Origin of the sequence: Planococcus dechangensis (assembly GCF_042654465.1) — a bacterium.
In the GTDB taxonomy this organism is placed as follows: Bacteria; Bacillota; Bacilli; order Bacillales_A; family Planococcaceae; genus Planococcus; species Planococcus dechangensis.
The window spans coordinates 1-57,671 of record NZ_JBHSGL010000004.1 but is presented as its reverse complement, the minus strand read 5'-3'; the positions used below and the strand labels follow the sequence as shown (position 1 = coordinate 57,671).

Sequence of the window (57,671 nt, the reverse complement as noted above, 5' to 3'; positions counted from 1 at the left end):
TGTTTTTTGATGAAGTGTTTTCCATATCGTATTCTTCGTCGAAACTCATAACCGTTTCAGCTTCTCCTGCAACAAGGTCTTTTAGATCACTAACGGGTGATAGTGCAATTTGTTCTTCAGTAAATCCTAATTCATTATAAAGATAATTTAGTTCTTCTGGTGTTAACTCATGAGGTTCTGCAGCACTTACAATGGAACTAAAAAAGAAAAAAGATAAACATAACAAAACTAAAAAACCAATATTTCTAAACATGGAAAAACCCCCTTTTTTTTCCATGATAGCATATATTTTAAAATTACAAGATGTTTTTTTTGATTTTTCCATTTATTTTTATTAGTAAACCAATAATAACAGATAGTAAAATAGTAATAATTAACCCAATCGACATTACTAAACCATCGATATAATCTGTAAAGCCAAGTGCTCCTAAGATAAAAAAGGCAACGACACTCAATATTAAAGTGGCTAATGATATAGCAAAATAGTTCATAAATTCCTCTCCCTCCTAAATTATCCAGTTATTCTAACTGGATGAATCGATTATATATCAAAGATTATATTATGTATAACTTAATTAAGAGGGCAACTAATGTAGAATAAGTGTTTTTTTGAAAGTATAAACCAGATAAATCAATAAGTAGATTCATTCTATTAGAAAAAGAGAGAGTAGATTTGTTCCGTGAACTGAGCCCCAAGTGGTAGACACTCTAAAAAAGCCCCTAAAAGGATTGCTTTCCTTTTAGGGGCTTTAAGGTTATTTCTCCAATTCCATTTCTTGATCTTTCGTTTTACCGTTTTTGCTCAGTTGAACAAAGGCTTCTTTTAACTCTGTTGTTTTCCCATGATTCGGATTTAGTTCATTCAAGTGTTGTTGTAAGTCACCCTTGGACTGGATCTGTGGATTTTTCACCAATTGCCATCCGATGGTGATGCCGTGTTTGGTTTCTGCCTGTAAGTTCGGTTGCTTCAGCACGCGGCTCAATCGTTCGTTTAGATGCTTTTCGTTAAGTTGCTGAAGGCGTGGGGCTTCTTTATGTTGTGAACGGCTTAAGTATCGGTCAGTATTCAACGATTGGGCAAGTGCAGCTTTTCCAATGAAGCGCTCCCCTTCAGCTTTTTTATGGAAAGTGCGCTGTGAACTTTCTCCGCCTTCTACGGTCACGGCGTATTTCCCCTCATCCAGTTTCGTCACTTCCAGTACATCTTCGACTTTCTGATACTCCTGGACCAACTGCCCTTTGTTCTCCAATACATTTAACACGGCATAGTGATCGTCCAATTCACTTAGCGGCAGGATCCGATTCGTGTTGGTACGAAGGGTAAAGTGCTGGTCCCGTTCGCTCTGTTCAACGGTCGCGAACACGACCAATCCATTTTTTGCATCCAACAGCTGCAAGGTCGGTTTGTCAGTGAGTGACAAATTCAACTTGGTTTCGACGGAATCCTTCACCTGTTCAGGATGGATGGATTGATAAAAGTCTTGAATCTTTTCATTCTGTAGCGAATTCACGTGTTCAATCGTCGCACGGGATACGTCCTGGACTTCTTTGATGGCTTGTTTGGCCAAGTTCAAATCTTGCGCCCATGTGGCGATATAGCCAGTTGAAGAAAGATCGGTATCGAAGCCATAGTATTGCGAAACGATGTACGCTGCGCATTCGGCCTGAGCTTCTTTATGTCCTCTCGGGAGGTCTTTGATGTCGCTTTCCTTGTGATGGAGCTGACTGTGCGCATATTCGTGGATCAAGACACGGAATTTCTGCTCAGTGCTCTTGGACACAGCTGTGTTGATCACAATTTCCTCTTTTTGAGGACTGAAATAGCCACCGTACGTCTGGCCCTCATGCGCTTCCTCTCGAATCCTGAGGGGCTGTGAGCTTTCATTTGTTTGATGGATGAACCGGTCATACAGTTCGTTCAAGGATTCGGGTGAGGTTAAGTCTTTTTGGATAAAGTCCCGGACATTCGGAATCTCTTTTCCATCGGTTTGAGAGACATCGAAGACTTTGCCGATCCGAAAGCCAGTAATGCTTTGGCGAACTTCGGATTGAGGATCCCCGTTTTTGTCGCGCAACACTTCGCCCGTCTGTTCATTCACTTTCTGCACTTCGACTTTCTTGAACGAAGGAACCAAAATATCAAGGCTCTTTTCTCCCTTATTGACGTGACGCCCTAAGGCTTGCCATTGTCTAAACCCACGAACCATTGTCGCTTCAGGGTTTTGCCCGGCAATCATCAGCACGTTGTTGAACGAGTATTGGTGGCCGCTGGCCATGACATTGAGCATGTCTTGGAATCGGTTGTTTTGAAACATTTCTTCGAGGTTTCGTTCTAGCCGGTCATTAATTTCGGTCAAATCCACCTTAGTCGACATCGTTCATCACGTCCTTTCTGACATACCAAGCTTCATAGAGAGGTTCGGCTCGTCCTGGAATCCGAACCGGACTGTAACAGGTAATTGCGTACTCTTGCACGTTTTCTTCAAGGTCAATGAGACCTTCATATGTAAGTGCTTCAAACGGCACGGGATCGTAAAAGCTCAAGATCCGTTTATCACTCGCGAGAATCTCGCTGATGGTGACAAGCATAGACGTTCCTCCTTTGGTTACTCAAATAATGATTGTACTCAGTTGGAAAGATGAATAAAGAAAGCGATGAACAAAAGAATGAAACAAATGCCGATAAACCCCAAAATAAAGATCCCCATGATCTTCAAGGCTAGAGGCATCTCAGTATCCTGATTGTCTGTAGGAGAACCAGAAGGAATTCCTAAGTGCTTCTGTACAAATTCGTTCCCATCATCAAATGGTTTTTTCTCGTCCATTTCATCCCACCTTTAGTTGAGGCCTTGTATGTTTTATAGGAGGTCTCGGATATTCGTCGTTTCTTTTTCTCTCAATCGTTCTTCAATAGAAGGTTCTTCGTTCGACTCTTCCTGATGGGCTGCCCATTCTTCTTCAAGTCCTTCATCGGTCAAATCAAATAAAGCCGATTGATCAATCTCTTCTTCAATCACATGCGTGGCGGTTCCACCTGTAGCGAAGCTAGGTTCTTCCTTCGATTGCATAGGCTTCGTGAATGCTGATTCTCGTGTCACAGGCTGTTCGGAAGCGACGGCAGTGTGTTGCTGAACATAAGAGCCGAACACTTCCGATTGCCAGGCTTTCTGCAGCTTCATCGGATGCAGGCCACTGACAAACAAATAGCAATCGTTCTTCGCAATGCTCGCTAAGTCCCCTTCCGGGATCAGGGAACGCTTCACGTACTGTTCGGACTGGCTTTGGCTAGCGTTTGATTTGCCACTCATGAATCCTCCACTTTGACTGGAAGAGCCTGTCTGGATCTTCGCAGTTGTTTCCCCGGCAAGTTGGGAGAAGTACTTAATCGTCTCCATGTCCTTGCTTCGGAGAAACAGTAGCGTGTCGTGGTTGGACAAGATGGACCGAGCCATTTCTTTGCCGTACAAGGATTCAATCTGGCCGTTGTCCTGGACGATGGTGTTCATCGATAAGCCCAATCCCCGGCAGGTGGCCAAGACCCGTGCGTATTTCTCGATTTTCCCGATGTTCGCAAATTCATCCAATAAGAAGATGGTCGGGATTTTTAATTGTCCTCGGTTTTCATCGGCCAGTTTATAAAACTGCGAAATCAATTGATCGAAGAAAACGGATGTTAATGCGGTGAACGGATTTTCGTCCATGGGCAGCTTCACATAGAGAATACTCTTGTGTTCCTGAAACTCACGGAAGTTAAAATCACTCGTGCGTGTCATTTCACTGATTTTCTTGAGCGTGAAAATACTGACTTGCGAAGCAAAGGACGATGTGACACTGGTTCGCGTGTTTCCGCCTAGTGTCGTTAAGCCTTTCAACAGCTGATAGGCCGGATGGTGAGGACCTAATTCTTCATCCACCCACTGACGGAATAATTGCTCGTCGGGAGCGACCCGTTCATTAAAGACATTCAGCACGTCTTGCATACTGGCGTTTGGAATCTCTGTCTTGCAATAGACAATCAACCCAGCCAGCATTTTCTGTGCACGTTCCAAAAAGAAATCTTCTTTGCCGTCCTTCGTCGAGTTCTTCGCGATCGTGACGGAAACGCTTTGCGCGTCCTGGTCATCAAAGACGTAATCGAGCAAGTTGTAGTTGTCTTGATTGAAGTTGATGAAATCGATTTGATACACGCTGTAGCCCTGTTTTCGCTTGATTTCAGCCGTTTGTTCAAAGAGCTCGCCCTTTGGATCCGTGACAATCAAGGTTTCTTCATGGTTATTCACGAGGTTTGGAATGACGTAGGACTGCCCCTTCCCACTCCCGCTGGACCCGACAATGTAGACGTTCCGGTTATCAATCTCCGTTGACCGGGGAATGATGAGCACTTGTTTCTTATTCGGCACTCGGCCGATAATCAATCCGTTCTCCAATCGTTCTACGGTCTTTTCAGGCTGTTTCGAGTTGTAGGTATTGTGCTTAGAGAAATACTTTCCGTTCAGGACTTCCGATGGCTTCGTGAATCGAGCCGATCCGTGGACCCCGAAATCATGGGCATCTTCATACGTATGTTCCACCAAGCGCATTTTGGAGAGGAACCAGCCGAAGAACACGACCGTGAGGATGGCCACCAACAGTTGGGATTGCTGATCCGTTTCCGTGAGGAAAGCTAGTGTCCCCTGCACATCCAAGAGAAGCGCATTGAGCCCTCCTCCCTCTTTCAGGAAGCGCAACAGTCCTGTCAGGGCGTATCCAATCAATAAGGATAGAAGAAACGTAACGGCGATTTTCTTGCCGGCGCCTTTTTGTAAAATTTTTTTCATCATGAAGTTCACGCCTTTCAACATTTCGCTTTTACAGTTCAAACTCCAAGCCGAGTTCACGGCGAAGTTGTTTATCTTTGCTCTTTCGACGGAGCTTCGTCGGGGCAGGCGTCTTGTGTTGTGCCTGGTGCTGGTCCCGTTCGGCTTGGTCAATCAATTGTTCAATCAGTTCGGTACTGGCTCGACCCGTCGGGAAGTGAGAAAGGGATTTCTGTTGGCTGCCTAAACGTTCAGCGAACCGAGCATCGGGTTTGGTTTGGTAAGCGTGATACGCCATTGTCTGTTTGCTTTGTTCCTTCTTCGCTACTTGTAGGCACGCTTTCAAGGTCGGCGCTTTCGTGAGCTTGTTCTGTTGCGTGAAATGCTTCATAAGATCCGTTTTCATCTCTAACGGCAGTTGCTCGACGTCTTTTAGTAGCTTCTCTTTTGCTTGTGGGAATGTCTCCCAAATCAAGGTATTGAGTTCCTGTTCCATCTGCTTCGCTTTCGCCTCGTAGCGTTCAATCAATTGCTGGGCTGTGTTGAGCTTGATCGACGTTTGGTAGATGGCGTTCAGGTTGCTGCCATCTCTAATGAGCTGTTCTTTTTCAGTCCCGAGTTTGTTGCGAATCAACGCTTGAATGCGGATTTGTTCACTCACTTTTTCAGCCTTCTCGCATGCGTTGATTAGTTCCTGCAGCTGCAAGTGATGATTCACCTCACGTGCTACTGGAATGGCTTTCAGGTCGTTCGTCTGAAGCGCCGTCAGGACCTTCGATTTGTACGCCACGGTCCGATCGTTGTGTTCGTATCGTTCCTCGATGTCCGGGAACAAGTCATTAAAGGTCTTGTGGACGATTAAGCTTTGCGCCCGGTACGTGCGCTCGGCATGTGACACGACTTGATCGACCGTTTGTTGATTTTTTTTCACGGAGTCCGTCAACGTTTCAAATGCATCCAAACGCTCAGTAAAGAGCGAACGGAAGTTTGAAGGATCAAACCCTTGTTGCTTCACGAAAGAAGTCTTGTGCTCTTGATACGCCTTGTGGGAAGCATTCAAAATGGCGTGCGTGACTTGTGCTTCGACTTGTTTTGGTTCCACTTTACGCTCTTCCCAGCGATACAATCCTTGTAGCTGATCGTGAACCGCATCGAACGAGAAGTTCTCTTTCAAACGCCCTTTCATGAAATGCCAGCTTTTTTCGTAGTCGGCATTCAATTGCGAAGTCACATCGCTTGTGTGACGGTGCAAAACGGTCTGAACATCTGCCTGTTTCTGCTTGGCAGACAGAAAGACAATTTTATCATTTAGCTGGGCAATTTCAGCATTCTTTTTGCGGATTTCTTGATTCAATTGATGATAAAACGTTTGGGCTTCGATGCCTTTTTCTTCTAAACGCTTCACATATTGGTATTCATTTCGTTCCAAGCGAACCTCAGCAATTTGGTCGAGCCCTTGTGCTTCAAACGAAAGCGCCGAAACGGTTTGATCGATGCCGTGTTCTTTAAAGGATTCATTGATGGCATCGGCGTAATGGGTACGCCATTTCACCAAGGTTTCACGCTCGTTCCAATCCGTAGACGGAACGGTTTGAAAGACTTTCTCACCCTTGTTATTTCGAAGGATGTCGCCGTTTTGATCGAATTCATATTGGCGCATTTTCTTTTGTCCCCATGTGCCGTCTTCATTGAATGGACGAATCGTCAGCATGATGTGCGCATGGGGGTTGTGTTCTTTGTCTCGGTGAATGGCCACATCTGCGACCATCCCCTCTTCCACAAATTCTTCTTGAACGAACGATTGCACGAGTTCTTGTTGAACGTCTTCCGGCAACTCGACCGGCAACGCAATCAGGACTTCACGCGCGAGTTGTGCGTTCCAGGCTTTCTCAACCTTCTCCACTTCGTTCCACAATTTTTCACGGTCCAACGTCCACTCAGGCGCATGATCCGGTTTGAGGATGAACGAGACCGGAGCTACTTCACGTTGCTTGTAGCTTTTCATTTCTTCATCACGTTCGGAATACAACTCTTCCCCACTTCGGTAACTGGCACTGGCCACGGCGGATTGGGTTTTCTTGCTGATGATTTTAGCTTGCAGACGGAAATAGCTCACGTTCTCTCACCTCTTTTTCTTTTTTAAATATCCGAAGGCGACAACCCAAACCCGGAAGGGCTTTGGACCAGGTCACCACCCCGAATTTCGGGTGGTGTATAACTGGGCACTCGCTTGGAAGCTCGGATTTATTATATCATAATTTTTCCTTTTTTCGTGAATTTAATTTATTTATATGTTAAATTATTTATATATAAATAAATAAGGAGTGAAGAAAAATGGCGAACAACATTGAAAAGATCATCAGTATCGAAGAACAAATCGAGAAATTAAAGGAAAAGCGAAAGAATTTGGAGAAGCAGATGCAGCAAAACATCGGGGCTGAAGTCCTGAAGATGTGGAACGTGGAATCAGAACAGGAAGCCATAGAGTGGATTCAAAAGATGGCTGTTCAAGTAAACAGCAGCGAAGAGCAACCTGAAGCGTGGGCTATCCATGAATCCGAAAACAGATAACCTGGCCCAGTCTCAAGAGCTAAAGAAACAAATCACCGATCTCCAAAAGAAAAAACAGCAGCTGCAAAACGAAACGCAGCGAAGAGCCAGCTGGGAACACCGAAAAGCGAGAACGAAACGGTTAATTGAAACAGGAGCGTTGGTTGAAAAGTATTTTGGATTGGAAGACCTCACAATCGAACAACGAGAAAAGATCTTCCAAACGTTTTCTGAGTTTGTTAAAAGTAAAATCCACAAACGATGAGCATGTAGTACCTGACGTTCGATTCGAATTCCATAGTATTCGTCAAAAAAAAGACACCGGAACTAGGAAGCTCTATGCAAGAGAGACTTCTACAAGTTTCGGTGTTTTTTGGTCACATGATTTTCGCTTTTCGACTCGTTCAGCCGTTAAGAAAAAGACAGGAATCTAGAGGCTGTTTCCGTAGGATTACAGCCTCTGATTATCGGCTTTTTTAGGGTGAAGCGACACGTAGAGCGCTTTTTAACGTCAGTTACTAGACGATCTAGTGCAAGTCGCGCAGTATCGTATTTCGCTTTTTATCTCAATTTATCTTTCTCAAAGGTTAAAAAAATTATAAAGTGACTTAATAAATGAAATCGCACTTCTAACAAAAGTAGATATATCTACTTTTGTTAGAGGCTTTGCAAAAATAGTTAAATTTAGAGTAGCTTAAAATTCTTCGTCCTTTAAATGAAGGATAGTCCATTGTTCATTCGTAGAAGAACTTAACATCAATAAGAAAGTAAGTGCTTCTTTTTTAGAAGAAAAGACACGCTCTTTATTTTTATCCATCACAACATTGCCACTCTCGGATCTCAGTATGTATTTCAATATAGAACCCCCTTTTTAAGTTTTTAGTATTGAAATTACTTAAGAAAAATAAAAACAATTATATCAAATTAATTAAAGAAAATATTATTTCCATTCATATACACATATATTCGTATACTTGTATATGTGTATACGAATATATACGTATATTTGAATAGATTGTTTAGAATTTACAATAAAATAAAAAAATATTTGTGACTAGTTTTCCGCAATGATATACTTGTATACATAAGTAGAAAACATTGAAAATTAACTGTTCAGAGACGAGGAGGAAGAAAAGTTGAAAAATGATAACAAAGCAACTGTAGTCACTTTTGGTAATTTCAAAGGTGGGACAGGAAAAACTACCAATAGTACGATGATTGCTTACGCACTAGCTGATTTAGGATATAAAGTTCTTTTAAGTGATCAAGATCCACAAGCGAATGCTACAAGTCTTTATTTAAAAACTAAATCTGAAATTTCAGGTGAGATAGTTAGTTTTAAAAAGACATTAATGTCAGCAATCCAAGAAGAGAATCTAGAAGAAATTATCACTGAAGTTAAAGAAAATCTTTATTTACTGCCAAGCTTTAGCGACTTTGCATTATATCCTAGATTTCTTGAAAAGAAGTTCCCGAATGAAGTAGATCGTGTTCAGTACTTTTCAAAGTTACTTGGTTCAGTAAAAAATGACTTTGATTTTATCTTTATCGACGTTCCTCCTACTAGCTCAATCATTACTGATTCTGCACTATATGCTTCTGACTTTGTTGTAGTAGTGTTACAAACTCAAGAGCGAAGCCTCCAAGGTGCCGAAGTATTTACACAATATCTCCAAGGACTTATTGATGATTACGGTGCAAATTTGGATATCATAGGAATTTTACCTGTTCTACTTAAAAATGGTGCAGCTGTAGATTTAGCTACTTTGGAAAATGCTAAAGAAATATTTGGAGAAGAAAATCTGTTTGATATTGTAGTTAAGAATATGGAACGTTTAAAACGATTTGATATTACAGGAATTACAGATAACGATATGCATGATCGCCGAGTCCATAATAGCTACAAAGCGATTGCTGAAGAATTTATAGAGCGTTTGAATGCTGAATTAGAAGGAGTGAAACGTTAAATGAGTAACCTTTTAAATAAGAATTCGAAGAAAAAGTTGTTAGATAGAGGGCCTCAAATCTCCCCTGCTACTCAGTTTAAATTAGACGAAGTAGAACCTGTACTAGAGAAGCCGATTACTAGAGCTGCAGAAAAAAAAGAAACATTACCAAAAAATAAGTTTGGGAGCGTTAGAGTCAAAAAGTCAACTCGAGATAAGCTGAACGCATTGGTAAGCTTAAATAAAGCTGACAACGTTGATGAACTCATTGATTTAATGATTGAAGAATATTTAGCCGTGCACGTAACAAAAGATGAAAAAAAACAATTAGATATTATTATGGAACTATATAGCTCTCGGAATTAAGGGAAATCCCTAGTGTTTCTTTAAACACTAGGGATTTTGTTTATTCTAGGAAAAATCATATACAGATATATCTGTATATACATATACTCGTATACGGGTATACTCGTATACGGGTATATTTCATTATCCGTATACTCATATATCTATATACTCGTATATGTGTATATGAGTATATAGATATATCCGTATATTTAGAATGAAAAAAACAAAACGTTGTTATATCAAGGTTAAAAGAATTAAAAATAAAAAGTTTAATTTTATTGAATCCGTATATACGTATACACATATACTTATATATAGATATACATGTATATGTGTATACGCGTATATCTATAGTTTTATATATAAATATACTCATATATCAGTATACGTATATACGTGTATATGACTTGATAAAACCGCTTGAAATGCTATTGTATCAACGTTTTTCCTCTTCTATACTTTAAAGCTAGATTAGAAATTGGCTATAAAGTGAGGAGAGAAAAGATTGCAAAGTCCGAAAAAAGCTATCGAGCTAATTATAAATAATGGAATTTTAAAATATAAAAGAGTTGGATCCTTAGCTTCTCTTCCTCACTTATATAGAGAAAATAGAAGCGTTACAAACAAAAAAGGTGCTATTGGTGTTGTTCGATCTAAAGAAGATCTTTCTACACCTTCAGGTGTTAAAGGCTATGTCGTTACGTCCCTTGAAACTCTCTTGGAGGACGCTTCTTTGGTTTCCCATTGGAATCCCAACGTATTCAACTACATAAGGTATTCAGATGAAAAAAGACGGTTTCTCAAGGGACACGAAGAGAAGAACCTTCAACAAATCAATACCTTTGTCGTCGATATCGATACGAAAAAACAGCCGTATACGGAAATCCTGACGGCTGCACTCGATCATAGTGTTGGCGTTCCTACACTCGTCTTGGAAACCCCTAAGGGATTTCAGGTCTATTTTGTTTTGGAAAAACCGTTGTTCATTAGCAACCAAAACGATTTTCGCGGACTGAGGGTCGCGAAACGGATCTCCGAGAACATTAAACAGAGTTTGGCCAAGGTCTTGCAGGGAGTTGATATTGCCTGCAATGATTTTGGTTTTTTCCGGATGCCGAACGAAAACAACATTCGGTGGTTCTCTGAGGAGATGGTTTATGACTTGGGCTCGTTGATTGCCTGGTCGAAACGCCAGGACGACGACCGGGGGAGAGGACTGTTTGTCGTCGCAAACGAATCATCGGAGCACGATCCCACACAGACAGCTTGGTTCCAGGAACTGCTAAAGACGCGTCACGTGAAAGGCCAATCCGGACAACTCGGCCGAGATAACCTCATGTTCACGATCGCGCTTGCTTGCTACAGCGCTGGAAAGGGGAAGGGAGAAACGCTCGATTTACTCGATGAGTACAATTCAGGGCTTGCTGCGCCCCTTCGCCATAGTGAAGTCGAGAAAATCGTTAGAAGTGCATACAAGGGACGTTTTAAAGGGGCTCACCAGGACTATATTCAAGAACTCTTGAACGAGTGGGGGAGTAACAAAGAGATCACTATCGAAAATCCGATGGGTGGCTGGCACAAGTTCAAAAAAGAACGCCAAGACCGGAAACGGAGCCATTACGAGGAGTGGGAACAGGATCTGCTGCTGTTCATCCAACAAGAGACCTCGCTCGATCAACCGATTAACTGGACGACGCAGCGAGAACTCTGCGAAGCTGTCGGGATTCCACGAAGCTCGTTCAACGTGTTAATCCAACAGTCGAAGAAAATCCTTATCAAACGAATTGGGAAAGGACGTACAGCTCAGACCGGAATTACTTCCGTGGCTGTGCTTCTTCAGTGTGCCCTCAGTTATCAACAAACCCATCGGTTTCGGTACCAAGAAGCTGTACGCATCCTGGCTACTGAACAGGCCAATGAACGACTCCTTGATGACCTAACAGAAGAAGCTCGCTGGTTCCTTGAAAAGCGTTTATCCGAACCGATAATTGGTAAAAATTTCAATTCTTCTTAATGGTCCAGTCTGCCAATACATATCTGTATACGTGCTGTTTTATCTTGGCTATGTATTGCTTATCCATCCATCACTCTTTTGATCTCAAAAAAAAACACTCAGCAGCAGCTGAATGTCAGGAGTTTCCGTCTTTATCGGATTCGGGGGTGTAAGTTCCAAAGCGTTCGTACATTTTTTGAAGTTGCATTTCTTGAAAATCATCTTTGAAGGCACGCAAAAAGATCTCCGTTGGATCGATTTCGAGGATGTTGGCGTAGTGAATGAGCCATCCAATCGACACGTTTTGCTTTCCCCGTTCAATGAGCGAGATGGTGGAACTGTGAAGCTCACTCATCGCGTGAATATCGCTGATTTTCAGGTTTTTCTCTTTGCGGATGCTTTTTAAGGCTTCACCGATTTTTATGTAAAGGTCTTGTTCGTTTTTAGGGGTCATAGGGAGATCCTTTCGAAATTAGACGTACCCGTTTGAAAAAAGTATGCTAAACTGATACAAATAATTTATATATATATAAAAAAATCTCTACAAACTCTTTTATTGGTAGTTTGGCGACCGTCAATAAAAGAGTTCCCACGTAGAGAAATTTCAAAGAATGTTTTGTTGTCTTGATTATAGCATAAATTGAGGTCCAGCGAATAGCCTGTTTTCTCTTGCTAGGGTTGGATTTTGCTGAGACTCCTTTGGAATTTCTCTAACTGAATCAAAGAGAATGGAAGGGGTATGCAAGATGACTGGAAAGTACAACATACGAGAAGAGGCTGCGCAGCGATTCTACCGATTGCCCAAGGTGTTTTTCACCAATGAGCGCTATAAGAAACTGAGTAATGACGCGAAGATTGCCTTTGCGATTCTACAAGATCGCTTGGATTTATCGATTAAGAACGATTGGTTTGATAAAGAAGGAAACATTTACTTTCTGTATGGGAATCAGCAACTGTCTGACATCCTGAATTGCAGTAAACCAACCGTCATCAAAATCAAAAAAGAGTTACATCAAGCTGAATTGTTAGAAGAGAAACGTATGGGATTATCACAGTCCAATCGCCTCTATTTGCTCAAACCCGTGGCCGAAGTATCCGATGCAAAGCAGATGGAAGAATCGGAAAAAGAACCTGAAACCCTTGGGGCGCAACAGAAGTTAAAATCTTTAACTTCAAGAAATCAACATTCTTTACTTCAAGAAGTTAAAAATCTTAACACTAATGATACTGACCTTAACAAGACTGATCTTAGTGAGACTGAAATAAAGATCAATCAACTGCGAGAGAAAATGGATCTTCCGGAACTGATTGTGCAGGTCTTAGTGAAAAACCAAAAACGATTGATGGATGACGGCATTGAGGTTCAGGATGTGGCTAACCATTACTTCGCTCATCAAGAAGTATTGACGTTGCATCAGTATGCGGACGCCTTACAGTATTCCTTAGAACGTACACCCGGACGAATCAAGAGCATTACCGCACGGCTCACCAAAGCGGTCGAAGATAAAAAGAAATGGCTGGGCATCCAGACACAGCAACCCCAAAAGCCTGTTCGAACCGAGTTAGTCCCCGATTGGCTTCATGAACCGAATACGAGCGAAGCGTCGGCAGAAACGTTTTCTCCAGAAGAATTGGAGGCCGAAAAAGCGAAATTGCTTCTCAAATTAGCGAAAAGGAAGTCCAAGTGACTTCCTTTTTTTATTTATATGTAAATAAATGTTCTGAACAATTGGTCCTTTTCTATTATTGGACGAGGAAAAAAGTAGTAGATTACTTAATAAAGCGATTTATAAAGGGTTTCAAAAAGGTATTTAAGTACTGCCAGTAATTTGTCTTTTTAGGTTGCCGAATAAATGGCAATTTGTTAACGTGGAGACAAGGAAGAAAGGTGGTGGCAAATATGTTTGAACGCATTAGTGCTTTTTTAAATACGTTATTCAGCGACATGCAAACAACCTTCATCACGATTTTTATGATCGGACTCTTGATTTGTGCAATTGGGGTATGGGCCGGCGATGAGCAATCATCACCGAAATTCAAAAACGGCTTAAAACTCTGTGTCTTAGGTGTTGTATTGTTCCTCTTAGCAAAACCAGTCATCGACTACATCCAAATGAACCTGTAAGAAAACGTCAGAAAGTATGTGATACCCATGCGAACAGATTCCTATATGGAGCGCCAGGAACGGCTGCGTGAGCGCGGCAAAGTCGAATTGCCGTTGAATATCGATACGAAGAAGTATTTATACGGCAATATCTCGTTCCAGGATGTGTTTATCGTTTCCCCGTTTCTTCTCTTAGGGGCATTCATCTCGTATTTGTTGTACCAGGCAGGGACGCTCAATCAGCAACTCCTTCTCGTGGCGTTTGTGCCGGCGATGATTGTGACGGTGTTTCAGTTAAACAAGCATCCAGTCCGGAAGAACTTGTCGCTCTTGCAATACAAAGTCATTTGGAAGCTGCGAGCGAAGCACCGGAAGAAAGATTTTCATTACGCGAAAGGAGCCTTACCGATGAGCCGGAACGAACGGGACACCCGAACTGAATTAGGACTGGCGAACATCGCCAACGGCTGTTTGGAATCTTCGGACGGGCGCTTGATTAAGGTACTGGAAGTGTCCTCAGTCAATTTGTCGCTGATGAATGAACTCGCGAAAGAGAACGTCTTGGCGGCGTATCAGTCGTTTATCAACGATACGGGCGAGAAACAGATTCAGTTGATGCAAGTCGCGCAGCCAATCAATTTAACAAACTACTTGATGTGGTTCAACGAACAAGTCGATCAGAACTCATCGTATGCGAAGCGCATGCTTAAGCAAGGCTACGCCGATCAGATCGAACGGATCCAGAAGTCGAAGAACATGGTGACACGGAAACGGTACTTGGTGATTTCCAAACCGATGACGAATTCACCGAAGGATTACTTGAAACTGGAGACGACCGCGAACATCTTGCAAGCGAAACTCGAACAGATGCTATCAGGATACGAGAAGTTGGACGTGAAGATTCTCGAGAACGACGAACTCTTAAAATTCTATTATGCCTGTATCGATTTCGAGAACGCCCAGGCGCAAGGACAGAACATCGTCCATAAAACCAATGCCAAGCTCGATGTGGTCGTTGGGAAGAACACGGCCAAAGCCTTGGTCGAGCAATACAAGAGCCTGTTAAAAGATCGATTTGAGTAGGAGGTGGAGACATGGTGTGGAAACCGAAGTGGCTGCAGCCCAAACAACCAGACAAAACTACCTTTGAAGATACGGTCAGTGGCATGAACGAGACACTTCTCACGGCCATTGCCCCGGACAACCTGACGGAATACGATTCCTCCGTCCGTGTGGGGGCAAATTACACCCGGACGCTTCTCATCGTGGATTACGACCCGATTCAAGACCAGAACAAGATCCAACAAGTGACGGAGATTCCCGAGAACGTGTCTTTGGTCCATTACCTGCAGGAATACAACATGGGCGAAGTACGGACGCAGCTCGTCAAAAGCATCAAGCAAAACCGAATGAAGATGAATACACGCTTTGCGGATGAACAAACAATTATCGAATCCGAAGGACAGATTGAAAGTGCGTCGGAAATGCTGCGGAACCTGTCGTACCGAAACGATAAGATTTACCTGTTCCATACGCTCATTCATTTGGTGGCGAGTTCACAGGAAGAATTGGACCAACTGACGACGACCGTGAAGAGCAAGTTCTCGAAAATCGGCATCATCCATAACCCGACAGACCGAGCCGTGGATGCGTTCCGATCGTTCCTTCCGTTGAATGACAACAAAGTCGACGAGCTCACGTACAAGATGACCAACTCGGAAGCGATCTCGTATTTCTTCCCGTTTCATGAAAACGAAATGTTCTCGGAAACCGGCTTGATCAAGGGACGCAACATGACGACTGGGAATGTGGTGATTGTCGATGATACGACGTTATTAAATCGGCATGAATTCGTGATTGGGATTTCCGGTATCGGAAAATCCACGTATTTGTTTGCGAACATGACAAATAAGCATATGCTGGGCCGGAAAATCATCACGGTGGATCCAAAAGGCGAGTTCGGTCGAAACTATTCGGATCTCGGTGGGGCTTGGGTCAAGTTTCAGCTGAAAGGCGGCAATCGGATCAACCCGATGGATTTGCCGAAAATCAGCGAGAAGATTCAGATGGAAGAAACCGAGCTCGGCAACATCCTGCTGACGAAAATCTCGAACCTGTTGGTCATGTTCCAATTGATGTACAACTCGATGAGCGACCTGCAGGAAGACATTCTGAGCCGGTACATCCAGAAGGTGTATGAAGAGAAGGGGATCGACGAGACGACCGATGTGAACCAATTGACTGCTGATGACTATCCGATTTTAGAAGACCTGTACAAGCTCATCGAACGGGATAAACAGAACGACCCGCCATTATACGAACGCATCCGGGATTTCCACACGACCTTGGAAACTTACGTATATGGGATCTATTCAGAACTGTTCAACGGATCGACCAACGTCAACATCGACAATGACTTGGTTTGTTACGACTTGAAGGAAATGAGCAACAACGAAAAGATTCAGCGCATTCTCTTCTACAACATCCTCTCGCACACGACCTATGAAATCATGAGTGGCGACCGGCAGCCGAGCGAAATCTTCATTGATGAAGCGCACGTCATCGCCGACCCAAAAGTGCCGAAAGCGATGGAGTTCATCTACTTCATGATGAAAGTGCTCCGGTCGTTCAACTGTGGCATCACGACAGCTTCTCAGTCGGTCGAAGATTTCTTGTCGGCCCGGGATGAGAACCGAAACTACGGAAAAGCGATTATCACACAATCGGTTCAACGGCTGTATTTGCCAATGAGCGAAGAAGAGCTGAAGTACTTAGAAGAAGAGCTCGGCAATCAATTTTCCAAAGAAGAACGATCGACGTTGATTCTGAAAGACGGCAAGAAGAAAGAACAAGCCGGCAAAGGCATTTTCTATACCGGTTCCAAAAAGATCAAACTCGAAGTGCAACTGAACGAAGTGACTGAGAAGCTGTGGTTTGAACAGAAGAGCATTAACGAACTGACGATGTGAAAAGGGATGAGGGCATGAATCCAAAAGACGCAGCCAAAACGATAGGGTCGATCTTGCTGACAAAGGTGCTACTCAGTCCACTTGGTTTGATTGCGGTTGGGGTAACGATTTTGCTCATTATCATGCCGGTGTTCATGTCAATGGCGAGCAAAGGTGAAGATTTCAACCTAGACGATCCCGACAGCAATTTAGAAGCTCTCTCAGGCCCCTCTGGCGGCGCATATTGCGCGCCGGAAGGCGAATTGGATAAAGAGTTGTGGGAAGCTGGATTCGCCTCTGCGGGCGTTTTTGAAGGAATGGGGGACGTGTTTCTGGAAGTGGCGGAAGAACAAAGCATCGATCCGGTCTTAATGGCCGCCATTGCGCTTCATGAAACCGGTCACGGAACCTCGTCGGCAGTGGTCGAAAAGAACAATCCGGGAGGCTTAATGGGATCAGGCAGCTTGTTTGTCTTTGATTCTTTAGAAGATGGGATTGCTTCCATGGGCAACACCTTGCACAACCGCATCATTCAGGACGGGCTCGGCACAATCGCCGATCTGGGTTCCGTTTATGCACCGATAGGAGCTAGTAACGACCCGACCAACCTGAACAGCCATTGGGTTCCGAATGTCACGAAAGTGGTTAGCTCGTTAGGTGGATTAACGATGAACTGCGAAACGCCGACCGGCGAATTTGTGCAACCGATTCCCGACGTCGTCATCAATTCAAATTTCGGCATCCGGGTCCATCCGGTGACCGGCATTGTGACACCGCACGAAGGCGTGGATTTGAATTGCAGCCGACCGGATCCGATCTTTGCAGCGAAAGAAGGCAAAGTGGTCTATGCTCAATACCCATCGGGCATCTTAGAGACGTATGGGAATGTTGTCGTCATTGAACACGCGAATCAGCTCTATAGCCTGTATGCCCACCTCAGCAAAATTGACGTCGAAGTCGGCCAGCAAGTCAGCCAGATGGAGCAAATCGGGCAATGCGGTACGACCGGACGTTCCACGGGTGATCATCTGCATTTTGAAATCCAGACGGACCGCATGTTTGGCAATCGGGTCAATCCGATGCCGTATCTTGAAGGAGAGAAGGGGGCATACGAATGAAACAGGTGAATGGACAGACGATTCTACTGGGGGCGCTCGTCTTAGTGTTAGCCCTTATAAGCTTCAACCTCTACTTCAGCAAACAAGACGTTGAACAAGAGAACCAACGCCTCGCCGAACAAGTCGAGCGTCTCTCGGCAAAAGAAAAGCAAAGCGAGGCACTCTACACACAGACGGAAGCGTTTATCGAAGCGACCTTTGAAGGTGGTTCTCTTCGTTACTTTACTGAATCTTACCGTTCGGAAGTGGAGGACGAAGTCGTAGAGGCTGAAACGATGCACGGGCATAGCCGAAGCAACACAGAGAATCTAGAAATCTTCAATATCTCCGTTCGACCGGCAGAAGAAGGATTTCAAGTCTATGCGATTTACCGGATTACCTTAACAGATGTAGATGGAGAGTTGGAGACACCCAGCTCGCAACGTGTCATGTACCTAATGTCTCAAATGCACTGGATCGAAGAACAAGGTGAATGGAAAGTGGATGCGCACGATTTAGAACCGTTAACGTCCGGAGAAGAGTTCGAGGAAGCGATGAACAATGGATAATGGAAGGAAAGGATGATCGAGATGAAGGCAAAACTCCACCAGGTGCTCGTCTTCCAGCAACGTGTCCAAAAACAGATGGATGGATGGATTGATCGGCTTTCTCGAACCGCCATTGAACAGGAAGAACGCAAGTTTGAATTGATGTATGACAAGCCTTTAAGTGAGAAAGAAAAGATTGAGATAAAAAAACACATCATTATGAAGTGGGCGATGATCTTAATAGTGCCTGTTCTTTTTCTTATTTTGACACTGTTGAATAGGGAGGTAATGATGTGAAAAGAGTTTTGATATCAGCGATACTTCTTTTTTTCTTTATCTTTCTTCCATTCAAAGTAGTTGCTGAAGAAGGACAATTTATGGAGGAGACAATTGAAGAGTATAAGACGACACAATCGAGTAGCGAAAAAGTAGATAGCGTTGAATCTTATATGAAGAATGTACTTTACCTTGAAAAATATGATTACAGCACGAACCAATTTAATTGCAAGTGGCACGAAATCGGTTGTCATACAAACAGCTTTTTGTTTACGACAGTAAGTGGGTTTGTATATGGTGCAGTAGATAGCTTCAGTAAATTTCAAATTGATGCAAACTTTATAACAGGAAATCCTGTTTACGAAGGTTATATGTTAAATTTTAAATCGTTAGCATGGACAATCACTGCCATTTTTATTTTATGGCAAACAACTAAAATAGTTATTCTGTACACCGGAAATGGAGAAGAAGGAATGAACTCGCTACATGACAAGCTAATTGCTGTTGTGACGGGTGGTATTCTGCTGGGTATCTACGCTCAATTGTTCGATTGGATTCTAGAATTAACTCATTTACTTACAGAAACCATGCTCACATCGCCTGTTACCCATTACGACATCATGCAAGTCATGGCTGTTAATTCAGTAGGGTATGGACTGATTTTAATGATTGTGGTTTCAGCCATCCTCTTTGTTTTTTTCTTATCAATTCTGTATCGAACAGTCCTGTTTGTCATCCTTTATATCACAGGGGTCTTGGCTATCCCCACGATAGTCAATGATCAGTATAACTTTTTTAATTTATGGCTGAAAACGGTCGTGAGCAACATATTAACTCTGACGATACAGTTATTATGTTTTGTTTTAGGAATAAAAACGTTAGTAGACCTTACTGATGGAGGAAGCATGATTTTGGGAATGATTTTCTTTATTGTAGGATTATCGATTCCAACATTGTTAAACCAATTTGGAGCTTCTACAGGGTCTGCTAAAGCAGTCGGATCATCAGTGAAGTATGTTGCTAGATATGCAAGAAGATAAAGGAGTGGAATGATGAAGAAATATTTGTATTTACTCACCTTGTTCATAGCTATTCTGGTACTTGGAGCATGTAATTCAGATGCCGAAAACAAGGGGGATGCAGAACAAAGTCCGGAAAACAATAAAGTATTCAATGACGAAGATATAACACTAGCTGAAGAAGTACTCATTTTTCTAAATGAAAGAATGGCTGAGCTTGAAGAGAAAGTGAACAAAAGTGTTCAGAATGAAGAAATAGTCATTGAAGATGAAGCATCCTTCAATACACAAGTCCAAGAGTTGGCTGACGAGATCGTTTTCAAGAAGTTAGCTGAAGAATTTGACGAAGTAATTGCTTTTGAAGGTGCAGCTGGAGAAAACGAAAACATTTATTTTAATAAAACGAGTAGTGAACCATGTAGTCTAGGTCACTGTGAGTACGATGGTATTGAGACTATGCAGGTAGATGTCAATGCCAGCGGAACTGAAGAGTACAAGTCATCTCACTTTTCAATGACAGAACTCATATTTGAGGAAGCTAAATACAGATACGAGAGTGGAGAGGAAGAACATTCATCTGAAATTCATTTCGTAAAAAGCAAAGAAGATAAGCTGGTTTTAGCTCAACATCCTGTGTTAGATATTCAATCAATCAATTTAAAAGAGATTGATAAAGAATATGACGAAATTCAATCAAGTGTGCCAGAAAGTGAAGTAGAGGCTGAACAAGAAGCCTTTCGCACCGACGTGGAAGAAACCTTAGCTTATTATCCAGAGCTTCAATAGTCATAAAAAGGTGGTGAACGTTACATGGTTATTCGCACAATCGCCAATCGGGTCGGAACCATCGAAATCGATCAGAACTCGCTTTATTTTTTGCAGCCACTCTCAGCGTTTCAAACAGAAGAGATGGAACAAATCGAACGGGCTTACGAGAAACAGATGCAACAGGTAACAGGAGATCCGACATTCTTATCAGCTCAGGAGATTTCTTTTCAATCGGGTCAGGTCCGGTTCGAATACGACTTAACTGATTTGCATAGTTTTGATGTATTGAAAGCGATGGCATTCGAAGACAAGCTGACGTATTACTTATCGCTCGTCCAAATGGCCCGGCAGTCTGAAGTCAATGTCTTGTGGCAAAAAGAGAATTTCGTGCTCAATAAAGAGGAATCTCTCCTTCATGTCATGGTCGCTGAAAATGACGTGATGCCACTAAGTATTGAGAAAGACCGACTGACGCGTGTCAAAGAGCTAATCATCATTTCTCTGACACGATTAAATCAAGTGTACGGCAGACCAAGAAGATCCGACTTTTTAGAGCAAAGCGATGAAGTGATCCGATTTGCCGAAACGATTTATTTGCGCCTGCAGTCGTTGGAAGAAATGGAATCCTATATTTCAGATGTGTTCAATCAAGTAGAAGAAAAGAAAAAAGCGAAGCAACAGGAACTGGAGTTGGCCAAGCATAATCAAACGAAGTGGTCCGTCACGATGGCATCGCTTCGTGAGAGTCTTCAACGACTCCCTTCCTTTAACAAACAGCCCAAAGAAAACCGTGCAAAACCGGCAGTTGGTGGGAATAAAAAGTTATTCATCGGTGTGGCTGCGGTCCTACTGGCAGCATTCGGATTGAACGTCGTGCTCACACAAGCCACAGAGAACGCTCAGGAAACGGAATTAGGGAAAGGGACCGATGGAGAACTAAATCTGACCGACGTTTATCGAGATGGGCTTTTAGGAGATACAGAAAGGGTTTTGGAAAGCTTAGAATCCGTGGACTACAGTGAGTTGCAGCCTACTGATCAGAACGTGCTCAATCACTTATACATCGAGCAAGGTGAGTATGAGAAAGCCCTTCAGCATCAGCCAGAGTTACTCGGAACCATTGCAGAGCAACTGAGTCGCGATGGGGACGTGGAAGGGCTTGAGAACCTTCAAGAGATGACTGGCGAACCTTCCGAAGTCATTGAGTTTGAACTAGCTGCTGTGGAAGAAGAGTGGACGCGAATTATCGAATTGCGAAACCAAGTTGAATTAACCAATTGGCGTGTTGAAACGGTTTTAGCAGCGTTTATTACAGAAAAGGATTTTCAAGGTGCAAAAGGGTTTCTCGAAAAACACAATCTAACCGATGAAAAGTTCATGAGTTCATTGTTAGAAGCTGAAAAAGAGAAGCTTCAGTTAGAGGAATTGCAGGAAGAGAAACAGAAACTAAAAGAAGCGATCAAAAAAGAGAGCGATAAAAAAGTGCTGAAGAAAGCCGAAGGGCGCTTGAAAGAGCTCAATCAAGAAATTGAAGAGATTGCTGAGCGAGAGTAAGGGGGAAGATTGTGCATACAAAACGGATTAACAATTCAGGACGTATTGTGATACCAAAAGAGATTTTAGAGATGTTTGAACTGCACGAGGGAGACCTGGTCGATGTTACACACAATGATCGACAGATTATCGTCGAACCTCATCGTCAACGGTATGTTTGTGCCGTGACGGGTAAAGTGGCGGATGAAGCTATTCGAATTGGCGAAGCCTGGATCAGCAAAGAGGGTCTAAAGCAAATTGTAAAATACATGAGTGACGAATAAAAACGTACCCGGCAATGATTGTACAGCCGGGTACATTTTTGTTTGGAATAGATTAGACAGTAATGAGTTGTTGTTCTTTAGCAACATGTGATTCATTTTTCAAGATTTCCAGTAGTCTTGGCGCAGCACCACCTGGGTGGGGCGTACCGCGTTCCTATGCTTCAATTGTTATAATGGAAAATTAGTATGGTAAATGGTTTCTGTATTAACTTCATCTGTAAATGTAGATTCTTATTTCTTGGACAGAAGAAGTGTTGAGCTCCTTGATGGCGATGTTTTTCGTTTCGAGCTTTAGTGTTAGGGCTTTTTACATATAGTCAATGGTCTGGTTAAGACTCGTTTTTAGTTCGTTAAACAATTGGCCTTCAATCGTTGGTCATTCATCCTTTTAGAAATGTACAGATTCTTTAATTATTCTATTAATTGCTGGAGCACTTTCTTTATTTGATTAGTGATTTTGAAAGCAAATAATATTTAAATTGAATAAAAAGTTGAATTTGATAAACTGATAATGCACCGTTAACTAAAGAGTTCACTCTTTAGAACGAAAAAGACGCTTGGCGGAAACCAAGCGTCTTTTTTTTTTTTTTGCGTGTAAGGTTGAGAAGTTGTAATCGGTTTGTTTCTTTTTTTACTAGTTTTTCTATAGCAATCAATTTTTAAATCAGGCTAGAACTTAGCTGGTACTTCTGATAATCTTTGTGCGCAATGCAATAAGACTCTCTTCCTCATCGGATTGTAAGGTTTGTAGATGAATTGGTGATTCTAAAATTCTGCAAATTTCTTCTAATAATTCAGCCATTAGCTTCTCTTTTTCCCCTTCTTCTAATTCTCCAAGCATTTCTAATTCTAGTATATATTCGAAACGCTCAAAATAAGCATCGAATCTCATTAGTGTCACCTCGACTTTCATTCTTAAAATTTATTAATTTTAAAAAAGGGAATAATGATCAGCAATTACTCGAACATTATTTTGGGAGAGTGAAATACAAATCATTCTTTTTTTAATAAACTAATTTCTATAATCCTGCAATTCTTTCAAGAGAATTGCAGCACCTTTAGGACTTAAAGAAGCTCCATTTAGATAGTTCAATTCGGTTTTTTCGTCTATAACTTCTCCGGTGATTACACAAAATTTTTCTTTTGTATATTTACTGAGGACAATTTTTTCGCCTTCAACGAAAATTTCTAGCTCATCTCCCACCGTAACATTTAAAGCTCTCCTAAGTTCAATGGGTGTCACAATACGTCCTAGACGATCAACTTTTCTAACCATTCCTGTACTTTTCATGTAATATCTCCTTTGAATAGTCGTTTGTAACACTATAGCATTTTATTAGGTAATTGAATTTTTTTTATTAGGTAATTGAAGTTTTTTAGGTACAAATAGCTGATTTCAAAAAGAGGGCAAATCCAAGGTAATAGAAGAACATGAATACTTAAGATAAAGCACTTGGGGAGCTTTTATTGCTTTATCCTATACCAACAAAAATTTTTGAAACCAGCGAAGAAAATAACTTATGTAAAGATGCAACCGAGTAAAATTAATAAATAAACTATAGCTCCAATGCAGATACTAGTGAGTATATTTAGATTGGCATCTATTAAATTATAGAACTATTCTTTAGATTATATAAAAGCAGTATACTAATAAAAAGTGGCAGCAAAAGGAAAATGAGTGGAGAAAGGAGTATGAAATGACTTCATCTGTTAGACAATTTAAGTCATTTTAGTTATAATACATATGATAGAAATTTATTTTTCAAAAACTATCGATAACCAACAGCAAGTATTGCCTTTCATTGAAAAGCTGGCAAACGAGGACACAAATCTCGGGATATTGATTTATCAGGGATTCGCGGATCTCGAAGAAGCACCAGAATCCATGTATCCACTAGGTGAAACAGAGCCTTATCGGGTAAAGCGCACTTTTCGTGGAAGAGAAGTAGATGTGGAGTTGGTTAAGCGTCTTTCAGAACCTCGAATTTTTGAAATGAAGGCCGATAATGGGGCTGAATTTCATCGATTTATTTACTTTCCTTATTACTACAAGGCTGAGCCATGTTATGTATTTGTTTACGGGTTTACGAAAGTCTTTGGAAACCCCGACATGACAGACTTTTATATGAGAAGAGCCAAACAACTATATGATTATGTGAGACGAACGAAACAAGAAAAAGACTTCTTTGAGGGGTGAGAAAAATGGCAACTTTAAATGATTTAAGAAACCGTCTGATACAGAATGAGGAAATAAAAGAAGCATTAGAAAGTATTGAATATAAACGGAGTCGGAACATTTTTAAAAGACGGATGGAGTTAGGGTTTTCCCAAAGAGAACTTGCTGATAAAGCTGCTGTTACTCAGAAAACCATCTGCCGGATTGAAGGTGGCGACCCAGGGATACGCCAAACTACACTTATTAAAGTGTATACAGCATTGAATCTAAAAGAAGATGGGACTCCTCCTGCTAGAGAATATGTCGTACATCAGTAAGCGAAAGTTTAGCTTTTTGAAAGCATGATCTATATGTAAGAACACGTAAAGGCTACGGGAGTAGCCTTTTTTATTTTTTTAAAAAGTAAATTATTCTATATAAATACAGTTAATAGAGGGAGGTCTATATTTAATAATAAAAGTTAAAAACCGATTTTGTGAAAAATTGATCTATCCTACTTGAGGGTTACACCAACGTTCTAAAATTGTAATTGTTAAAAAAATTCAAATGGTTTAAAGTTAGAAAAACACTTAAAGGAGAAAAGCTAATGTTAAATTCAGATTTGGATATACGCTTAGAACCGCGCATTAAAGAATTATATCAATTGCATAAGGAACGTTCTGCAAATATTGACTGGAGCTATCACGAATTTATTCCATGGGACAAGGCCATGTCCTTTAAACGAGTTCCTTGGGAGGAGAGTCAAGTAACTCTTCCAGAGGGTGTAATTATTGCGGTAGAAACAGCACTACTTACAGAAGTAAATTTACCTTGGTATACTTCGCATTTGGATTATACGTTTAAAAATTCAATGGAAGTAATAAATGATTTCGTACGCACTTGGACGGCTGAAGAAGACCAGCACTCTAACTTACTTGAAACGTATTTATTGGTGACACGAAACGTAGATCCCGTAAGATTGCATCAATTAAGAAAACGAGTAGTTGAAAGTGGTTGGTTTCCAGATTTCACGAATCCTCTAGCAACAATGGCTTATACTACTTTGCAAGAGTTAGCTACACTAGTTTTTTATAATAATGTAGCTAAGGTAGCGGGTGATTACGATAAAGATTTAGCAACATTACTTCGACGTGTAGCGAAAGACGAAGCCCTTCATTATGCATTCTATCGCGATACAGTGAAAGCACATCTTGAACTTGATCCGAATTTCCTTGTTTTTTTTGAGAAGGTAATTATTAATTTCTCTATGCCAGGTGCCGTTATGCCAGACTTTAGCGATAGAATGAAAACCATTGCAATAGATACGAATTATGGACCACTCCAATACTTTGACCAAGTATTAGATGTAGTGATTAAATACTGGGATATTGCCAACTTGCAACCTACTAGCGAAGATGCCAAACAATCACAAGCGAATATAATGAAATATCATGGGCGTTTAGAAAGAATTAAAGATCGCCAGCTAGGAAAAAATAAAAAGTAGATGTATGAAGGGGTTTTTTATCATGAAAACAACTTGCGAATTATGTGGAAAAGAAACGAAAGATAAAGTAAGTTATTTGGAACTTGAAACGTGGGAATTTAATTTTTTAAAGAAAGAGAAAAAAGACTTTTACTCTATTTGTTTTGATTGTTTTGACAAACATACGAATAATTTCATTGACAAAGAAATGGATCTTGAATTGAGAAAAAAACGTTCTCTTTTGGTGAATAGAGAGGTCCAAGAAGAAATCGAGGCTATTCTTGAAATCGAAAATTAATTACTCAACTATCTTTATTGAGCCTAAGTTGAAAGCATAGGCGCAATAAATTGATTCTCTTAAAACAGTATGGCAAGTACGTCATGTTTTAAAGATGCATCACTTTAGTGAAATAGATGAAATTTGGATGGGTGAAAAGAAAATCCAACTAGGTTCCAATGATAGTAACACGGCAAGAATAAATAATTGCTTCATTATATAAGAGGAACCGAGGATACAAGAGTCGGAAAAAGGAAAGCCATCTTCTTTGAAGGATGGCTTTTTACGTTCTGAAATATTGATATAGACATAGAGGATTATTTATATCAATTTTCTTTATTAACATATTTTATAAAAGTTATTTTAAGAAGGCGACTATAAAAAGGTATAATAGAATATACTATGTGATTTGGAGGAATACAATTGGGTACTAATATCTCTCAACAAAAAAGAGAAGAAATTCTTAACCATATAAATGAATTGAGAACTAAATTAATTAATCCAGATTTAGAAAAGTCATTGCAAAGTGAATTACTGGCGCACTTAGGTGAAATTGAAAAATATACTTATTCTAAAAAATTCGGATTAATATTCGAAGAGCATATTGAAAATCAAGATTTATTATTAAATTCCAAAGTTCCGTATCTTAGAGAGATTGAAGATTTGTCCATAAGCAATGATGGGAAATTAAATTACTTAATAGAAGGAGATAATTTGGTTAGTTTATCTCTACTTAATAAAACCCATAAAAACAAAGTAGACATGATATATATTGATCCGCCTTACAATACTGGAAATAAAGATTTCAAATACGATGATTCTTTTGTAGCCAATGATGATGGATTCAGACATAGTAAATGGTTATCTTTTATGGATAAAAGACTACGATTGGCAAAGCACCTTCTAACACAAGATGGCTTTATTGCAATATCAATAGACGAAATTGAATTTCACGCCCTAAAAATGTTATGTGACGATATTTTTGATCCTAAAAACTATGTAGGTGAATTTATTTGGAAAGCTAGAAGTGGAAAAGGCGGGAATGATAGTTATATAGCCATGCAACATGAATATATATTGTGTTATGCAAGAAATATAAATCATTTAAACTTTCGAGGAGATATTAAAGTTTCTGAAAAAGATGGAACAGAGCAATTAAGACAGTGGGGACAGAATGTTTACAGAAAAGATAGAAAAACTATGTTCTTTCCTATTTTCTATAAAGAAAAAGAATTTTTATTACCGTCATTTGAAGAAGTGAAAAAATTATATAACGATGATGGAACAGAACCGTTATTTAATGACGATCAACTTGCTCTTTTAGTTCAAAGCTATGAAGAACGTGGATATGAAGCAATATTGCCCTATATAGATAATGAATATGGTCGATGGAGAAAGGGTTATTACGGTGTTCAAGAGTTAATAGATTCAGATTTACTAATAATTGAAGGTGAAGTTGGGTCAAGAGTAGTTAAAAAAGTTATCCCTGCTGGAAAAGAAACTTCTACAGCAGTTGACTCGTTGCTATTATCAAAAGGGACAGCCTCTACAGGTACTCAAGAAATCAAAGGAATGTTCGATGGAAAAAAAGTATTCGATACTACTAAACCTCTAGAATTAATAAAATATTTGATTAAGCAAGCAACCTTCAATAAAGAAGAAGCAACTATTCTTGACTTCTTTGCCGGTTCTGGAACAACTGCTCAAGCTGTATTAGAGTTAAATCGTGATGAAGAAAGAGAGTACAATTTTATTTTATGTACAAACAACGAAGGCGATATCTGTCGTGAAGTGACCTATGAAAGGGTAAGAAAAGTATTACAAGGATACACGTACAAAGGTAAGAAGGTTCGAGAACTTTTTAAGCTGAAATTAAATTTTACTTCTTTTAAAAATGCGAACCGTCATTTTGAAACTATAGAAAAAATTAAACAAGAGGAAAAAGAGAACTACAATAAATTCACTACTACATTCAAGGATGAACATATTAAATTATTTGGAGAATATAGCAAAGAGGAAAACATAGAGGGAATAGCAGGGAGCTTAAAATATTTTCAAATAAACGATATTCCAATAGAAGATAGAATGTACTACGAATTCATAGATGAATTAATACCTCATATTAATGGCATGATTGAATTGGAGCAAGGAATAAATTTAAATCAGAATGATACAGTTTCTATAATTCTGACAGATGAAATATTGAGTGACTTTGTAAAAAACATAAAAACTCATCCTCAGGTAACGAAACTCTATATAGGATACGATGTATTACCAAGTGGAGAAGAAGAAGCTATTTTAGCTGCTAGCGGTATAGAAATTATAACGATTCCAGATTATTACTACGATGAATTATGGAGGTAACATAATGACAGTTTTAGCGGATTTTCAAGTTGAAGCTATTAGTGATCTACTTGAAGCAATGGAAGAAGATCAAAAAGAAATTGTCTTTAAAAGCCCTACTGGCAGTGGCAAGACAATAATGCTTACGCACTTTATGGATGAATATGTTAAAGGACATTTAAAAACTATCTTTATATGGTTCACGCCTGGTAAAGGGGATTTAGAAGAACAAAGTAAAAATAAGATGGACTACTTTGTTCATAATGCACAAACCAAGTTGCTTGACGATATTTTAACCAGTGGGTTCGAAGAAAATGATTTTTGTTTTATCAATTGGGAGCGTGTTACAAAAAAAGGAAACAGCGCTCTTAAACAAAATGAAAGAGATAATTTAATTGATAAAATAAGAAAAGCTCATATTGAGAAAAATAACTTCGTTGTTGTAATTGATGAATCACATCAAAATGATACTGTGAAATCTGATGATATTTTAAATTTATTTAAACCTGTAAAAGTTATTAGGACTTCTGCGACTCCTGTATTTAACGAATCGGCAAGGTTAATTGAAGTTGATGAAGGTAAGGTAATTGAAGAAGGTTACATAAAAAAAATGCTAGTAATTAATGAAGACTTTAGTAATTTTCCTGAAATTGAAAATCCACTAGAATTCTTACTACAGCAAGGCATCGAAAAACAAAATGAGCTAGCAAGAAGTTTTATCAAAAACCAAAGAAAAGTCAACCCATTAGTTATTGTTCAACTACCAAATAATAATGATGTGGTGCTCGAAAATGTTGAACGTTATTTAGAAACCCAAAACATTACATATGAAAATGGTTTGTTGGCCGTTTGGTTAAATAATAAAAAAGAAAACCTCGAGAATATAGAACATAATGAAGCTGGCCCCAAGTTTATTATTATAAAGCAAGCAGTCGCTACCGGATGGGATTGTCCGAGAGCTCAAGTTCTAGTAAAGCTTCGCGATAACTCTGATGAAGTTTTTGAAATACAAACAATAGGTAGAATTCGAAGAATGCCTGAACTTTTTCATTATGATGAAGAATTGTTAGACTCTTGCTACCTATACACCTTTGATGAAAAATTTACAGAAGGCGTAAAAGAAAACTTAGGGGACAGTGCTTCTCATTCTAGCACTATATTTTTAAAAGAAGAATATCGTAATATCGAACTTACAACTGAAGAAAAAGTCGGTATTCCAACTTCTAAAGACCCAAAGTTGATGTTACTGATTCTTAAAAAATATTATCAAGAGGAATATAATGTAACCTCACGTACAACAGATAATAGAAAAATATTTGAGAATCGAAAATATATTTTTGATGAATTTATAACTAAATCTGTAGTGACAGGTAATGTAACATCTGTAAACCAAGAATCATTAGAACAATTAGAAAAGATAACATTTAAAGATAGATCTTCAGCCAGGGAATTAAGTAGAGAATATCACAATAGAGTTTCTCGTTTAGGGATGAAACTAGGGCTGACCTATAATCATATGAATACAATAGTTCGAAGGCTATTCAACCGTTCTACTCATTATGAAAATAAGATATTGAGTTTAGAGACAAAACAGTTATATACGTTCGTCATTAATAATTTCTATCGGTTGCATGGAGATATCTTAAATGTTTTATCAAATGAAAAGTATGCACAACAGTCACAATTATCTTTGCCTGTGACCCAATCCAAACTATTAAAACTTCCATTAGAATTTAGATTTACTTATAACAAATCAAACAAATTGCAAAAGTTGTACAAAAAAAACGTATACGAAGGATATCTGTCTTCTGCTGTTCCGCGTTCTACTCCTGAGCGTTTATTTGAGAAAGAATGTGAACTCAATCATAATGTTGAATGGTTTTATAAAAATGGAGATAAAGGAAGCGAGTACTTAGCTATAGTTTATTTAGATAATAACAATAAACAAAAGTCCTTCTATCCTGACTACGTTATTTGTGTAAACGGACAAATATTAATTGTAGAAACAAAAGGCGGATTTTCACGCTATGGGCAAAGTGAAGATATCGATGTTTTTACTCCTAAAAAGTTTAACGTATTAAAATCCTATTTGTCACGGCATAATTTAAAGGGAGGGATTGTAAGAGAAGACAAATCAAATAATGAATTGTTTATTTGTTATGAAAATTACAATGACGATATTCAGAGTGATAGCTGGGTTTTATTTACTGAATTTCTTGATACAATATAGAAAATCATGAATATCAAAAACGATGGTATATAAGAGGCAGAGAAGAAGGTTAGAATTTTTTTCTTTGCCTCTTTTTTTTGTCTCATAATTTTGTTCAAAATCAATCTATCATAAATAGTGCATAAGAATGATTTTGAAAAGTGACAACGATGGTATATTTCCTTCAGTTGTAGATGGAAAAATCCCCCTCTTTTGTTTCTTTGTAGGCGCAAAAACAGATAAAAATTTGCTTAAATTCTGTGGGCAGCAATTAGATTGTCGTTCTCATCATATTCGATTTGAAGATCTAACGATCCAATTAAAGGAATGGCATCACCCGTTTTTAATTGATGGATGTGTTGTTGAGTAGTAGATTGATGTGATTCCATTATTTCACGGTGATACAAATACTGTTTATTGATTTCTTCCTTTTTGGTCTGAATGGTTTTTCGCCTTCTAAAAGTTGCATTAAGTTCTAATGTCTTTGCAGAAATCGAAGATTCAAATTGAGAATTTAATTTATCTAATTTTTCGTAGAAGTTTTCGATATCCGATAATTTATTGCGGCTGACCTCACTATTGCTATCAAAATCACTCGCTAGTTTCAAACAAACAGAAATTAATTCTAAGGTGCCATACCCGATTAGTAATTGCTCTTCAAAATCGAGGTATAGATTTTTTACACCTTCAATGTTCTCATCTATTTTAAATTTATTATTTGTAAATTTCGGAATTTCGGTTACTAAAATGTTCAATTCCATTAACACTGATTCCAGTTGAATATATGCTTCTGAAGAGATATCTTCTATTTTTTTGAAATACGTATTTGACAGATTATCTTGTGCAATGATACTTGGCATAATAGCTTTCAAATAACGTATACTTCCATGTATAAATCCGAATTTATCATTATTATATTTGCGAAGTAGTGTGTCCATTTTTTTATTCATAGTGTTTAATTGCTTATTTATTTTATCAAGGTGTTCTTGGGAGGTCACGATAGTCATAACGCCAAAAGCGACATTTACTAGCTGTGCTGGATTTATTTTTTTTATATCCTTGGTTTCTGCCCACCCATGCGCCCTAATTTTGTGTTTACTATCCACAGCAATCGGTCTAAATTTATTAAGAGACCCACTTTTTTTCATAATTGTAAGCTCTCCATTATTAAGTTTATCCATCACTTCTTTGTTGAATTTAATAATAACCTTCTTCTCTGTTCGAACGAGATCTGAGGCAGCAGACGAAGATTTAATAATCTCCCCGATATAGCTTTTCAATTGATCTGTTACTACGAGAGGCTTCTGTGGATTAAAGGATTGGATTTCACTCTTATTTAAAGTTGAAATTTCCCATGGCATTTGATCTTCTGTTAAGTATGTGTCATTAGAAATTACATTAGTTGTAGCAGTAGAATAATTTTCCTCTTTATCGGGAAATGTATTTTTTTTATTGAAATAGAGAATTGCAAAAACAATCGATAATAGAATAAGAACCCCGATTATAAATTCCACTCTTTTCACTCCAATCTTTCTTCACGGTTTCTCTTGGTATACAGGTTTATAGAATATGCTATTTACCTCTAACTTTATATTACTTCTATAAATTAAATTGTAGAAACTTAAGTTAAGTATACATGAGAAATTAAAGCTACTAAGCTGAAAGGATGGAAATATGTCAGATTTTGAAATCGTCAATTCATTAAATTCTTTGAAAACCCAAAAGAGATATAGAGAGAGAAAAGTGTATATTGAAAAAAAGATGGAGGAGATTCCTAAACAATATGCCGGAGATATTCGGAGGTACAAAGAATACTGCTGCAGTACTGGACAAATAATTGGAACAGAGGCGATGCTTGATTATTTATACATCTCCCTGACCGAACAACAAATTAAGAAAACAACGTGGGAACGCCGATTAGCAGCTATTCGAAAGTACTTAAATGTCATTCATAAAATAGAATTTAAAGGAGAAGCTGGAGTGGTATACGAGCTTTCAGGCATACGGAAAATGTATCAGGAAGATCAATACGCTCATTTGATTCAAGTTCGAGGAAAGTCAGCCATTGATAAGAAAGAGTTAACAGATATGGTCAATCGTCTCCCGATAAGAGCAAAGGCGATTTGTCTAGTTAATCTAGTAACCGCTAACAGACCAAGCGAAATGGTGAGGTTAAAAATAAACGATTTCGATTTGAAAAACAAATGCGTGCATGTTTATTTGAAGAAGCAAAAAAGATGGCATACTAAGCGGCTCACGCCGGAAGTTATCCATGCAATCAACGTTTATATACGTGAATACCATCTTAAAGCAGACAATTACTTTGTAGGAAGGGTGTATAAGAATGGACGCTATGAAAGCACAGCAATCACCGAAATCGGGTACTATAGTTTTTTGCAGCGTTGGACAGGGCTTACTGGATACAATTTCCGAAAAAGCCAAGTGGTAGCGATGCACGCAGCAGGTGCAGATATATCAACTATCGCGCAGCAAACAGGCCATCAATCACTTGAAACGTTAGTTCAGCACTATCTTACAGTATCTGAAGGAACCATTGATAAGTATTTATAAACACAGCATCAAAATGAATTTAAGAAAGTAAGATAGGAAGGGACAGCTGTATTTTTTACAGCTGTCCTTTTCTCTTTGCAAAGAAAAAATATAAATATTTAACTACCGGTCGTAAAATACCTGATTCACAACACTTACTGACGTGGGTGATGGTATTGTACTCGTTCTTTTATAAGAAAAAATTATGTAATCAAAATTATTGGTAATTTCAGGTACAATAAATAAGAGACAACAAAGAATTTACTGAAAGAAAAAGAAAAGTAGGGGAAAAGATGAATTTTGCTATAAACAAAGGGGATAATACAGAAGAATTTATTGATTCATTAAAGGAGAAGTATCCAGTTGATCAGTTAAAAAAACTAGCAGAAAAGAATTTATATATTTGCCCGTACTGTGAAGTTTCCTTAAGAGTCAAATCAGGAGATAAAAGGGGAACCTATTTCGCCCATCCGCCAAACTTAGCTTGTGTAGAATCTAGGCAAGTAGAGGCTTCATATCGCCAATATCAAAAACAAATTCAACGTGAATCCTTTAGACATCCCGTATTAGTAAGTATGATAAAGGACGAATTAGTAACAGCAGCAGTCGGAAAAGATTTACTTGAAATAAAAGAAGGCTATCGTGTTCCACAGTTCACTAAACACTTTCCAGATCTCTATGTAAAAATAGGAAAGAAAGAATGGGCTATCACGGTATTAACCGATTTGAAAGAGCATGAAAGTAAAGAACATAGTCGTAATTTCAAAGCAAGACACGAATACTTTAGTGAAAATGGGTTAATTCCACTTTGGCTGATTGATAAAGCAAATTTCGCGACAGAAACAGCAAAGAACAGTATTGTGATGTGGAAAATCGAATGGTTGAGTTCACATATCAGCCGAGAGGATGTTACTTGGAAGCAGGATATAGCCACCTATACAAATAGAGAAGAACTATTTAAAGTGCTAGGGTATACAACAACCGAATGGAATCCGAATCGTGAAATTGAAATGAAGAGTATCTATTATATTTCTCAAATTGAAGACAGGAATTATATTCGTGTTTTTCGATTCATCGATGATTTAAAAGGTGAAATTTACCGAGGTTTTTTAATAGGAGAAACTTCAAGAATACCATTCAGCCAAGCCTTACAAATCAAAAACGAAGCATTTTTGCTAAGAAATCCAGAGCAAGAGATTTCTTTCCGAAAGACTTTTAAAGAAAACTTCTCTCAAGAGATGGAAATAAAAAGAGAAAAAGAAGAGAGAGAAAGAGTAGCAAGAGAAAGGGAAATGGCACAAGAAAAAGAGAGGAAAATCAGAGAAGCAAGAGAAAGAAAAGCCAGAAAGGATAGAGAAAAAGAAATACGGCTTCTTAAAGAAGAGAAAAGGAAGGAACTTCTCCAATGGATTGAAGATAAAGAAAGTGCAAAAAAGGCTGCTGTTGCTTCAGAAGTAATAGAGGACAGAGAAAATCTGTCGGGGGCTAATTCTGATAACAAAGCACCTGAATCTACTTTTAAAAAAGTTTCAGTCTCTACTGCTTCAAGTCCAGAAGAGAAAGAACTAGATGAGAAATTTCGCCGAATCTTTTATGAAATGAACAGGAGCCGTACACACAACTTAGCCCAGCACGTTCCCGAAAAAAAATACAAAGAACTACTGGAAAGAATGCAAACGACCCGCATAGAGGGCGCTAGTTATATAAAATCTTCGAATCGTGTATGGAGAACTATTATTTTAAAATGGTTAGAAGAGAATTATTACCTCGAAGAATGGACTGTCTCTATTCAGATGATAATGGACATTTTGAAAAATGAACAAGTCGAATTTACAGATAATATAGAGTCTATATTGAAAGTTCCAATTAGAGACTTCTTAGCTAATTATCAAAAACTAATTAAGAAAGAACTAAAGATAAAAAGTAATTTTATCATCGTAGAATAGAGAGGTATCTAATTAATGATGACAAATCGAACTTTAATGCTTTATTTTCCAGATACAGACCATGCAACGTCCTTGCGTATTTTCCAAGACCCCACAAGTCAGATACGAGGATTCTATTTCACAAAAAGTCAATTAAGCAAAGTTGAAACATTGGATTACGCAAACAATCATGCAGTATATTTTCTGTTTTCAGAAACGGAAGAATCAAGTGTCTATATAGGACAATCTGTAAATGGTATTAAGCGGATTAAATCACACCTCCGTGATAAAGACTTTTGGCAATTTGGCATTCTATTAGTCACTGATAACAATAGTTTTGATAAATTAAGCATTGATTACTTAGAGTATTACTTTATTCAAGCATTTTCCAAAACTCAGTATAGCTTAGAAAATCAAGATTTGCGCACAGTAGTCCCTAATGTAAATATGTTTAACCTATCCACTTTAAGTTCCTTTGCTTCCCAAATCCAATTCTTATTGGAGGCTATGGGGATTTCATTTAAACCAAGCATTTCTATAGAAGAAAAGAGCCAGGCAGATGAAGTGTTTTTGGCACGTTCTCCTCACCAAGCATCGATTCGATTACAAGACGGAAAATATATACTTCAAGCGAACTCATTGATTAAAGCTCCTTTAGATCGCACAAAAGGGTGGAGCGATGGGGGCAACTTTTACCAACGTTCAAGAAGACGATATGATCAATTTATTGAATCTGGAAAAGCAATTAAAGTAGATGAAAAATCTGCGAAATTAATTGATGATGTAGAATTCAATAGCCCAAGCACGCCAGCAGTTCTATGTTCGGGACATTCTCAAAATGGATGGCTGTTTTGGGAAGGATTAGATGAGAAAAGAAAAAAAGGAATTTAAAACAAGAATAGAAAGAAGAGTAAGAAAAAAATAGTCTTTTACAATGAGGAGGTCTATATATGAATCAAACTTTTACTGACTTTGAAGAGTGGTTATCTTCCCGTCATCAGTGGCTACAAGTTGCGGCTGCACGTCTTTTGAAAAATAATACATTGAGCGATATGGATTTAACAGATTTAATAGAGCTATGCAAGACAGAAGCTCTGTCTCCGGAATCAAGTAAAAAAACTATAAGTAAGGAAAAGTATAATCTTTCTGCAAAAGACCCTGCGGGTAACTTGCGAATAGACGCTATTAATAGTGTCAAAGGAATTAGTGCCCTGGGACCAAAAAAGCCTCTTAATTTTAATAACTCATTATCTATTATATATGGTCAAAACGGTTCAGGGAAATCAAGTTATGTACGTTTATTAAAGCACGTTTCTGGCACTGAAAAAGCTGGCAAGTTAAGAGGGAACGTATACCTTCCCCATCCTCAACCCCAAGAATGTTCATTGACAATTTCTATAAATGATTCTATTAAAGAAATTTTGTGGAATCCTGAATTAGGAGCAATTAGTGAGTTGAGTGCTTTACATTTATATGACACTGATTGTGCAAATGTATACGTAAATGAAGAGAATGAAGTTGCTTATGAGCCTTGGTTACTCCAATTTTTAAGTCAACTAACTAACACAAGTATTGAAGTTGGAAAAGCTATTAAGAGTGAAATGGATGGCATTACTTTAACAAAATTAAATCCTCCAGAGAAAAGTAATAAAACGAAAGCAGTTGAATGGTTAAATAAAACTAATGCCTCTACTACCAATGAAGAGGTTGCAATTCAGTGTTCGTGGGAGGATGCTGACGAACATGAACTTATTAGTTTAAGGCAACAAGCAACTGAAACAGACCCTTTGGAGAAAATGAAGAAATTTAACGATGAGTCTCAAAATATTGAAAATTTGTGTTCACTGTTAACAAGTATTAGAAGCTCTTTATCTGATGAATTGTGCACCAAAATAATTGATGCGAAGAGAGACTATGTAATCAAAAAAAAGGCGGCAGAAGAAGATGCCGATAAAATCTTTGAAAATCTTCCTATAGACGGTGTAAGTACCGAAAGTTGGCAACTACTCTGGGAGCAAGCGCGATCGTTTTCTGAACAGCATGCTTATAAAACTGAACTTTTTCCATATACTTCTATTGAATCAGTATGTGTATTATGTCAGCAGCCTCTTTCAGAAGAAGCACAGTCCAGATTAGAATCCTTTGAATTCTATGTGAAATCTTCTCTTAGTAAACAAGTCAAAATTGCTGAAGAACATTTGAATAATTTACTTAGCAGTTTCAAGGAAATACCGACTGAATCAATTTTAAAATTACATTTAAAATCAAGTGGAATTACATCTAATGAAATACAAGAGAAAATACTGACATTTTGTGAGGCTTTAAAAAAACGGAGTGGGAGTTTAAAAGAAGCAACTGCTCTCAGCCAACTAATAAGCTTGCCATTTGAAGAAATTTTGCTCGAACTAAAAGAGACCTCAGTATCTAAAAAGAAACAGGCAAATGAGTATCAGAAGCTGTCTGAAATTGAGAACAGAGCTGAAATACATAACAATATTATTGAGCTAGAAACTCGTAAGTGGTTAAAACAAAATAAAGAATTTATTTGTGAGAATGTGGAAAAAACTAAAAGAAAAGCTGAACTTAAAATTGCATTGTCATTGACAAACACTCAAGCGCTATCTACAAAAAAATCTTCTTTATCCGATCAACTTATTACATCTGAATATATTAAGAGATTCCAAAAGGAGTTAAAAGAGTTGGGAGGCTCTAGAATTAATGTAAATCTCATAAAGACTAGAGCCGAGAAGGGGCGTATTTACCATCAAATAAAACTTAAGAATAGTGCTCCGACTATTAAAACATCTGAAGTCTTAAGTGAGGGCGAATTTCGTATAGTGTCATTAGCAGGATTTCTTGCAGATGTTGAGGGGAGTTCAAGTAATACTCCTTTTATTTTCGATGATCCAATGTCTTCCTTAGACCAAGTATTTGAAGAAGCAACTGTAAAAAGAATTGCTAAATTAAGTCTAACTCGACAAGTAATTATTTTTACTCATCGTCTCTCTTTTCTTAGTTTACTTGAAGAAGCTGCCAATAAACTAGAAGTAGAATATAATGCTATATGGTTACGGTCCGAATCTTGGGGAACAGGCGAGCCAGGAGAAACCCCAATTTTTGCCAAGAGACCTGAGAAAGCATTGAATTTTCTCATGAATGAAAGATTAAGTAAGGCAAAGAAAGTCTTGCAAGAAGAAGGCAGAATAGAATACGACTTATTAGCTAAAGGAATATGTAGTGATTTTCGGATTCTAATTGAACGTCTTATAGAGAATGATTTACTCGCTGATGTAGTCCAGCGCTTTAGACGGTCAGTTAATACAATGGGGAAAATTCATAAGCTTGCTAATATTAGTGCGGAGGATTGTAAAATGTTTGAAGGGTTTATGACCAAGTACTCCACATATGAACATTCGCAATCTTATGAAACGCCCGTAATATTACCTGAACCAGATGAACTAAAAGAAGATATGGAAACAATAAAAGTCTGGTTAGGAGAATTTAAAAAACGTAATACTGCGTGAGTATAGAATATAGCCAATACATGAAGATTAAATAAGCTTCGGTACAATTCACTAAGATGTTTCGATCTATTTCTATATCTTATTATGTTCAACACTCCATATTCATGAAAACAGCCTTGCTTTTTAATGCAAAGGCTGTTTTTTGACGATTTTCTTCTATTATATAGTGTTAGCTATTTCATCTTCGAATGCTTTTACTAATTTATAAAAGCTGGTCTTTTTTACTCCTGCTTCTTGCATAGCTTCTACAGCAGTTAACTCTTTTACTTTCCATTTTCTATAAACCTCTTTGAATTCTTCGGAGACAACAACAGGGGTCCTGCCAAACTGAATGCCATTTTGCAGCGCCAAGTCGATTCCTTCACGCTGCCGTTTCCGGATACGTTCTCGTTCCTCTTCAGCCATCCAAGACAGTATCTGCAAAACCAAATCTGCAATAAAGGTTCCCATGCTGTCTTTGTATTGCGTAGTATCGAGCAGTGGCATATCCAGCACCACGATATCCGCTTCAATATTTTTCGTGAGATCATTCCATTCCTGGAGAATCTCTTCTTTGTTCCGCCCGAACCGATCCAGCGAGTGGATATATAAAATGTCACCTTTTCGGATAACCCGTTTCAGTAATTGATAGTTTGCACGTTCAAAGTTTTTTCCACTTTGTTTGTCCAAATAAATGTCCCGTTCAGTGATGCCCATTTTCCGCATGGCTTCCAGCTGACGGCCTTCGTTTTGATCCTTGCTGCTGACGCGTATGTAACCAAATTTGCGATGTTCCATAATTCACCTCTATAAACGATTCTTTTCCTCTCATTATACCTGAAAAGCGTTCGTAAAAGTGTATGCAAATTCGCGAACGTTCGTAAAGCCATTTGACATGTTTACGAACGCTTTTTTTGGCCCTTTTTAGTCCTTTTCAGAGCGTTCGTAAAAGTGTACTTTTACGAACACTTTCTATTTCCAAAATTAACTAGCTATCTCTAGTCTGACTCAGTATATTTGAAATAAAGAAAAAATCTTACCAATTGAACTTTTTTAAAAAGAACCAGTTGAAAAGGAGTAGTAAACGATGAGTGAAATTGAACAAGGATATTTCTGCAAGACTTGTGGTGAACACCACGAGGAGCTTCCTATGAGTTATGGCAGCCCAGTGCCCGATTACTGCGAGGACATTCCAGAAGAGGAATGGGAAAGCCGGATTGAGATGAATGAAGATTTGTGCATTGTGGATGATGAACACTTCTTCATCCGAGGAGCAATTGAAATTCCCGTAACTGATGACGAAGGGCCATTTATCTGGGATATCTGGGTTTCCTTGAGTGAATCCAATTTTGAGTTGACAACGGAATACTGGGAAACGGAAGGACGAGAGCGAAAATTGGATCCCATGTTCGGCTGGTTATCCACCTCCATTCCGTGTTATCCCGAAACGCTGGAATTGAAAACGATGGTCCACACACGTTCGGTCGGAATGCGTCCCTTCATTGAATTGGAACCGACGAGCCATCCAATGACCATTGAGCAAAGAAACGGCATCACCATGGATCGGATCAAGAAAATTGCAGAAGAATTATGCCATCCGGATGAGTAATTCATAGGTTCAGCATCGAAGGAAAAGTTTTTAGAAAAGTAAAAGGAAATGCGGAATTTCGAATGTGATTGCTTCTTGAAGATATACGGTTTCGAATGTAACTTATGTGCAGTTAAGTTACATTCGTTTTTTAATATACTGACTTTTCTTGAAATAAGGTAAAATAGATTTAAAGGAAAAAAGTTCCAAGTCAGAGGAGGAAAAGAATAGTGAAAAAAACACTGGTAATTGTACTCATTTTTACTTTGCTGTCAGCGTGTAATTTAATTGAGTCTACACCTAGTATCGAAAAACTAAATAAGGCACCAGAAAATGTGCAAGAACTATTAGATCCGGCTGTCCCTCTTCAATCGATAAATAAGAATGGAGAAATGACTTATCTTATTTATGAATCAAAGGATGAGGTAACTGCTTCTCTTGAAAAACAAGGAGACAAGTTAAATATAAAACTAAAAGCTGTACCAAAAGATGGTGACAATATTGAACAGCATGTATTCAAGTTGAAGATCGACGAGGAGACGGAAATGATCGACGTACTCATAAACGGCAAATCAACTCCGATGGGTGTAATTACGGGTTCATAAAAACTTGGTTCTAATACATCTGAATGTAACTTAAGAGCAGTTAAGTTACATTCAGTCTTTATCAAGAATGCAATGATAAAAGCTAAAATCTGATTTTTAACTAAAGGGGATAATTTAAGACATGACTCATCTGAAGTATTTTTTATATCTTTTCTTTTTAAACTCCACATTTGTTCTTTGCATTTTTTACTTGAGTGAAAACTTCAATAAACCTTTTGCAGATTTGAATAATGTTGATATAGGAAGAGCGATAGTAGTTGGAATAATTCAATTCACATGTTTCTTCTTGATTCCAGATTTGCAGTCAAAATATCCGGAAATTAGAGGGAAAACTAAATATACAATTTTGTTTAGCTCTATGGTTACTGCAGGTCTAACTATATTATTTCTCGTTAGTATCTATCCCACTACTTAAAGATTAAGTAAGCATATTCTGAAAAATTTCAGTTAGGATGATGAAATGATGAAATAAGGTTCTGAATGTAACTTAATGTGAATTAAGTTACATTCAGATGTGTTGGAAAATTGATTGTAAAAGAAAGAGGTTCATTGATGAGAAACTTTTATTTGGCTTTAATTAGCATCTTCTTACTAGCTACCGTTTTCTGTATATTTGGGCAGGGAATGGCTTACTTTTTAAGTGAATATTTCATTCCAATCTATCCAGTCTATTATTTGACTGGCTTAACGATTCTTGGCATTTTTTTATATCTGGTAGCAGGTTCTATGGTATTTCGCCTATTTAAAAAACAAGAATTTGCTTCAAGCAATCAGGCATTTTATTTGTTCATTTTATTTACAGTCGCTCCAAGTGCATCTATTTGGTCATTTTTCGTAACGGTTATGTGGTGGGGCTAAACGTATGAGGAACCTATATGGAAATTTAGGTAGTAAAATTATAGGAGGTTTTAAATGTAACTTAAGTGTAATTAAGTTACATTCAGATCTCCTATCCCAGTGAATTAATCAGAAAGCGAAGAGAAATTGAACTTGTTAGAAAAATGATACATTCAAAAGACTATTCTATACGGTTTCAATATTACAGTTGTGAAATACATATAATTACATAACAAGAATTAATCTAGGCTACTCTATGCTTAGCCACAATTCCACTTTGGAGGTTTACAATGATCGGATCCCCAGAAATAAATAAAATAATAAGAAAAACATTGTCACCTGTATTGAAAGAAAGTGGATTTACAAAAGTGAATACTAGGCATAACTGGGCTTGGATTGGTAATTCTATATGGGTGTTGGATATCACAGCGGTCGGGAAATATTTTTCAGATGTAACCGGCTGGCCACCGATGTCTATCCATGTCGAATTAGGAATCTATTATGATTTCATTCCTGCCATCGATGAATATCTGAAGATAGATGGACAAGAGAAATTCTTGCCCAAAGCACATCAATGCCATTTGCAATGTGAATTGCTTTCTAATCTTGATCAATCAGAGTATTTGTCTAGTTTAGATAATCATGTAGAACAAACCCGGAAGGATCTTTGGTGGATAGAGCCGGATGGTTCGAACGTGGAAAAGGTTGTTGAAAATATCAAACAGTCTTTTTTAAATGAGGGATATAACTGGCTAAAAGAAAATACAGAAATAGAGAGTGCATTTATAGAAATTGAAAAAGAGCGCGATGGTTGGAATAAATTTTACAAAGCCAAGTACTTTGCAAAACACTTAAACGAGCAGTCAAAGTTTAAACTGTATACTCATCTTTTCGAGCAAGAGCAAGAAAGAATAAAATAGCATGTTGCGATGATAGTTGATGATGAGTAGAAGTTATAAACAGAAAAGTTTCATTCATATCATTAACGCTAAAGTCTATGTAAAAGAGATTCTAATGAAAACTTAGTTTACATATCAGAACTTATAGGAAGTTACAGGTTGGTTAACAGCAAAATATATAGAGAAAGAGCAGTGCTGTTGAATTAGCACTGCTCTTTCATTTTATTTTATAAGTATACGTTTACGAAGGATTATTAGATTAATATAGTTGGCTGTTTTAGTAATGCTGAGGAGACGCATGTTCCTTTAAGTCTGGGTCCTATTACGCCTTTGCTGTTGCTTACGCCAGCCGTACCGAGTCAGACCCTTTGGTTTATATACCGAAAGAAACACAATAACGAGCAGCACCAGCAACCCTCCTCCAGGATGTAGAAGTACACCTATGCCTTGAAGTCTTTCAAAGTCAGTACCTGGGTCGGCCGCTGCTCCTGCTAGATAGCTCACTGTCTTCGTATACGACAGCAAAACGAGCGTAGCTAGGACGGTCAAAACGAGTTTTACTAAGACCCAATAGTGGCGAATCAATCCCCAAGAAGTGCCCAGTGACATGACTAGCCCTGTTGCGAGTGAGGCGAATGCTAACGGAACAAGAGCGAACCAAGTGATCGGTTCCATTGCGAGATAAGCACTTCTTATCATCTTCTCATCACTGCTAGTCATAGTGGTGGCAACGAGAGCTAGGTAAGCCATAACCCCACCGATCCAACCGACCGAAACAGTGATATGTACGGTAAGCGCCAGCTTACGTAAACGAGGTGACATCATTAACAGAGGCCACTTTCAGCCGGTTTATAGTCACCATCTGCATCGTTGGTAATCTCTTTCTCCTGGTTTACAGAGGACTGTTGGCCATTAAGTACAAACTGCTGGGTTGCCTCATCACCAGAGCTGTGGCGACCAGGACCATGATTACCACCACCGAAAAGCATTATAGCGATGACCAACAGAATCAAAGCAATTGCAATGAGCCCAAAAACTTTTAGCCATCGCGGTGTTCTTGGGGGTTGATCTTTCTCGTTGTTAGTCGATTTTGGTACTTCACCCATTTTCTGTCCCCCTCTTGTTTATATCTTATCCCAATGAAAGGTTAGTATAGCAAGGTTTTATTGCCACTCCGTTAAAACTTGGTGTACCTAGAAAAAATAACACAGATAAAGTGAAAAGAGAACGTAAAAGGTTAAAATAGATTTTCATTACATGTCACCTAAGACCGGATCAAGAAATGCAAAAGTAAACCGAATACCAACAAACGTTAATGTAAAGAAAAGCATCATCGTAAAGTAGGTTGCAACTTTCTGTGACTTAGGTGAAGTTGTAATCCCCCAAGAAATCAAGAATGACCAAATTCCATTTGATAAATGAAACGTTGCCGATAAAATCCCTGCAATATAGAATATGACCATAAGCGGGTTACTAAAAATTTCAGCCATCATATCATAATTAACTTCTTTTCCAAAAGCAGCTGCAATTCTTGTTTCCCATACATGCCAACTGATAAATATAAACAAGAATATTCCTGTTATGCGTTGAAGAACAAACAACCAGTTACGAAAAAAACTATAGTTTCTTAAATTACTATTCGATTGGAAAGCCATATAGATTCCATAAAAAGCATGATAAATCATCGGTAAAAAAATCACGAAAATTTCAAGTGCATAGCGGAAAGGCAGATTCGCCATGAAGTCAGCTGCTTGATTAAAAGCACTTGCTCCGCGTGTTGCAAAATAATTAATTGCAAAATGTTGGATTAAGAAGAGGCCAACTGGAAAAACACCGAGAAATGAATGTAATTTACGATTTAAAAATTCACTGTTTGCAGCCATATATTTCCCCCCAATGATCTTATGCACCAGTACTTTCCCCTGAAAATGATAGGAGATGAGTTGAAAAATTCTTCGTAAGTCAGCTGTAAAAAGATCAATCAATCCTTTCATCAAGAAGGTAAGTGCATTTGTATCTTATTAAAATAAGAACTATAAAGATTATCTTTATTATCGAATATAAACGACACTAGTGTCAATTATTATTTAGTTAACATAGGGTTTTCAAAAAATCATAAGATTATCATAGGCACATGCGATTTAGAAAGATTGTATAGCATCTCGATTTGTTCTATATTAAAATGACTACTTATTGTATAAAGAAGGCTTAATAAATATATATTCTCAATTTCTTGCCATTTGAATGTTTGGCTAATTTTATGTAGTGGATAATCAAAGAAAGGAGATAACTAATTTGGGAAGAAAACGGAAGATAAATAAACTGGAATTATTTCAATCTACAGAGAAACTCCTTCTCATATACGGGTATGACCAATTTCATTTTAAAATTTTGGCAAAAGAACTGAATGTTGCTCGAAGCACAGTATATGACTATTTTGCTAATAAGGAAGAATTGGTTACTGAATACATGTGTGATTTAATGGGAAGAGTTAATTTGGAATTAATTAAATTAAAACCTATTCAAAGTCCACTCGATCGGTTAAAAAGGATGTTAAAGGTTTTTTTCACCTTCTCACATATTCATAATGTCTTACAAATAGCACATGTTATTAATAGGGGAACTTCCGAAAAAGTTGAGCAGAATATGCAAAAACTGGATAACTACCATCACGAATTTTTTGGAATGATTATTTCCTGGATACAAGAAGGACAAGAAAAAGGCGAGCTGCGACCAGAGATCTCTTCATCAATTATTGCAGGACTTTTTTTTACTTCTATACAAATTCCGAATATGGAAAATTTAAAACCTGACGAGTGGAGGGAGGCCATTTTTCAAGCGATATGCGAAGGAATCATACAAAAAAATAGTTGACACCGATGTCGGATAAGAACATAATAATTACGATGTTAAATTTTGAGTTGTTATCCGACGGATGTCTTTATTCAAAAAAGGAGTGGTTTTATAAAAATAAATTAATAATTTGTAGTAAGTTCTTTTTTTTGGATATAAACGACACTGGTGTCATTTATGTTCGACTTGTATAACCGAATCTGTTTCACTTTTCCCTCGAATAATCCAGATATAGCAGTTATATAAAAGATGACTGGGGACTGTATACAGGGGTGTTGTTAGAACAATATAAAAAAAAAGAAGGTGGAATAAAAATGTTTCTATCTATAAGAGAGCTAAAACACGCCAAAGGACGCTTTGCATTGATCGGATGTATCCTTGTGCTAATTTCATGGTTGGTATTTATTTTGTCTGGGTTAGGCACTGGACTTGCTTCGCTTAGTGCAGCAGCTTTTAACAAGATGGAAGCGGAATACATTGTATTTGAAGAAGGTTCACGCAATTCAATGTTACGTTCAGTTATTTCAGAGGATCTGATTGATGATTTAAAACATTTGTCGAGTGTTGAGGATGCTGCCCCAATGGGAAGCCATACTACCGTGGTACTAAAAGAAGATTCATCATCAGACGATGAAAAAATTGATATTTCCCTTCTGGGTGTTAATCCAGGAACGTTTTTAGAGCCTAAAGTAAGTGAAGGAAGTGCGTTAGAAGAAGGAAATAATTCTAGAGTTCTTGTAAATGATACGCTAAAAAACAATGGGATTGGTATTGGCGATACATTGAAAATTGAAGGAGTTTCCGAGGTGCTCGAAGTAGGGGGCTTTGTTGAAGGTCACTCCTTTAACCATTTACCGGCTGTATATACCACAATGGATAAATGGCGTAGTCTTCATTTTGCAGCTCCTGGTTCAGATATGGGGATAAATGCCCCAGTGAATGCAATTATGCTTCAAGGAGAAGACATTCTAATTGAAGATATTAATGCTAGCACTGAAGGAATTGAAACAGCAACTAAACAAGAAGCAATCAATGGACTGCCCGGCTATACATCCACAAATGGAACAATTATGATGATGCTAGGCTTTCTGTTGGCTATTTCAGCATTTGTAATTGCCGTTTTCTTTTATGTACTGACATTACAAAAAACAAATCAATTTGGCATCATGAAAGCGATCGGTGCAAGTAATCAGTTTCTTGGACGAGCTATCGTTTCTCAAGTATTGATTATAGCTGTTTTAAGTATTGGGTTAGGGATGTTGCTTACTTATGGAACAAATTATCTGTTTCCGGAGGAAATGCCTTTTTCTTTGGATTTAGCTTCAGTTCTCATCTATGCGCTCGTATTAATTGCTATTTCTGTTTTAAGTTCCCTGCTTTCCGTACGTAAAATTACAAAAATTGATCCACTACAAGCAATCGGGAGGGTTGAGTGATGAAGGGAATTCACTTTAATAAAGTTTCAAAGGTTTATCAAGAAGGTGAAAACACTAGTCTTACTGTATTAAACGATGTTTCCATCAATGTAGATCCTGGTGAATTTGTAGCGGTAATCGGACCATCGGGCTCCGGGAAAAGTACTTTTCTTTCTATTGCAGGAGCACTTCTTCAACCTTCTGAGGGAGAAGTCGTTATAAACGATACAAATATTTCTCGTTTGAATACAAAGGACCTTTCAACATTGCGTCTGGAAAAAGTCGGTTTTATTTTGCAAACTTCTAATCTTGTACCCTATTTAAATGTCTTAGATCAACTATTGGTTGTTAAAAAAATGAAAGGTGCCGTAACAAAATCAGACAAGAAATTTGCAAAAGAATTGTTAGAAGAAATCGGTTTAGAAAATAAGTTAAAAAAATTCCCCGACCAGCTCTCTGGCGGTGAACGTCAACGTACAGCAATCGCTCGTGCTTTCATGAATGATCCGAATATTATTCTAGCTGATGAGCCAACCGCTAGCCTTGATACGAACCGAGCTTTTGAAATAATTGAGCTTATTGCTAAAGAAGTAAAAACACGAAATAAAGCAGCCATCATGGTTACACATGATAAACGCATGCTAAAATACTGCGACAAGGTTTATCAAATGCAGGACGGGAATTTAATGCTATTAGATCATCCTTAATTGTGAGTCAATAAGATTCAAAGAGGTATTTGACAATGTTAATCCACTGTTTTTGACTGGTAGTTTATTTAAGGAAGTGAATCCGCAACTATTGATTCACTTCCTTTTTCGAGTTCAAAAGTATAAATAAGTGAACGAAAGGCGGAGAATTATGAGTTCTTTAGATAAAATGTGGGTCTCTTTTTTGGGAATAGGTTTTTTAATAATATCCATGCAACTGATTTATCTGAGCAGATATAAAATACAAAGCGGCCTCTTAAAGTTTGTTTTTGCATTGATAGCATATATCCTATTAATTCTTGGTTTCTTGATCATGGTCTACCTGATTATGACTGGTCCAACTCCTTGGACTTAGCATGATGAAAAATGGGAGTAAGAACGGATGCAATCATAACCTCACTTAAATAACGAAATTAAAACAAATATTTTTTTCAAAGTATGCGATAAAGCAAGCTAAATAGTGTTGAAGAAAAGACGTTTACCTGAATTTCTGAGAAATGCTTGAATATGGTGTGAAAGGTCGCCCTGCAATAGAATGGATTATTGATGCAGATTAAATAAAATTGAATAGAATTAAGATTGATAGATGAACAAAATGATTACTCGAACAATGAAAAATGCATTTAATCATAATTAATGGTCGATTCAAATAGCGATTATAGATAACTGTTTTTTCTTAGTAGTACTATTTTTAATATTGAGAGGCGGCAATTAAAATAGATACATTTAAAAAAATATTAGCTATTTTTTTCCTTCTATATGTTATAGGAGTAATGGGCAACTTGATTATATATAAACAACTTGAAAAGACTACTTACTCCGAAGAAGCACATTTTAAAGAGAAGGTTACGGATATTACAATTGAAGCTAACAACGAAACAATAGAAATTGTTTCGACAAAAGATTTAGAAGTAAAAGTAGAACTTACTGGTTCCATTACAAAGGAAATTGATAAAAGGATCTCTGTAAATGTTAAGGATGGCCAGTTAACTGTTCTAACTGCAAAAGATGAAAAGTTGTACAACGGCAGCTTTTTTCGTGAGCCGTTGGGTTTAATCATCTATTTACCTGAAAAACGCTATAATTCGCTTCTCGTTAGAATAAATCAGGGAAGCGTCCAAGTCGGAAAAATAGAAGTTAAGAAGGTTAGGATGAATTCTGGGAGTGGAAATGTGGACTTGAAAAAGATTAAGGCCAAAAGTATTATTATCGAATCAGACCACGGAAAAGTTAATATAACTAAAGAGGATGGAGATATTTAATAAAAAGGTATTACAAGTTAACATATGACGAATTATCGGAAGAGCCTTCTTGACGAGGCTTTTCTTTTTTCTTTTTACGATAAATATATACGTTGCAATTCAGTTTAAAAGAATTGCTGATCCAATTTTAAAGGAATTAAGACAATCAACGTATTAAACACTGGCTTATTAATATCTTAGTTTGTCATTTGAGGTATTAGAAGTGATGATTTTAACAACCTCTAGCAAAATATAAAAGAAGTATTGACAATGATTCGGTGCAAGCGTAGTTTTAAATTTAGTCAAGAATATACGTATCGTTGCCTTTAAATCGCTGAATCAGAAAATGACCGGGGGAACCACTACTGGCAGGCTTTTTGCCTTGGGGTGAATCTTGCTTTAAGTAAGACGGGATACTCTCAATTCCGAATCCGACAGCTCACCTCGGAAGCGTTCAAAGAAATTAGAGGGAAAGGTCTAAGCTCCTGCTAAAGACCACTTTATTTGATGTGGTCTTTTTTAATTTGTTCGATAGAAAAGAGGATGGGACTTGAAAAAACAATTTGTGGTGATTGGACTCGGAAGATTTGGCAGCAGCATCTGTAAAGAGTTGTTTCACATGGGGCATGAAGTGCTGGCGATCGATTCAGCACCAGACCGTGTGGATCAAGTAAGAAAATATGCTTCACATTCAGCCGTAGCGAATGCAATGGATGAAAAAAACCTGAAAGAACTCGGGGTGCGGAATTTTGAACATGCCGTCGTTGCCATCGGTGACGATTTACAAACAAGTGTGTTATGTACCTTAATGCTTAAAGAGCTTGGCATGCCCATTGTTTGGGTGAAAGCTAAAAACTTGCAACACCAGTTGATTCTTGAAAAAGTGGGGGCAGACCGGGTCATTCAACCTGAATACGAGATGGGCATTCGGGTGGCGCACCACATGGATTCTGAGAAAGTAGTGGATTATATTGATCTTTCAGCCGACTACAGCATCATCGAATTGGTCGCTTCCTCTAAAATAGACCAGAAAACCTTATTGGAATTGGATATTCGAGCTAAATATAAATGTACCATTTTAGCTATCAAACGCGGGGAAACAGTGAATGTGGCACCGATGTCCGAAGATTTGATACGGCTCGGGGATATAGTGGTGGTCATGGGACATCGTACGGATTTGAAACGTTTTGAGGAAAAAGGAATTTAACCTGATGACAGAGAGTGCAGCATAAGCAGCATCGAATAAGCTAGGAGAATGGAGTTAGCATCTTGAAATTTTTCAATCTATTTACCAATTGGGGGCATTTATCTGCGATTCGTTTAATCGTTCTTTACTACGTGTTGGCAGTACTTTTTTCCTTCACTTTGTTAAGTCTTCCTTTTTTTCATCAAGAGGGAGTGGAGTTAACGTTCATCGATTTATTGTTCACGACTGTAAGCGCCATCAGTGTAACCGGTCTTGTGGTGGTTTCCACCGCAGATACCTTCAATACAGCTGGCATCATCGCTCTGACTTTTGTGTTGCAGTTTGGCGGTATCGGGATTATGACACTAGGTACCTTCATTTGGGTTATTTTTGGTAAGCGCATCGGGTTACGTGAACGTCAGTTGATTCAAATCGATCAAAACCAGTCCTCAATGTCTGGCCTGGTAAAACTATTGCTAAAAATCTTAAAAACTATTTTATTCATTGAACTCATCGGCACGATCATTTTAAGCATTTATTTCCTGAACTATTTTGATACTTGGCAAGAAGCACTTCTTCAAGGTTATTTTGGGGCAATCAGCGCCACCACTAATGCAGGGTTTGATATCACCGGCGATTCGCTGGTGCCATTTGCAAATGATTATTTTGTGCAGACTGTTAATATTACCTTATTAATTCTCGGTGCCATTGGTTTTCCAGTGTTAATTGAACTACAGGATTTTCTTAAAGGGGATGCGAAAAGAGGCAAACGAAGCAATAGCTTTTCCCTCTTTACCAAATTGACGGTGACCACGTTCTTTATCTTGATCGCAGTTGGCGCCATCGCCATGCTAGTCTTGGAACAGGGAAAGTTTCTGGCGGATAAATCTTGGCACGAACAGATTTTCTTCAGTTTATTTCAATCGGTGACCACCCGAAACGGGGGGCTCGCCACGATGGACGTCAGTGAACTGTCCGATCCGACCTTGATCCTGTTTTGTGCATTGATGTTCATTGGTGCTTCTCCAAGCAGCGTGGGTGGGGGCATTCGAACGACTACTTTTGCCATTATGATTTTGGCTATTTATAATTTCGCCAAAGGAAGGTCAGCGGTAAAGGTCTTTGGGCGAGAGCTAGATACGGATGATATCATCCGTTCCTTTATCGTCATTACCACGGCGGCCATGCTCTGTACGACAGCCGTGATTGCTTTGACTTATCTTGAACCATTTCCGATCCTTCCGATAGTGTTCGAAGTATCTTCGGCGTTTGGAACTACAGGCCTTTCAATGGGAATCACGGCAGACTTGAGTACAGCCGGCAAATGTATCGTCATCTTTTTAATGTTTGTTGGCCGTATTGGAATTTTTTCCTTCCTATTTATTATTCGTGGAAAGGTTACGAAAGACGCTTACCGCTATCCAAAGGAAAAAGTGATTATTGGCTGATTCTAAGTTAAATACGTTGTAAAAGGCTCGAATTTCCTATTTCTTAAACAAAGTTACTAGTATGGGATAAGGTGAAACATGTTATATCTTAAGAAGCCAGCTTTCGTAGAGATTTTCAAGAGTTGTTCATGGCAAGCAGACAAAAATTGAAATGTTTTTCTTCAAGTCAGTTAACACATGAGGGATTATCGGAAAATAACCAAAGTTAATAAGAAAATTTAATCGAGATCCCGAGACCCATTTTCTATTCCAATAGAAAATGGGTTTTATATATTAGTTTTGAAAAATGGGATTCAGCTCACATTAGAAGTGGTATTATAGGAACGTGTGTTCTTTAATTTGAAAGGAGGCTATAGCATGAAAGCAACGAAACACACCAAACAAGTAGGCGCTGTCAGCGATCGAGGACTCATCAAGTGGCAAGGGATGCTGCTGACGGAACACGTCCGGTTAATCAAAGCATTTTACAAGGAACAGGACCAGGTGCCGAAACTCGAATTGACCGAGTTTGATTTGCAAGCCATCCAGGAAGAAGTGGAAATAGCCATGAGCCGAAGATGTGAGGTCCAACTGAAGACATGGAAAAACGGCGCGTTTTTTACGCATACTGGGGTGATTCAAGAAATCGATTTGAGGAATGGCCAGTTGGTTTATGAAGATGGATCCGGACGACAGCGAGTGTCGGTTGAGAGCTTGGTAGGCATTCAGTTAGTGGATTGACTGAAATCATCAAAAGGAAATGATCGATGCCACCTAGCTTGCATCAGTCATCTCCTTTTTCCTTGCCATTGTTTCTGCGCAGCTATGAGGTTTGAGGAATCTCCCTTAGAAAAGACGAATCCCATGTCTGAGATTCGCCTTCTGAGGGATTTATCTTTTCTTAAACGATGGACGATGCGGTTCATTTCGTCTGAGAAGCCTGTAGGTACGGGGTTTTTAAAGTACCCCGATTTCCCTCAAGGAAACGCCATCTTTTTGGCTGACAATTAGTGAATCCAACACTTCAATGCCAATCAGTTCGCCGGCATCCATCAATCGTTTGCTGACAACTACATCTTCATGGGAATACTGACAGTCGCCGGAGGGATGGTTATGAGCCACTATTATCGTTCCTGAGTTGTTTAGGATGGCTGCCTTGAACACCTCGCGTGGATGAACGACGCTGGCATTCAAGCTTCCGGTATGGCAGCGATGAACCACCGAGATTTCATTTTTGATGTTCAAGCAGAGAACTAAGAAGACTTCTCGGTCTTCGTCTCCTATTAACGCTTTGGCAAATTCGATGGCATCTTTGGAACTGCGGATACGTTCTGGAAGTATGCTCTTATATGTTTCTTCGACTTCTTTGATTTCCTGTTTAATTCGCGTGATTTCAATGATTTTTTCTAGTTTCATGGTGTATCGCTCCTTTTTGGTATTGTCCGCCGGACGGGAATGGTCCCAAAAGGGATTATTTTTTGCCTTTTGGTAAGGAGGACGGCCACACCCCATAGCCGACCAGTCAAGGGTCTCAGCGCCAAAGTTTTTTAGCGAAGCCGATCTAAAAAAGTTTGGTGCCCCTTGACTGAACACGGACTTTGTCGGCTCCTGTCTTGGCTTGAAATAGGGATAGGGCGAAGCCAAGGAATCTGTCCGTATTTCGAGCTTAGACAGGCTGGGGCTGTGTACGCTCCGGTGGCCAAAAGCAAAAAACAACGACAAAAGGCAGCCGTTTCGGCTGCCTTCCCACTTGCTCGGTCTTTTGTTGTTCGACTCGTTCATCCGTTGAGAAAAAGACAGGAATCTAGGGGCTGTTTCCGACAGGTTACAGCCCCTGATTATCGGCTTTTTTAGGGTGAAGCGACACATAGAGCGCCTTGAAACAACGGTTGCTAGGCGCTCTTGTGCAGTCGCCCTTTAGGAGTATCACTATTAGAATCCGTTAGACAACTTGGAAATGAATCGGTATTCGCTAGAAAAATCAAGGCAAAAAAAGCATTGGAAGAAGGAGCTCCTCTCCGATGCTTTTCATATCGATGTTCTAATTTAGTGCTTTTCGTGAGCCGATGCTGAAGGCACCAATAGATCACTATTGAGATATGATAAGTTGAGTTTACTATTGGATTTAATTTCAAGTGTTTGAGGAGACTCTTCAAAAGCTACAAACTTTTTAAAGCCTTGTACTTATTCTAAAAGAATAGAAAGGCTCGAAGTTATCATAATCGAGCCTATAACAAGGTAAAGAATCTTCGTCAGCCACCAAGGGCCGAGTCCAAAAAAAAGCTTTATGACAAAGAAAACTGGTGTCCATAAAAGAGAGTCGTTCGAGTAGTATAAATAATCACTACTTATTAATTTGTCGTGAGTCTTCTTACCGTACAGTAGTCCTATTACAAAAATGATGATTCCAATCAAAAATACGATTCCCATTCCTACTTTCAAATCGTCCATAAAATTCTCCACCTGTTCGTAACAGTAAATATTGTAAAGCATTTACCATATAGCTATTCATCTATAAAGGTTTATCAACGAGCCTCAGTTAGGTGATTCCGAGCGAATGTCCAATTGCTTCGTACGGTTTTTCTCCATTCTATTGAGAACTTGCTGATTGTCTTTATTAGACAAGTTAGTATAGAGCGAAGTCGTTTCGATATTGCTGTGCCCCAATTGGTCTCTCAAGAGAACGATATTCCCGCCATTCCGGATAAAGTCCGCCGCAAAACTATGGCGAAGCTTGTGAGGGCTCATGCCTTCCCCTTGTGCAAAGGCAGCTGTATATTTGTTGACGAGGTTTTCAATCGACCGGCGGGAGAGAGGACGCGCAGCGCCTCCGTATAGGGTAACAAATAGAAAGGGAACTTCATTGCTTGCTTTATAGCGACTTTCTCGAATGCTTAAATAAGATTTCAAGTGACCTATCGCTTGATCCATGACACCGACCGTATCTTCTTTCGCACCCTTACGTTTAATATCAATCAGTTGTTTCTTCAAGTTGACTTTCTTCGTGAGAATCCGTGCGGTTTCACCGAGACGAATGCCACTGCCGAGGAAGAGGGAGAGGATGGCCAGGTCTCGTTCTTTATCCCGTGAAAATCGCTGTTTTGAAATACCACTCGTCAACATTGCTTCATATTCATGTTCGACAAAATGAAGGAATTCATGGATTTCCTGTTCGTTCAAGATGACCGAGCTGATTTTTTGAGCCCGGCGACTTGCCGTTTCTTTTTTCGTATGCAGCACAATTTTGCTCATCACGTTCCGGTAGAAGTAAGATTCTCCATCTTCGGTTTCGGTTTCCTTCGTCAAGTAGTTGAAAAGAGACTTCAGCGCATGAATGGACAAGTTGACGACCGCGTCGCCACGCTTTTTCGTTGTTTCTTTTTCGTAAGGAATGGTTTCTTCTCGCAAGTACTCAATGTAGAGTTCCATATCGTGTTTTTTCATTTCTGCCAATAGCGTATAGGGAATCGAAGCCAGGTCAGAAGACTGGGCTAGACCTTCCCGCTGCAGCCATTGAAAGAAGTGTTGGTAGCGATATAAGTACTGTAATAAGGTATCGGGGGAGAGTCCAGCCCGTTTTTTCGATCGGACATATTCGACCACATAAAAAGGCATGGTAGTGAGCTGCGTTTCAATGCGCTGGAGGATTTGAAGTTCTTCGGGTGTCATGGCCATGTCAGTTGTCCCTCCTTAAAGGTAAGAATATAACTTCGCAAAATGTAATTTAAGCGAATATTTATTAATGGATTTAATAATCTGAGGACTTTCTTCTACAGAAACCCCCAAGACGTACTTTTAAGTTAAGTTCATTTTCTTTAACTTCAAGAATTTCTTGTCATAGCTTGCTCGTTCAAGTAAATGAGTGTGCCAGTTCAAGGCTTTTGCTGATTCATCGTTTTTAATAAAGCATTCAAGGATTTTTTTGTAGATCGGGCTAAATGGATACTGTTCAGTTTTACAAAGATCAAGTGCCGTCTCAAAATATTGGATGGCGAGGCTTAATTCTTTTAACTCTTTGTACATCAGTCCAATGTAAATATAGCCGCTACCCAAATCCAGTTTTGAAAATGATTGATTTACGGCTTCTTTCATCACGTTAATTGCTTTTCTTTTTGCCCCAATAAATTCAAAAAAATTAGCTTTTCTTACGTAACTTTCATAGGTCTTGATAGAAATCACCTTGTTTCTCTTAGTTTTTGTAATTGAGTTTTGAATAGAGATCGTTAAATTACACTCTTTAATAATGCCAAAAGAAAAAGCGATTTATCGAATCGCTTTTAAGTAATTCGTTAAACTTTCTTCTACACAGAGGGTGATCAACTCAATGAAGGGCTGTGTATTGCCTTGTACACTTGCTGTTTCCAGCACTTCGTAGTAGGTTAAGCGCTGTGAATTTTCAGCTTTGACGATAGCTGGGGGATAGCCGTGGCTCATCAAGATCAAGTTCATTAGGAGCCTTGCTGTGCGACCATTGCCATCTGCGAAGGGGTGAATATAAACGAATTTAAAGTGAAATAATGCGGCCAGTTCTACCGGATGCAGACGATTCTTCTCTTGGTTATACCAAGCGAAAAGCTCTTGCATGTCATTTTGGACCTGGAGAAAATGCGGTGGCTCATGCTGACTACCTGAGATTCTTACGTTGATTGAGCGATATCTTCCTGCATTTTCATCATCTATGTTCTTTAAGATTAAATGGTGAATGGTTTTTAACGTGCGTTCGTCCAATTCGGCCGTCTGCGTCACTTGATCCTCGATGAAACTAATGGCTTCAGAGTGATTGATTACTTCGAAATGCTCTTGAAGCCGTTTACCGCCGATGGTCAAGCCATCTTCCATGACCACTTTGGTTTCAATCAACGATAAGGTATTACCCTCGATAGCATTCGAGTTATACGTCCATTCAACACGGTAGACGTCGCGCAGGTTCTTCACAGCTGCGGTTGGAAGTGGACGGTGTTGATCTAATTGCTTTTTTAATTCGTCAATTCGATTAAAATCGTTCATTTACTAGCACCTGCTTTTCAAGGATTGAAAGAATTTATACTTTACATATTCAAAGATAGTGGGTGACTATCTTTGGACAGATTTTGCTATTGATTGTCCTCAACTTCATATAAGTAATTCATAAAAGAGTCGTGTAGTTCAATTTCATTCTTTAAGGACTTGTTGCTTTCCTTTTCGATCAAATCAACAGGATATTTCAAAGCACCATAGTCATCAATCATAACCATTATGTCGCAAATGACATCTTCAATAATCTCATTTTGAACTTTATCATATGCGCGAATTTCCTCGTCAGTGTTGAGTTTTGATTTTAATGTCTTGTATGCTTCGTCTAACTCATCTGCATCTTTTTTAGGAGATGATTGATGGATTTTACTAGCTGATATTTCAACATTAGCATCTTTTATGTCTTTTAGAGCTTTGAAAAATTCCCGCTGTTTCGTATTCATCAGTTATTCCACCTTTGCCACTGCCTTTTTTAAAAGTGACTGCTGCTTGGCTGTTCTGTTTGTTACTTACATCAAGTATATCGTTTAAAGCATGTATTATTTGGAAAACTATTTCATTGTTTTATAAATTGTATGATGTCTTTAATTTTAACATTAAAAGCTATTATTTATTCGTTAAATTGATATTTTGCGAATAAATAAAATCGGGAAGTATATTAATAAGTCATGCACTCCCTTTCCCATTGTACTTTCGTGTTCCCTTTTGTTTAGTCCAACATATGCAATGAAGTAATGGCACCAATGGCCAACTGCCGTTCTCCCTGATCATTCTCGCAGATGACAATTTGCTGTAAATAATCCAGTTCTCGAATCGTGCACTGATGAAAGTGGAAATGACGGTCGTGCCATATTTGAATAAAGACGGTGCCTTTGCGCTCACAAGCTACAAGCAGCATATCCCAGATGGATTGTTGTTCATCGGCACTGAGCAATGGCTGCGGATCGCTCACGACATTCTCAGTATCCCACTGTGTATGACTTCTACCCTTATTTTCACTAATACTGTTTGTTTCTGTCATATTCTCCCCTCCGATAAGAACATTTGTTCTTATTATATTCATTTTAATTAGTTAGCGCTCAATTCCTGAAAAATTTTTTGTATTATAATAGTCCAATAAGAAAAGAGAAGAAGCTTTTTGGCCAGGTGCTGCACCCCTAAAGTTAGAGTTAAAAATCTAACTTTAGGGGTGTTTTTTCTATGGCAAAATACAGCGAAGAATTCAAACTAAACCTGGTCAACGAG

The 57,671-nt window shown here is 38.6% G+C and carries 60 protein-coding genes and 1 riboswitch (1 of these 61 running past the window's edge); of the genes, 38 read left to right on the top strand and 22 right to left on the bottom strand.

The features are described 5' to 3' along the window. The 7 genes from ACFO5U_RS02980 to mobQ all read right to left on the bottom strand — a co-directional run. Positions 1-253 carry the start of a hypothetical protein gene (locus ACFO5U_RS02980; protein WP_377276582.1) on the bottom strand. 569 nt of this gene lie to the left of the window's left edge, so 253 of the gene's 822 nt are visible here — the first part of the coding sequence; it begins with the start codon at positions 251-253; its stop codon lies off the left edge, out of view. A 43-nt stretch (positions 254-296) separates the two neighbouring features. Next, a complete protein-coding gene (locus ACFO5U_RS02975; RefSeq protein ID WP_377276580.1) occupies positions 297-491 on the bottom strand; it encodes a hypothetical protein in 195 nt (64 codons plus the stop codon). A 264-nt stretch (positions 492-755) separates the two neighbouring features. Further along, the gene (locus ACFO5U_RS02970) at positions 756-2,375 is read right to left on the bottom strand and encodes an ArdC-like ssDNA-binding domain-containing protein (RefSeq protein WP_377276578.1); all 1,620 of its coding nucleotides are present in this window, start codon (positions 2,373-2,375) and stop codon (positions 756-758) included. Beyond that, positions 2,365-2,589 carry a hypothetical protein gene (locus ACFO5U_RS02965; RefSeq protein WP_377276576.1) on the bottom strand — a complete coding sequence of 75 codons (225 nt, stop codon included), beginning with the start codon at positions 2,587-2,589 and terminating at the stop codon, positions 2,365-2,367. The genes ACFO5U_RS02970 and ACFO5U_RS02965 overlap by 11 nt, the downstream gene beginning before the upstream one ends. 38 nt (positions 2,590-2,627) lie before the next feature. Then, a complete protein-coding gene (locus ACFO5U_RS02960) occupies positions 2,628-2,825 on the bottom strand; it encodes a hypothetical protein (protein WP_377276574.1) in 198 nt (65 codons plus the stop codon). A 33-nt stretch (positions 2,826-2,858) separates the two neighbouring features. Then, entirely contained in the window at positions 2,859-4,820 is a 1,962-nt protein-coding gene (locus tag ACFO5U_RS02955) for a VirD4-like conjugal transfer protein, CD1115 family (RefSeq protein WP_377276572.1), read from the bottom strand. A 28-nt stretch (positions 4,821-4,848) separates the two neighbouring features. Continuing rightward, the gene (gene mobQ / locus ACFO5U_RS02950) at positions 4,849-6,912 is read right to left on the bottom strand and encodes a MobQ family relaxase (RefSeq protein WP_377276570.1); all 2,064 of its coding nucleotides are present in this window, start codon (positions 6,910-6,912) and stop codon (positions 4,849-4,851) included. A gap of 218 nt (positions 6,913-7,130) precedes the next feature. On the opposite strand from mobQ, the gene ACFO5U_RS02945 reads away from it, so the two are divergent. Further along, positions 7,131-7,367 carry a hypothetical protein gene (locus ACFO5U_RS02945; RefSeq protein ID WP_377276569.1) on the top strand — a complete coding sequence of 79 codons (237 nt, stop codon included), beginning with the start codon at positions 7,131-7,133 and terminating at the stop codon, positions 7,365-7,367. Next, a complete protein-coding gene (locus ACFO5U_RS02940) occupies positions 7,348-7,611 on the top strand; it encodes a hypothetical protein (protein WP_377276567.1) in 264 nt (87 codons plus the stop codon). Before ACFO5U_RS02945 ends, ACFO5U_RS02940 begins: the two co-directional genes overlap by 20 nt. A gap of 429 nt (positions 7,612-8,040) precedes the next feature. Here the strand turns inward: ACFO5U_RS02940 and ACFO5U_RS02935 are convergent, their stop codons facing one another. After that, positions 8,041-8,202 (bottom strand): hypothetical protein, encoded by a 162-nt coding sequence (locus tag ACFO5U_RS02935; RefSeq protein ID WP_377276565.1) that lies wholly within the window; start codon positions 8,200-8,202, stop codon positions 8,041-8,043. Positions 8,203-8,482: 280 nt separating this feature from the next. Here ACFO5U_RS02935 and ACFO5U_RS02930 point away from each other — a divergent pair, with 280 nt between their 5' ends. The 3 genes from ACFO5U_RS02930 (at position 8,483) to ACFO5U_RS02920 (ending at position 11,654) form a co-directional block, all read left to right on the top strand. Continuing rightward, on the top strand, positions 8,483-9,313 hold the full coding sequence (locus ACFO5U_RS02930) for a ParA family protein (RefSeq protein WP_377276564.1): 831 nt from the start codon (positions 8,483-8,485) through the stop codon (positions 9,311-9,313). Next, entirely contained in the window at positions 9,314-9,658 is a 345-nt protein-coding gene (locus tag ACFO5U_RS02925; RefSeq protein WP_377276562.1) for a hypothetical protein, read from the top strand. Positions 9,659-10,145: 487 nt separating this feature from the next. Then, positions 10,146-11,654, top strand: coding sequence for a primase C-terminal domain-containing protein (locus tag ACFO5U_RS02920; RefSeq protein ID WP_377276560.1), 1,509 nt, complete (start codon positions 10,146-10,148; stop codon positions 11,652-11,654). A gap of 115 nt (positions 11,655-11,769) precedes the next feature. Here ACFO5U_RS02920 and ACFO5U_RS02915 read toward each other — a convergent pair whose 3' ends face one another. Continuing rightward, positions 11,770-12,087: a helix-turn-helix domain-containing protein gene (locus tag ACFO5U_RS02915; protein WP_377276558.1), complete on the bottom strand. Its 318-nt coding sequence runs from the start codon at positions 12,085-12,087 to the stop codon at positions 11,770-11,772. Between the two features lie 292 nt (positions 12,088-12,379). Between ACFO5U_RS02915 and ACFO5U_RS02910 the strand changes: the two genes are divergently transcribed. The 11 genes from ACFO5U_RS02910 (at position 12,380) to ACFO5U_RS02860 (ending at position 22,210) form a co-directional block, all read left to right on the top strand. Continuing rightward, complete coding sequence (locus ACFO5U_RS02910) at positions 12,380-13,321, top strand: replication initiator protein A (RefSeq protein ID WP_377276556.1); 942 nt, start codon at positions 12,380-12,382, stop codon at positions 13,319-13,321. Positions 13,322-13,533: 212 nt separating this feature from the next. Next, positions 13,534-13,758, top strand: a complete 225-nt coding sequence (locus ACFO5U_RS02905) for a hypothetical protein (protein WP_377276555.1) — start codon at positions 13,534-13,536, stop codon at positions 13,756-13,758. A 27-nt stretch (positions 13,759-13,785) separates the two neighbouring features. After that, positions 13,786-14,820 carry a TrsD gene (locus ACFO5U_RS02900; RefSeq protein ID WP_377276553.1) on the top strand — a complete coding sequence of 345 codons (1,035 nt, stop codon included), beginning with the start codon at positions 13,786-13,788 and terminating at the stop codon, positions 14,818-14,820. Between the two features lie 11 nt (positions 14,821-14,831). Next, positions 14,832-16,706, top strand: coding sequence for a VirB4 family type IV secretion system protein (locus tag ACFO5U_RS02895; RefSeq protein WP_377276551.1), 1,875 nt, complete (start codon positions 14,832-14,834; stop codon positions 16,704-16,706). 14 nt (positions 16,707-16,720) lie between these two features. Then, positions 16,721-17,803: a M23 family metallopeptidase gene (locus ACFO5U_RS02890; protein WP_377276549.1), complete on the top strand. Its 1,083-nt coding sequence runs from the start codon at positions 16,721-16,723 to the stop codon at positions 17,801-17,803. Beyond that, positions 17,800-18,351 (top strand): hypothetical protein, encoded by a 552-nt coding sequence (locus ACFO5U_RS02885; protein WP_377276547.1) that lies wholly within the window; start codon positions 17,800-17,802, stop codon positions 18,349-18,351. Before ACFO5U_RS02890 ends, ACFO5U_RS02885 begins: the two co-directional genes overlap by 4 nt. 21 nt (positions 18,352-18,372) lie before the next feature. Further along, positions 18,373-18,627, top strand: coding sequence for a hypothetical protein (locus ACFO5U_RS02880; RefSeq protein WP_377276545.1), 255 nt, complete (start codon positions 18,373-18,375; stop codon positions 18,625-18,627). Continuing rightward, positions 18,624-19,646, top strand: a complete 1,023-nt coding sequence (locus tag ACFO5U_RS02875; RefSeq protein WP_377276543.1) for a conjugal transfer protein TrbL family protein — start codon at positions 18,624-18,626, stop codon at positions 19,644-19,646. Before ACFO5U_RS02880 ends, ACFO5U_RS02875 begins: the two co-directional genes overlap by 4 nt. 12 nt (positions 19,647-19,658) lie before the next feature. After that, the gene (locus ACFO5U_RS02870) at positions 19,659-20,411 is read left to right on the top strand and encodes a hypothetical protein (RefSeq protein WP_377276542.1); all 753 of its coding nucleotides are present in this window, start codon (positions 19,659-19,661) and stop codon (positions 20,409-20,411) included. A gap of 123 nt (positions 20,412-20,534) precedes the next feature. Further along, positions 20,535-21,947, top strand: a complete 1,413-nt coding sequence (locus tag ACFO5U_RS02865; RefSeq protein WP_377276541.1) for a hypothetical protein — start codon at positions 20,535-20,537, stop codon at positions 21,945-21,947. Between the two features lie 11 nt (positions 21,948-21,958). Further along, positions 21,959-22,210 carry an AbrB/MazE/SpoVT family DNA-binding domain-containing protein gene (locus ACFO5U_RS02860; RefSeq protein ID WP_377276540.1) on the top strand — a complete coding sequence of 84 codons (252 nt, stop codon included), beginning with the start codon at positions 21,959-21,961 and terminating at the stop codon, positions 22,208-22,210. Between the two features lie 676 nt (positions 22,211-22,886). Here the strand turns inward: ACFO5U_RS02860 and ACFO5U_RS02855 are convergent. Then, complete coding sequence (locus ACFO5U_RS02855; RefSeq protein ID WP_377276538.1) at positions 22,887-23,102, bottom strand: hypothetical protein; 216 nt, start codon at positions 23,100-23,102, stop codon at positions 22,887-22,889. Positions 23,103-23,222: 120 nt separating this feature from the next. Continuing rightward, positions 23,223-23,501 carry an AbrB/MazE/SpoVT family DNA-binding domain-containing protein gene (locus ACFO5U_RS02850; protein WP_377276537.1) on the bottom strand — a complete coding sequence of 93 codons (279 nt, stop codon included), beginning with the start codon at positions 23,499-23,501 and terminating at the stop codon, positions 23,223-23,225. Between the two features lie 453 nt (positions 23,502-23,954). Between ACFO5U_RS02850 and ACFO5U_RS02845 the strand changes: the two genes are divergently transcribed. The 6 genes from ACFO5U_RS02845 to ACFO5U_RS02820 all read left to right on the top strand — a co-directional run bounded on the left by ACFO5U_RS02845 (position 23,955) and on the right by ACFO5U_RS02820 (position 30,698). Then, entirely contained in the window at positions 23,955-24,407 is a 453-nt protein-coding gene (locus ACFO5U_RS02845) for a hypothetical protein (protein ID WP_377276535.1), read from the top strand. A gap of 5 nt (positions 24,408-24,412) precedes the next feature. Beyond that, positions 24,413-24,703, top strand: coding sequence for a helix-turn-helix domain-containing protein (locus ACFO5U_RS02840; protein WP_377276533.1), 291 nt, complete (start codon positions 24,413-24,415; stop codon positions 24,701-24,703). Between the two features lie 269 nt (positions 24,704-24,972). Then, entirely contained in the window at positions 24,973-25,869 is an 897-nt protein-coding gene (locus ACFO5U_RS02835; RefSeq protein WP_377276531.1) for an acyl-ACP desaturase, read from the top strand. 22 nt (positions 25,870-25,891) lie between these two features. After that, positions 25,892-26,146 carry a hypothetical protein gene (locus tag ACFO5U_RS02830; protein ID WP_377276529.1) on the top strand — a complete coding sequence of 85 codons (255 nt, stop codon included), beginning with the start codon at positions 25,892-25,894 and terminating at the stop codon, positions 26,144-26,146. Between the two features lie 402 nt (positions 26,147-26,548). Then, positions 26,549-28,489 carry a site-specific DNA-methyltransferase gene (locus ACFO5U_RS02825; protein ID WP_377276527.1) on the top strand — a complete coding sequence of 647 codons (1,941 nt, stop codon included), beginning with the start codon at positions 26,549-26,551 and terminating at the stop codon, positions 28,487-28,489. Positions 28,490-28,493: 4 nt separating this feature from the next. Then, positions 28,494-30,698, top strand: coding sequence for a DEAD/DEAH box helicase (locus ACFO5U_RS02820; RefSeq protein ID WP_377276526.1), 2,205 nt, complete (start codon positions 28,494-28,496; stop codon positions 30,696-30,698). A gap of 230 nt (positions 30,699-30,928) precedes the next feature. Here ACFO5U_RS02820 and ACFO5U_RS02815 read toward each other — a convergent pair whose 3' ends face one another. Then, positions 30,929-32,191: a hypothetical protein gene (locus ACFO5U_RS02815; protein ID WP_377276524.1), complete on the bottom strand. Its 1,263-nt coding sequence runs from the start codon at positions 32,189-32,191 to the stop codon at positions 30,929-30,931. A 160-nt stretch (positions 32,192-32,351) separates the two neighbouring features. Between ACFO5U_RS02815 and ACFO5U_RS02810 the strand changes: the two genes are divergently transcribed. The 4 genes from ACFO5U_RS02810 (at position 32,352) to ACFO5U_RS02795 (ending at position 38,676) form a co-directional block, all read left to right on the top strand. Then, the gene (locus tag ACFO5U_RS02810; protein WP_377276522.1) at positions 32,352-33,248 is read left to right on the top strand and encodes a tyrosine-type recombinase/integrase; all 897 of its coding nucleotides are present in this window, start codon (positions 32,352-32,354) and stop codon (positions 33,246-33,248) included. A 272-nt stretch (positions 33,249-33,520) separates the two neighbouring features. Beyond that, entirely contained in the window at positions 33,521-35,173 is a 1,653-nt protein-coding gene (locus ACFO5U_RS02805) for a competence protein CoiA family protein (RefSeq protein ID WP_377276520.1), read from the top strand. A 15-nt stretch (positions 35,174-35,188) separates the two neighbouring features. Then, positions 35,189-36,043, top strand: coding sequence for a GIY-YIG nuclease family protein (locus ACFO5U_RS02800; protein WP_377276518.1), 855 nt, complete (start codon positions 35,189-35,191; stop codon positions 36,041-36,043). A 59-nt stretch (positions 36,044-36,102) separates the two neighbouring features. After that, the gene (locus ACFO5U_RS02795; protein WP_377276517.1) at positions 36,103-38,676 is read left to right on the top strand and encodes an AAA family ATPase; all 2,574 of its coding nucleotides are present in this window, start codon (positions 36,103-36,105) and stop codon (positions 38,674-38,676) included. Positions 38,677-38,835: 159 nt separating this feature from the next. Here ACFO5U_RS02795 and ACFO5U_RS02790 read toward each other — a convergent pair whose 3' ends face one another. Next, positions 38,836-39,453 (bottom strand): recombinase family protein, encoded by a 618-nt coding sequence (locus ACFO5U_RS02790; RefSeq protein ID WP_377276515.1) that lies wholly within the window; start codon positions 39,451-39,453, stop codon positions 38,836-38,838. Positions 39,454-39,742: 289 nt separating this feature from the next. On the opposite strand from ACFO5U_RS02790, the gene ACFO5U_RS02785 reads away from it, so the two are divergent. The 4 genes from ACFO5U_RS02785 (at position 39,743) to ACFO5U_RS02770 (ending at position 42,605) form a co-directional block, all read left to right on the top strand. Beyond that, positions 39,743-40,264: a DUF2199 domain-containing protein gene (locus ACFO5U_RS02785; RefSeq protein WP_377276513.1), complete on the top strand. Its 522-nt coding sequence runs from the start codon at positions 39,743-39,745 to the stop codon at positions 40,262-40,264. Between the two features lie 209 nt (positions 40,265-40,473). Then, positions 40,474-40,848 (top strand): hypothetical protein, encoded by a 375-nt coding sequence (locus tag ACFO5U_RS02780; protein ID WP_377276511.1) that lies wholly within the window; start codon positions 40,474-40,476, stop codon positions 40,846-40,848. Positions 40,849-41,400: 552 nt separating this feature from the next. Then, complete coding sequence (locus tag ACFO5U_RS02775) at positions 41,401-41,706, top strand: hypothetical protein (RefSeq protein WP_377276510.1); 306 nt, start codon at positions 41,401-41,403, stop codon at positions 41,704-41,706. 269 nt (positions 41,707-41,975) lie between these two features. Next, entirely contained in the window at positions 41,976-42,605 is a 630-nt protein-coding gene (locus tag ACFO5U_RS02770) for a hypothetical protein (protein WP_377276508.1), read from the top strand. Positions 42,606-43,408: 803 nt separating this feature from the next. Here ACFO5U_RS02770 and ACFO5U_RS02765 read toward each other — a convergent pair. Both ACFO5U_RS02765 and ACFO5U_RS02760 read right to left on the bottom strand, forming a co-directional pair. Further along, positions 43,409-43,690 carry a hypothetical protein gene (locus tag ACFO5U_RS02765; protein ID WP_377276506.1) on the bottom strand — a complete coding sequence of 94 codons (282 nt, stop codon included), beginning with the start codon at positions 43,688-43,690 and terminating at the stop codon, positions 43,409-43,411. Between the two features lie 147 nt (positions 43,691-43,837). Beyond that, positions 43,838-44,467, bottom strand: a complete 630-nt coding sequence (locus ACFO5U_RS02760; RefSeq protein WP_377276603.1) for a succinate dehydrogenase cytochrome b558 subunit — start codon at positions 44,465-44,467, stop codon at positions 43,838-43,840. Positions 44,468-44,879: 412 nt separating this feature from the next. Between ACFO5U_RS02760 and ACFO5U_RS02755 the strand changes: the two genes are divergently transcribed. The 8 genes from ACFO5U_RS02755 (at position 44,880) to ACFO5U_RS02720 (ending at position 52,154) form a co-directional block, all read left to right on the top strand. Beyond that, entirely contained in the window at positions 44,880-45,458 is a 579-nt protein-coding gene (locus tag ACFO5U_RS02755) for a TetR/AcrR family transcriptional regulator (protein ID WP_377276504.1), read from the top strand. A gap of 251 nt (positions 45,459-45,709) precedes the next feature. Further along, positions 45,710-46,873 (top strand): ABC transporter permease, encoded by a 1,164-nt coding sequence (locus tag ACFO5U_RS02750; protein WP_377276502.1) that lies wholly within the window; start codon positions 45,710-45,712, stop codon positions 46,871-46,873. Further along, a complete protein-coding gene (locus ACFO5U_RS02745; RefSeq protein WP_377276500.1) occupies positions 46,873-47,559 on the top strand; it encodes an ABC transporter ATP-binding protein in 687 nt (228 codons plus the stop codon). Before ACFO5U_RS02750 ends, ACFO5U_RS02745 begins: the two co-directional genes overlap by 1 nt. A gap of 151 nt (positions 47,560-47,710) precedes the next feature. Next, positions 47,711-47,914, top strand: coding sequence for a DUF2768 domain-containing protein (locus ACFO5U_RS02740; RefSeq protein ID WP_377276499.1), 204 nt, complete (start codon positions 47,711-47,713; stop codon positions 47,912-47,914). A 427-nt stretch (positions 47,915-48,341) separates the two neighbouring features. Beyond that, positions 48,342-48,821, top strand: a complete 480-nt coding sequence (locus ACFO5U_RS02735; protein ID WP_377276497.1) for a DUF4097 family beta strand repeat-containing protein — start codon at positions 48,342-48,344, stop codon at positions 48,819-48,821. Between the two features lie 301 nt (positions 48,822-49,122). Then, a riboswitch (cyclic di-AMP (ydaO/yuaA leader) is annotated at positions 49,123-49,268 on the top strand. Positions 49,269-49,350: 82 nt separating this feature from the next. After that, positions 49,351-50,007 (top strand): potassium channel family protein, encoded by a 657-nt coding sequence (locus ACFO5U_RS02730; protein WP_377276495.1) that lies wholly within the window; start codon positions 49,351-49,353, stop codon positions 50,005-50,007. A gap of 62 nt (positions 50,008-50,069) precedes the next feature. After that, complete coding sequence (locus ACFO5U_RS02725) at positions 50,070-51,434, top strand: TrkH family potassium uptake protein (RefSeq protein ID WP_377276493.1); 1,365 nt, start codon at positions 50,070-50,072, stop codon at positions 51,432-51,434. A gap of 357 nt (positions 51,435-51,791) precedes the next feature. After that, positions 51,792-52,154 carry a YolD-like family protein gene (locus ACFO5U_RS02720; protein ID WP_377276491.1) on the top strand — a complete coding sequence of 121 codons (363 nt, stop codon included), beginning with the start codon at positions 51,792-51,794 and terminating at the stop codon, positions 52,152-52,154. A gap of 216 nt (positions 52,155-52,370) precedes the next feature. On the opposite strand, the gene ACFO5U_RS02715 is transcribed toward ACFO5U_RS02720, so the two are convergent. The 7 genes from ACFO5U_RS02715 to ACFO5U_RS02685 all read right to left on the bottom strand — a co-directional run bounded on the left by ACFO5U_RS02715 (position 52,371) and on the right by ACFO5U_RS02685 (position 57,447). Then, complete coding sequence (locus ACFO5U_RS02715; RefSeq protein WP_377276489.1) at positions 52,371-52,829, bottom strand: JAB domain-containing protein; 459 nt, start codon at positions 52,827-52,829, stop codon at positions 52,371-52,373. A gap of 768 nt (positions 52,830-53,597) precedes the next feature. Beyond that, positions 53,598-53,864 carry a hypothetical protein gene (locus tag ACFO5U_RS02710; protein ID WP_377276487.1) on the bottom strand — a complete coding sequence of 89 codons (267 nt, stop codon included), beginning with the start codon at positions 53,862-53,864 and terminating at the stop codon, positions 53,598-53,600. Between the two features lie 84 nt (positions 53,865-53,948). Further along, entirely contained in the window at positions 53,949-55,088 is a 1,140-nt protein-coding gene (xerS, locus tag ACFO5U_RS02705; RefSeq protein WP_377276485.1) for a tyrosine recombinase XerS, read from the bottom strand. Between the two features lie 120 nt (positions 55,089-55,208). Further along, positions 55,209-55,592: a tetratricopeptide repeat protein gene (locus tag ACFO5U_RS02700; RefSeq protein WP_377276483.1), complete on the bottom strand. Its 384-nt coding sequence runs from the start codon at positions 55,590-55,592 to the stop codon at positions 55,209-55,211. Between the two features lie 84 nt (positions 55,593-55,676). Then, a complete protein-coding gene (locus ACFO5U_RS02695) occupies positions 55,677-56,420 on the bottom strand; it encodes a Fic family protein (RefSeq protein WP_377276481.1) in 744 nt (247 codons plus the stop codon). An 86-nt stretch (positions 56,421-56,506) separates the two neighbouring features. Beyond that, complete coding sequence (locus ACFO5U_RS02690) at positions 56,507-56,869, bottom strand: histidine kinase (RefSeq protein WP_377276479.1); 363 nt, start codon at positions 56,867-56,869, stop codon at positions 56,507-56,509. Between the two features lie 266 nt (positions 56,870-57,135). Then, a complete protein-coding gene (locus tag ACFO5U_RS02685) occupies positions 57,136-57,447 on the bottom strand; it encodes a YolD-like family protein (protein ID WP_377276477.1) in 312 nt (103 codons plus the stop codon). Positions 57,448-57,671: the final 224 nt, after the last annotated feature.

Excerpts from the sequence above, each read along its gene's own strand:
- ACFO5U_RS02975 (WP_377276580.1), bottom strand. The coding sequence starts at position 491 with ATGAACTATTTTGCTATATCATTAGCCACTTTAATATTGAGTGTCGTT.
- ACFO5U_RS02970 (WP_377276578.1), bottom strand. The coding sequence starts at position 2,375 with ATGTCGACTAAGGTGGATTTGACCGAAATTAATGACCGGCTAGAACGA.
- ACFO5U_RS02965 (WP_377276576.1), bottom strand. The coding sequence starts at position 2,589 with ATGCTTGTCACCATCAGCGAGATTCTCGCGAGTGATAAACGGATCTTG.
- ACFO5U_RS02960 (WP_377276574.1), bottom strand. The coding sequence starts at position 2,825 with ATGGACGAGAAAAAACCATTTGATGATGGGAACGAATTTGTACAGAAG.
- ACFO5U_RS02955 (WP_377276572.1), bottom strand. The coding sequence starts at position 4,820 with ATGATGAAAAAAATTTTACAAAAAGGCGCCGGCAAGAAAATCGCCGTT.
- ACFO5U_RS02945 (WP_377276569.1), top strand. The coding sequence starts at position 7,131 with ATGGCGAACAACATTGAAAAGATCATCAGTATCGAAGAACAAATCGAG.
- ACFO5U_RS02940 (WP_377276567.1), top strand. The coding sequence starts at position 7,348 with ATGAATCCGAAAACAGATAACCTGGCCCAGTCTCAAGAGCTAAAGAAA.
- ACFO5U_RS02925 (WP_377276562.1), top strand. The coding sequence starts at position 9,314 with ATGAGTAACCTTTTAAATAAGAATTCGAAGAAAAAGTTGTTAGATAGA.
- ACFO5U_RS02915 (WP_377276558.1), bottom strand. The coding sequence starts at position 12,087 with ATGACCCCTAAAAACGAACAAGACCTTTACATAAAAATCGGTGAAGCC.
- ACFO5U_RS02910 (WP_377276556.1), top strand. The coding sequence starts at position 12,380 with ATGACTGGAAAGTACAACATACGAGAAGAGGCTGCGCAGCGATTCTAC.
- ACFO5U_RS02905 (WP_377276555.1), top strand. The coding sequence starts at position 13,534 with ATGTTTGAACGCATTAGTGCTTTTTTAAATACGTTATTCAGCGACATG.
- ACFO5U_RS02900 (WP_377276553.1), top strand. The coding sequence starts at position 13,786 with ATGCGAACAGATTCCTATATGGAGCGCCAGGAACGGCTGCGTGAGCGC.
- ACFO5U_RS02895 (WP_377276551.1), top strand. The coding sequence starts at position 14,832 with ATGGTGTGGAAACCGAAGTGGCTGCAGCCCAAACAACCAGACAAAACT.
- ACFO5U_RS02890 (WP_377276549.1), top strand. The coding sequence starts at position 16,721 with ATGAATCCAAAAGACGCAGCCAAAACGATAGGGTCGATCTTGCTGACA.
- ACFO5U_RS02885 (WP_377276547.1), top strand. The coding sequence starts at position 17,800 with ATGAAACAGGTGAATGGACAGACGATTCTACTGGGGGCGCTCGTCTTA.
- ACFO5U_RS02880 (WP_377276545.1), top strand. The coding sequence starts at position 18,373 with ATGAAGGCAAAACTCCACCAGGTGCTCGTCTTCCAGCAACGTGTCCAA.
- ACFO5U_RS02870 (WP_377276542.1), top strand. The coding sequence starts at position 19,659 with ATGAAGAAATATTTGTATTTACTCACCTTGTTCATAGCTATTCTGGTA.
- ACFO5U_RS02865 (WP_377276541.1), top strand. The coding sequence starts at position 20,535 with ATGGAACAAATCGAACGGGCTTACGAGAAACAGATGCAACAGGTAACA.
- ACFO5U_RS02855 (WP_377276538.1), bottom strand. The coding sequence starts at position 23,102 with ATGAGATTCGATGCTTATTTTGAGCGTTTCGAATATATACTAGAATTA.
- ACFO5U_RS02850 (WP_377276537.1), bottom strand. The coding sequence starts at position 23,501 with ATGAAAAGTACAGGAATGGTTAGAAAAGTTGATCGTCTAGGACGTATT.
- ACFO5U_RS02845 (WP_377276535.1), top strand. The coding sequence starts at position 23,955 with ATGATAGAAATTTATTTTTCAAAAACTATCGATAACCAACAGCAAGTA.
- ACFO5U_RS02840 (WP_377276533.1), top strand. The coding sequence starts at position 24,413 with ATGGCAACTTTAAATGATTTAAGAAACCGTCTGATACAGAATGAGGAA.
- ACFO5U_RS02835 (WP_377276531.1), top strand. The coding sequence starts at position 24,973 with ATGTTAAATTCAGATTTGGATATACGCTTAGAACCGCGCATTAAAGAA.
- ACFO5U_RS02830 (WP_377276529.1), top strand. The coding sequence starts at position 25,892 with ATGAAAACAACTTGCGAATTATGTGGAAAAGAAACGAAAGATAAAGTA.
- ACFO5U_RS02820 (WP_377276526.1), top strand. The coding sequence starts at position 28,494 with ATGACAGTTTTAGCGGATTTTCAAGTTGAAGCTATTAGTGATCTACTT.
- ACFO5U_RS02810 (WP_377276522.1), top strand. The coding sequence starts at position 32,352 with ATGTCAGATTTTGAAATCGTCAATTCATTAAATTCTTTGAAAACCCAA.
- ACFO5U_RS02805 (WP_377276520.1), top strand. The coding sequence starts at position 33,521 with ATGAATTTTGCTATAAACAAAGGGGATAATACAGAAGAATTTATTGAT.
- ACFO5U_RS02800 (WP_377276518.1), top strand. The coding sequence starts at position 35,189 with ATGATGACAAATCGAACTTTAATGCTTTATTTTCCAGATACAGACCAT.
- ACFO5U_RS02795 (WP_377276517.1), top strand. The coding sequence starts at position 36,103 with ATGAATCAAACTTTTACTGACTTTGAAGAGTGGTTATCTTCCCGTCAT.
- ACFO5U_RS02790 (WP_377276515.1), bottom strand. The coding sequence starts at position 39,453 with ATGGAACATCGCAAATTTGGTTACATACGCGTCAGCAGCAAGGATCAA.
- ACFO5U_RS02785 (WP_377276513.1), top strand. The coding sequence starts at position 39,743 with ATGAGTGAAATTGAACAAGGATATTTCTGCAAGACTTGTGGTGAACAC.
- ACFO5U_RS02775 (WP_377276510.1), top strand. The coding sequence starts at position 41,401 with ATGAGAAACTTTTATTTGGCTTTAATTAGCATCTTCTTACTAGCTACC.
- ACFO5U_RS02770 (WP_377276508.1), top strand. The coding sequence starts at position 41,976 with ATGATCGGATCCCCAGAAATAAATAAAATAATAAGAAAAACATTGTCA.
- ACFO5U_RS02765 (WP_377276506.1), bottom strand. The coding sequence starts at position 43,690 with ATGGGTGAAGTACCAAAATCGACTAACAACGAGAAAGATCAACCCCCA.
- ACFO5U_RS02760 (WP_377276603.1), bottom strand. The coding sequence starts at position 44,467 with ATGGCTGCAAACAGTGAATTTTTAAATCGTAAATTACATTCATTTCTC.
- ACFO5U_RS02745 (WP_377276500.1), top strand. The coding sequence starts at position 46,873 with ATGAAGGGAATTCACTTTAATAAAGTTTCAAAGGTTTATCAAGAAGGT.
- ACFO5U_RS02740 (WP_377276499.1), top strand. The coding sequence starts at position 47,711 with ATGAGTTCTTTAGATAAAATGTGGGTCTCTTTTTTGGGAATAGGTTTT.
- ACFO5U_RS02720 (WP_377276491.1), top strand. The coding sequence starts at position 51,792 with ATGAAAGCAACGAAACACACCAAACAAGTAGGCGCTGTCAGCGATCGA.
- ACFO5U_RS02715 (WP_377276489.1), bottom strand. The coding sequence starts at position 52,829 with ATGAAACTAGAAAAAATCATTGAAATCACGCGAATTAAACAGGAAATC.
- ACFO5U_RS02710 (WP_377276487.1), bottom strand. The coding sequence starts at position 53,864 with ATGGACGATTTGAAAGTAGGAATGGGAATCGTATTTTTGATTGGAATC.
- xerS (WP_377276485.1), bottom strand. The coding sequence starts at position 55,088 with ATGGCCATGACACCCGAAGAACTTCAAATCCTCCAGCGCATTGAAACG.
- ACFO5U_RS02695 (WP_377276481.1), bottom strand. The coding sequence starts at position 56,420 with ATGAACGATTTTAATCGAATTGACGAATTAAAAAAGCAATTAGATCAA.
- ACFO5U_RS02690 (WP_377276479.1), bottom strand. The coding sequence starts at position 56,869 with ATGAATACGAAACAGCGGGAATTTTTCAAAGCTCTAAAAGACATAAAA.
- ACFO5U_RS02685 (WP_377276477.1), bottom strand. The coding sequence starts at position 57,447 with ATGACAGAAACAAACAGTATTAGTGAAAATAAGGGTAGAAGTCATACA.